This is a genomic window from Pseudomonas sp. PDM15 (assembly GCF_014851565.1).
Taxonomy (GTDB): domain Bacteria; phylum Pseudomonadota; class Gammaproteobacteria; order Pseudomonadales; family Pseudomonadaceae; genus Aquipseudomonas.
The window spans coordinates 112,465-168,173 of record NZ_JACVAA010000002.1 but is presented as its reverse complement, the minus strand read 5'-3'; the positions used below and the strand labels follow the sequence as shown (position 1 = coordinate 168,173).

General features: G+C 65.4%; 51 protein-coding genes, 5 tRNA genes and 2 pseudogenes (1 of these 58 running past the window's edge). 40 read left to right on the top strand and 18 right to left on the bottom strand.

What is annotated here, in order from left to right; all coding sequences use genetic code 11:
- Positions 1–8: 8 nt before the first annotated feature.
- From IB232_RS23885 to IB232_RS04815, 3 genes and pseudogenes are all read right to left on the bottom strand, one after another.
- Positions 9–722 carry a methyl-accepting chemotaxis protein gene (locus IB232_RS23885; protein ID WP_412547713.1) on the bottom strand — a complete coding sequence of 238 codons (714 nt, stop codon included), beginning with the start codon at positions 720–722 and terminating at the stop codon, positions 9–11.
- A gap of 144 nt (positions 723–866) precedes the next feature.
- Positions 867–1,616: pseudogene (locus IB232_RS23880) on the bottom strand (HAMP domain-containing protein); the annotation flags it as partial.
- Positions 1,617–1,677: 61 nt separating this feature from the next.
- Positions 1,678–2,721, bottom strand: a complete 1,044-nt coding sequence (locus tag IB232_RS04815) for a metal-dependent hydrolase (RefSeq protein WP_192397415.1) — start codon at positions 2,719–2,721, stop codon at positions 1,678–1,680.
- A gap of 138 nt (positions 2,722–2,859) precedes the next feature.
- On the opposite strand from IB232_RS04815, the gene edd reads away from it, so the two are divergent.
- The 4 genes from edd (at position 2,860) to IB232_RS04795 (ending at position 6,408) form a co-directional block, all read left to right on the top strand.
- The gene (gene edd / locus IB232_RS04810) at positions 2,860–4,683 is read left to right on the top strand and encodes a phosphogluconate dehydratase (RefSeq protein WP_192397414.1); all 1,824 of its coding nucleotides are present in this window, start codon (positions 2,860–2,862) and stop codon (positions 4,681–4,683) included.
- On the top strand, positions 4,680–5,393 hold the full coding sequence (gene pgl, locus IB232_RS04805; protein WP_192397413.1) for a 6-phosphogluconolactonase: 714 nt from the start codon (positions 4,680–4,682) through the stop codon (positions 5,391–5,393). The genes edd and pgl overlap by 4 nt, the downstream gene beginning before the upstream one ends.
- A 159-nt stretch (positions 5,394–5,552) precedes the next feature.
- Positions 5,553–5,975 (top strand): YciI family protein, encoded by a 423-nt coding sequence (locus IB232_RS04800; protein ID WP_192397412.1) that lies wholly within the window; start codon positions 5,553–5,555, stop codon positions 5,973–5,975.
- Between the two features lie 10 nt (positions 5,976–5,985).
- Positions 5,986–6,408 carry a VOC family protein gene (locus IB232_RS04795; RefSeq protein WP_192397411.1) on the top strand — a complete coding sequence of 141 codons (423 nt, stop codon included), beginning with the start codon at positions 5,986–5,988 and terminating at the stop codon, positions 6,406–6,408.
- 36 nt (positions 6,409–6,444) lie between these two features.
- Here the strand turns inward: IB232_RS04795 and IB232_RS04790 are convergent, their stop codons facing one another.
- Positions 6,445–7,449 carry a GlxA family transcriptional regulator gene (locus IB232_RS04790; RefSeq protein WP_192397410.1) on the bottom strand — a complete coding sequence of 335 codons (1,005 nt, stop codon included), beginning with the start codon at positions 7,447–7,449 and terminating at the stop codon, positions 6,445–6,447.
- On the opposite strand from IB232_RS04790, the pseudogene IB232_RS23875 reads away from it, so the two are divergent.
- The 4 genes and pseudogenes from IB232_RS23875 to IB232_RS04775 form a co-directional block, all read left to right on the top strand.
- A pseudogene (locus tag IB232_RS23875) lies at positions 7,349–7,636 on the top strand (thioesterase family protein); the annotation flags it as partial. The gene IB232_RS04790 and the pseudogene IB232_RS23875 overlap by 101 nt on opposite strands.
- The gene (locus IB232_RS04785) at positions 7,575–7,943 is read left to right on the top strand and encodes a thioesterase family protein (RefSeq protein WP_318652243.1); all 369 of its coding nucleotides are present in this window, start codon (positions 7,575–7,577) and stop codon (positions 7,941–7,943) included. The pseudogene IB232_RS23875 and the gene IB232_RS04785, both read left to right, overlap by 62 nt.
- 57 nt (positions 7,944–8,000) lie before the next feature.
- On the top strand, positions 8,001–8,414 hold the full coding sequence (gene arfB / locus IB232_RS04780) for an alternative ribosome rescue aminoacyl-tRNA hydrolase ArfB (RefSeq protein WP_192397408.1): 414 nt from the start codon (positions 8,001–8,003) through the stop codon (positions 8,412–8,414).
- A gap of 46 nt (positions 8,415–8,460) precedes the next feature.
- Entirely contained in the window at positions 8,461–9,435 is a 975-nt protein-coding gene (locus tag IB232_RS04775; RefSeq protein WP_192397407.1) for a diguanylate cyclase, read from the top strand.
- Between the two features lie 205 nt (positions 9,436–9,640).
- Here the strand turns inward: IB232_RS04775 and phnE are convergent, their stop codons facing one another.
- Genes phnE through IB232_RS04755 form a run of 4 tightly spaced genes read right to left on the bottom strand, consistent with a single transcriptional unit; the run spans position 9,641 to position 12,871 of the window.
- On the bottom strand, positions 9,641–10,408 hold the full coding sequence (gene phnE / locus IB232_RS04770) for a phosphonate ABC transporter, permease protein PhnE (protein WP_192397406.1): 768 nt from the start codon (positions 10,406–10,408) through the stop codon (positions 9,641–9,643).
- Positions 10,405–11,232, bottom strand: coding sequence for a PhnE/PtxC family ABC transporter permease (locus IB232_RS04765; RefSeq protein ID WP_192397405.1), 828 nt, complete (start codon positions 11,230–11,232; stop codon positions 10,405–10,407). The genes phnE and IB232_RS04765 overlap by 4 nt, the downstream gene beginning before the upstream one ends.
- The gene (locus IB232_RS04760) at positions 11,226–12,023 is read right to left on the bottom strand and encodes a phosphonate ABC transporter ATP-binding protein (protein WP_192397404.1); all 798 of its coding nucleotides are present in this window, start codon (positions 12,021–12,023) and stop codon (positions 11,226–11,228) included. The genes IB232_RS04765 and IB232_RS04760 overlap by 7 nt, the downstream gene beginning before the upstream one ends.
- Positions 12,020–12,871 (bottom strand): putative selenate ABC transporter substrate-binding protein, encoded by an 852-nt coding sequence (locus IB232_RS04755; protein ID WP_192397403.1) that lies wholly within the window; start codon positions 12,869–12,871, stop codon positions 12,020–12,022. The genes IB232_RS04760 and IB232_RS04755 overlap by 4 nt, the downstream gene beginning before the upstream one ends.
- A 255-nt stretch (positions 12,872–13,126) precedes the next feature.
- On the opposite strand from IB232_RS04755, the gene selD reads away from it, so the two are divergent.
- The 3 genes from selD to IB232_RS04740 are packed head-to-tail and all read left to right on the top strand — an operon-like array spanning position 13,127 to position 15,620.
- Positions 13,127–14,161, top strand: coding sequence for a selenide, water dikinase SelD (gene selD / locus IB232_RS04750; protein ID WP_192397402.1), 1,035 nt, complete (start codon positions 13,127–13,129; stop codon positions 14,159–14,161).
- On the top strand, positions 14,161–15,267 hold the full coding sequence (mnmH, locus tag IB232_RS04745) for a tRNA 2-selenouridine(34) synthase MnmH (RefSeq protein ID WP_192397401.1): 1,107 nt from the start codon (positions 14,161–14,163) through the stop codon (positions 15,265–15,267). Before selD ends, mnmH begins: the two co-directional genes overlap by 1 nt.
- Positions 15,264–15,620 (top strand): hypothetical protein, encoded by a 357-nt coding sequence (locus tag IB232_RS04740; protein ID WP_192397400.1) that lies wholly within the window; start codon positions 15,264–15,266, stop codon positions 15,618–15,620. Before mnmH ends, IB232_RS04740 begins: the two co-directional genes overlap by 4 nt.
- A 121-nt stretch (positions 15,621–15,741) precedes the next feature.
- On the opposite strand, the gene IB232_RS04735 is transcribed toward IB232_RS04740, so the two are convergent.
- The 3 genes from IB232_RS04735 to phhA form a co-directional block, all read right to left on the bottom strand.
- Positions 15,742–16,938, bottom strand: a complete 1,197-nt coding sequence (locus tag IB232_RS04735; RefSeq protein WP_192397399.1) for an amino acid aminotransferase — start codon at positions 16,936–16,938, stop codon at positions 15,742–15,744.
- Positions 16,935–17,288 (bottom strand): 4a-hydroxytetrahydrobiopterin dehydratase, encoded by a 354-nt coding sequence (locus IB232_RS04730; RefSeq protein ID WP_192397398.1) that lies wholly within the window; start codon positions 17,286–17,288, stop codon positions 16,935–16,937. Before IB232_RS04730 ends, IB232_RS04735 begins: the two co-directional genes overlap by 4 nt.
- 66 nt (positions 17,289–17,354) lie before the next feature.
- Entirely contained in the window at positions 17,355–18,140 is a 786-nt protein-coding gene (phhA, locus tag IB232_RS04725) for a phenylalanine 4-monooxygenase (protein WP_192397397.1), read from the bottom strand.
- A gap of 405 nt (positions 18,141–18,545) precedes the next feature.
- Between phhA and IB232_RS04720 the strand changes: the two genes are divergently transcribed.
- From IB232_RS04720 to IB232_RS04710, 3 genes are all read left to right on the top strand, one after another.
- Positions 18,546–22,235 (top strand): PAS domain-containing hybrid sensor histidine kinase/response regulator, encoded by a 3,690-nt coding sequence (locus IB232_RS04720; protein WP_192397396.1) that lies wholly within the window; start codon positions 18,546–18,548, stop codon positions 22,233–22,235.
- Between the two features lie 105 nt (positions 22,236–22,340).
- Positions 22,341–23,489, top strand: a complete 1,149-nt coding sequence (locus IB232_RS04715) for a two-component system response regulator (RefSeq protein WP_192397395.1) — start codon at positions 22,341–22,343, stop codon at positions 23,487–23,489.
- 28 nt (positions 23,490–23,517) lie between these two features.
- A complete protein-coding gene (locus IB232_RS04710) occupies positions 23,518–25,101 on the top strand; it encodes a response regulator (RefSeq protein WP_192397394.1) in 1,584 nt (527 codons plus the stop codon).
- A 3-nt stretch (positions 25,102–25,104) separates the two neighbouring features.
- Here IB232_RS04710 and IB232_RS04705 read toward each other — a convergent pair whose 3' ends face one another.
- Both IB232_RS04705 and IB232_RS04700 read right to left on the bottom strand, forming a co-directional pair.
- On the bottom strand, positions 25,105–25,614 hold the full coding sequence (locus IB232_RS04705; RefSeq protein WP_192397393.1) for a hypothetical protein: 510 nt from the start codon (positions 25,612–25,614) through the stop codon (positions 25,105–25,107).
- Positions 25,607–26,392, bottom strand: a complete 786-nt coding sequence (locus IB232_RS04700) for a winged helix-turn-helix domain-containing protein (protein ID WP_192397392.1) — start codon at positions 26,390–26,392, stop codon at positions 25,607–25,609. The genes IB232_RS04705 and IB232_RS04700 overlap by 8 nt, the downstream gene beginning before the upstream one ends.
- A 171-nt stretch (positions 26,393–26,563) precedes the next feature.
- Between IB232_RS04700 and IB232_RS04695 the strand changes: the two genes are divergently transcribed.
- The 23 genes from IB232_RS04695 (at position 26,564) to IB232_RS04585 (ending at position 51,119) form a co-directional block, all read left to right on the top strand.
- Positions 26,564–28,117, top strand: coding sequence for a sigma-54-dependent transcriptional regulator (locus IB232_RS04695; protein ID WP_192397391.1), 1,554 nt, complete (start codon positions 26,564–26,566; stop codon positions 28,115–28,117).
- A gap of 351 nt (positions 28,118–28,468) precedes the next feature.
- A complete protein-coding gene (gene acs, locus IB232_RS04690; protein WP_192397390.1) occupies positions 28,469–30,424 on the top strand; it encodes an acetate--CoA ligase in 1,956 nt (651 codons plus the stop codon).
- A gap of 495 nt (positions 30,425–30,919) precedes the next feature.
- Positions 30,920–31,696 carry an ABC transporter substrate-binding protein gene (locus IB232_RS04685; protein WP_192397389.1) on the top strand — a complete coding sequence of 259 codons (777 nt, stop codon included), beginning with the start codon at positions 30,920–30,922 and terminating at the stop codon, positions 31,694–31,696.
- A 129-nt stretch (positions 31,697–31,825) separates the two neighbouring features.
- Positions 31,826–32,515, top strand: coding sequence for an ABC transporter permease (locus IB232_RS04680; protein ID WP_192397388.1), 690 nt, complete (start codon positions 31,826–31,828; stop codon positions 32,513–32,515).
- A 10-nt stretch (positions 32,516–32,525) separates the two neighbouring features.
- A complete protein-coding gene (locus tag IB232_RS04675; RefSeq protein ID WP_137971737.1) occupies positions 32,526–33,224 on the top strand; it encodes an ABC transporter permease in 699 nt (232 codons plus the stop codon).
- 10 nt (positions 33,225–33,234) lie between these two features.
- The gene (locus tag IB232_RS04670) at positions 33,235–34,347 is read left to right on the top strand and encodes a succinylglutamate desuccinylase/aspartoacylase family protein (protein ID WP_192397387.1); all 1,113 of its coding nucleotides are present in this window, start codon (positions 33,235–33,237) and stop codon (positions 34,345–34,347) included.
- A gap of 19 nt (positions 34,348–34,366) precedes the next feature.
- Complete coding sequence (gene aotP, locus IB232_RS04665) at positions 34,367–35,131, top strand: arginine/ornithine transport ATP-binding protein AotP (protein WP_192397386.1); 765 nt, start codon at positions 34,367–34,369, stop codon at positions 35,129–35,131.
- Positions 35,132–35,147: 16 nt separating this feature from the next.
- Positions 35,148–36,134 (top strand): GlxA family transcriptional regulator, encoded by a 987-nt coding sequence (locus tag IB232_RS04660; RefSeq protein ID WP_192397385.1) that lies wholly within the window; start codon positions 35,148–35,150, stop codon positions 36,132–36,134.
- Positions 36,135–36,325: 191 nt separating this feature from the next.
- Complete coding sequence (locus IB232_RS04655; RefSeq protein ID WP_192397384.1) at positions 36,326–38,143, top strand: diguanylate cyclase; 1,818 nt, start codon at positions 36,326–36,328, stop codon at positions 38,141–38,143.
- A gap of 43 nt (positions 38,144–38,186) precedes the next feature.
- A complete protein-coding gene (locus IB232_RS04650; RefSeq protein ID WP_192397383.1) occupies positions 38,187–38,378 on the top strand; it encodes a hypothetical protein in 192 nt (63 codons plus the stop codon).
- 98 nt (positions 38,379–38,476) lie between these two features.
- Positions 38,477–39,697 carry an aspartate aminotransferase family protein gene (locus IB232_RS04645; RefSeq protein WP_192397382.1) on the top strand — a complete coding sequence of 407 codons (1,221 nt, stop codon included), beginning with the start codon at positions 38,477–38,479 and terminating at the stop codon, positions 39,695–39,697.
- Between the two features lie 169 nt (positions 39,698–39,866).
- Positions 39,867–40,883, top strand: coding sequence for an arginine/ornithine succinyltransferase subunit alpha (aruF, locus tag IB232_RS04640; RefSeq protein WP_192397381.1), 1,017 nt, complete (start codon positions 39,867–39,869; stop codon positions 40,881–40,883).
- Between the two features lie 113 nt (positions 40,884–40,996).
- Entirely contained in the window at positions 40,997–42,022 is a 1,026-nt protein-coding gene (gene astA, locus IB232_RS04635) for an arginine N-succinyltransferase (protein WP_192397380.1), read from the top strand.
- Positions 42,019–43,482: a succinylglutamate-semialdehyde dehydrogenase gene (astD, locus tag IB232_RS04630; protein WP_192397379.1), complete on the top strand. Its 1,464-nt coding sequence runs from the start codon at positions 42,019–42,021 to the stop codon at positions 43,480–43,482. The genes astA and astD overlap by 4 nt, the downstream gene beginning before the upstream one ends.
- On the top strand, positions 43,482–44,828 hold the full coding sequence (gene astB, locus IB232_RS04625; protein WP_192397378.1) for an N-succinylarginine dihydrolase: 1,347 nt from the start codon (positions 43,482–43,484) through the stop codon (positions 44,826–44,828). The genes astD and astB overlap by 1 nt, the downstream gene beginning before the upstream one ends.
- A gap of 11 nt (positions 44,829–44,839) precedes the next feature.
- The gene (locus IB232_RS04620) at positions 44,840–45,124 is read left to right on the top strand and encodes a topoisomerase II (RefSeq protein ID WP_192397377.1); all 285 of its coding nucleotides are present in this window, start codon (positions 44,840–44,842) and stop codon (positions 45,122–45,124) included.
- Between the two features lie 29 nt (positions 45,125–45,153).
- Positions 45,154–46,146 carry a succinylglutamate desuccinylase gene (gene astE / locus IB232_RS04615; protein ID WP_192397376.1) on the top strand — a complete coding sequence of 331 codons (993 nt, stop codon included), beginning with the start codon at positions 45,154–45,156 and terminating at the stop codon, positions 46,144–46,146.
- Between the two features lie 155 nt (positions 46,147–46,301).
- Positions 46,302–48,926: an alanine--tRNA ligase gene (alaS, locus tag IB232_RS04610; protein WP_192397375.1), complete on the top strand. Its 2,625-nt coding sequence runs from the start codon at positions 46,302–46,304 to the stop codon at positions 48,924–48,926.
- Between the two features lie 102 nt (positions 48,927–49,028).
- A complete protein-coding gene (locus IB232_RS04605; RefSeq protein WP_137971750.1) occupies positions 49,029–50,267 on the top strand; it encodes an aspartate kinase in 1,239 nt (412 codons plus the stop codon).
- Between the two features lie 183 nt (positions 50,268–50,450).
- Positions 50,451–50,636 carry a carbon storage regulator CsrA gene (gene csrA / locus IB232_RS04600; RefSeq protein WP_003244478.1) on the top strand — a complete coding sequence of 62 codons (186 nt, stop codon included), beginning with the start codon at positions 50,451–50,453 and terminating at the stop codon, positions 50,634–50,636.
- A 62-nt stretch (positions 50,637–50,698) separates the two neighbouring features.
- Positions 50,699–50,789: transfer RNA gene (locus IB232_RS04595), tRNA-Ser, on the top strand.
- A gap of 104 nt (positions 50,790–50,893) precedes the next feature.
- A tRNA-Arg gene (locus IB232_RS04590) sits at positions 50,894–50,970 on the top strand.
- 72 nt (positions 50,971–51,042) lie between these two features.
- Positions 51,043–51,119, top strand: a tRNA-Arg gene (locus tag IB232_RS04585).
- A 40-nt stretch (positions 51,120–51,159) separates the two neighbouring features.
- Here the strand turns inward: IB232_RS04585 and IB232_RS04580 are convergent.
- Positions 51,160–51,666 carry a hypothetical protein gene (locus IB232_RS04580; RefSeq protein ID WP_192397374.1) on the bottom strand — a complete coding sequence of 169 codons (507 nt, stop codon included), beginning with the start codon at positions 51,664–51,666 and terminating at the stop codon, positions 51,160–51,162.
- Between the two features lie 318 nt (positions 51,667–51,984).
- Here IB232_RS04580 and mgtE point away from each other — a divergent pair, with 318 nt between their 5' ends.
- Positions 51,985–53,427 (top strand): magnesium transporter, encoded by a 1,443-nt coding sequence (mgtE, locus tag IB232_RS04575; protein WP_192397373.1) that lies wholly within the window; start codon positions 51,985–51,987, stop codon positions 53,425–53,427.
- 61 nt (positions 53,428–53,488) lie between these two features.
- On the opposite strand, the gene IB232_RS04570 is transcribed toward mgtE, so the two are convergent.
- Positions 53,489–53,815, bottom strand: coding sequence for an Arc family DNA-binding protein (locus IB232_RS04570; protein ID WP_192397968.1), 327 nt, complete (start codon positions 53,813–53,815; stop codon positions 53,489–53,491).
- 441 nt (positions 53,816–54,256) lie between these two features.
- Between IB232_RS04570 and IB232_RS04565 the strand changes: the two genes are divergently transcribed.
- Positions 54,257–54,333, top strand: a tRNA-Arg gene (locus IB232_RS04565).
- A 112-nt stretch (positions 54,334–54,445) separates the two neighbouring features.
- Here IB232_RS04565 and IB232_RS04560 read toward each other — a convergent pair.
- The 3 genes from IB232_RS04560 to mobA all read right to left on the bottom strand — a co-directional run bounded on the left by IB232_RS04560 (position 54,446) and on the right by mobA (position 55,471).
- Positions 54,446–54,522 (bottom strand) — tRNA-Pro (locus IB232_RS04560).
- 92 nt (positions 54,523–54,614) lie between these two features.
- On the bottom strand, positions 54,615–54,833 hold the full coding sequence (locus tag IB232_RS04555) for a YgdI/YgdR family lipoprotein (protein WP_192397372.1): 219 nt from the start codon (positions 54,831–54,833) through the stop codon (positions 54,615–54,617).
- A 59-nt stretch (positions 54,834–54,892) separates the two neighbouring features.
- Positions 54,893–55,471, bottom strand: a complete 579-nt coding sequence (mobA, locus tag IB232_RS04550) for a molybdenum cofactor guanylyltransferase MobA (protein ID WP_192397371.1) — start codon at positions 55,469–55,471, stop codon at positions 54,893–54,895.
- 66 nt (positions 55,472–55,537) lie between these two features.
- On the opposite strand from mobA, the gene moaB reads away from it, so the two are divergent.
- Positions 55,538–55,709 carry the 5' portion of a molybdenum cofactor biosynthesis protein B gene (moaB, locus tag IB232_RS04545; protein ID WP_192397370.1) on the top strand. 368 nt of this gene lie beyond the right edge of the window, so 172 of the gene's 540 nt are visible here — the first part of the coding sequence; the start codon lies at positions 55,538–55,540; its stop codon lies beyond the right edge, outside the window.

Sequence of the window (55,709 nt, the reverse complement as noted above, 5' to 3'; positions counted from 1 at the left end):
CCCGCTGTTCAGGTCTGGAACTGCAGTACCGAGTTCTGCATGCTGCGCGCCACGCTGTCCAGGCGCTGGGCGGCGGCGGCCAGTTCGCCCACCGTCTGGCTGTTCTGCTGCGACATACGGGCGATCTGCTCGACGCGCTGGGCTACCTCGCTGGACGCCTTGCTCTGCTCGCCGATGGTGTGGGAGATCTCCTCGACCACCGAGGCCGCGCGCTGGGCGCCGCCGCGAATCTCGCTGATCGACTCGCCGGCCTGGCGCGCCAGGTTGACCCCGTCGTTCACCCGCGTCACCCCGGCCTGCATGCTGTTCACCGCCTGGGCCGTGCTGTTGCGGATGCGCTCGATCATGCCGGTGATCTCCTGGGTCGACTGCGCCGTGCGCGCGGCCAGGTTGCGCACCTCGTCGGCCACCACGGCGAAGCCGCGCCCGGCCTCGCCGGCCCGCGCCGCTTCGATGGCGGCGTTCAGCGCCAGGAGGTTGGTCTGTTCGGCAATGCTGTTGATCACCTGGATGATCGAGTGGATCTCCTCGGATGACTGGCCCAGGGCGGTGATGGTGTTGGACGACTCGTTGACCGCCTCGGAGATGCGGCTCATGCCGTCCACCACGCCGAGAATCACCTGGCCGCCGCTACTGGCCAACTGCTCGGACTGGGACGAGATGTCCTGGGCGTTGCGTGCGTGGTCAGCGATCTGCGCGATGTTCTGGATCATCTGCTCCATGGCCGCGGCCATGCTGGTGGCGTTTTCCGACTCCTCGCGCGAGCTGTGCACGATGCTCTGCGAGGCGCCGCTCAGGTGCTGCGCGGTGCTCTGCAGTTGCTCGCTCTCGCGGCGGATGGTCTCGATCATCTTCCGCAGGTAGTTCTGCATGTCGGCCAGGGACTGCTGCAGCTGGCCGGCCTCGTCGTCGCTCTCGATCTGGATGCTGCTGCGCAGATTGCCCTGGGCGATGGCGCGGGCCACGGCGATGGTCTTGCCCAGCGGGCGCAGCACGATCTTCATCAGATGACTGGTGAGCAGGCCGAGCAGCAGGCACACCAGCAGGATGCCGGCGATCAGCAGCCACGCCGCTGTTTCGGTGGCCGCGCTGCTATCGGTACGCACCTGGCTGGCGTGCTGCTCGATCAGCTCGCTGAGCGCCTCGTTCTTCTCCTCCAGTTCGCCAAAGCTCTGCTCGAAGGCCGGCATCTCGGCGCGCGCCGCCTGCGGGTCCTGCAGGGCCAGGCCGACAATGCGTTCGGCCTGGGCGATATAGGCATTGAGCGCCGGCTGCGACTGGCCGATGGCGTGGCGGATCTCCTCGCTCAGGGGCAGCTCGGCGTTGGCCGCCATGGTGCGCTGGAACCACTGGCTGTGTTCGCGCAGGTCGGCGCGTACCTGGTCGGCGGCGGCCGTGTCGCCGGGCGGGGCGTAGAAGGCGGCGAGCACGTCGGCGCGCAGGGCGTCGTGCATCATGTCGCCTTCCAGGTGGTTGCGCAGGGCGCTGACGCTCAGCTCGCTGCTGGCGATCACCTCGGCCAGGCGCATCTGCCCCCAGTAACCGACGCCGCCGAGCAGGGCGGCGGCGACCACGCTGATGGCGCCGCAGGCGATCATTTTCTGGCGGATGTTCATGCTGCTGTCTCCCACTGCCGGCTTTCCGTCAAGCCTAGTCCAGGGACAGCGGCCGACGTGCTCAGGGTTTTCCTTGCAGAGCGCTGGCCCAGCTCAGTAGTTCCACTGGCTCGGCCTGGTCCCAGATTCTGCGCCAGAGCACCAGCAGGCGCTCGGGCTCGCCACGGTTGAACGGCAGACGATCCACCACCGGCAGAGGTCGCCAGCGGCCGCCCCGGTGCTCGGCGAAGATGAAGCGGAACGGGTGGTAGCCGGTCATGCCCAGGCGCAGGTCGGTGACGATCAGCTCGTTGCCGATCCGGTCGTAGCGCAGCACGCCGTGGGTGAACCACTGCAGGCGCTGGTGCTGCGGCGAACTCTCCAGCAGCTCAGCCAGCTGCGCGCCGCGCGGGATGCGTTCGAGCCGGGGCGGGCGGTCGTCGAACCAGCTCACCAGCGCCTCGTGGTAGTCACTGCCGTCGACCACGGTGACCCGCCACAGCAGGCTGTTGAATGGCGTCGGCGTGCTGAACAGGGTGTCGGCCTGGATGCCGCGCTCGGCCAGTACGTCCTGCACCCGCTGCTCGGCCATCCACTTGCCGGCCAGGGTGCTGGCCAGATAAACGCTGGACAGGCCCAGGGCGGTGATTGCCAGCCACTGTGGCTTGTCACGCAGGCCACGCACCAGGCCGACGATCACCGCCACCAGCAGCGGCACGGTATACAGCGGATCGATGATGAACACCGAGGACCAGGCCACCGGCGGTGTCTGCAACGGCCAGAACAGCTGGGTGCCATAGCTGGTGAAGGCGTCCAGCAGCGGATGGGTGATCAGCGCCAGCCAGATGGCGAGGAACAGCCGGCGCGTCGAATAGGCCGGGTTGGGCCTGAGCCAGCGGGCGAGGGCGGTGAACAGCACGGCGAGGATGCTCAGCACCAGCAGCGAGTGGCTGAAACCGCGGTGGTAGGTCATGTCGGCCACGGCATCGCCGTAGTCGATGATCACGTCGAGGTCGGGCAGGGTGCCGAGCATGGCGCCGTAGAGCAGGGCGCGGCGGCCCTGCCAGCGGCCGAGCAAGGCACCCTGGATGCTGGCGCCGAGTACCGCCTGGGTGATCGAGTCCATGAGCCTTCTCGCAAGGAAAACCAGGCGGCTAACTTAGCGCCGGGCGCGGCGAGAGGCAGCCGGGAAATTCCGACGAAAGATTTCAACTGCAGGCGGGGTTACAGTGTCGGTATTGCAAAGCCCCCAGGAGTCCTGCCCATGCATCCGCGCGTCCTCGAAGTCACCGAGCGCCTGATCGAGCGCAGCCGCGCTACCCGCCGGCGCTACCTGGCGATGATCGCCGCGGCCGCCGACCAGGGCCCGCAGCGCGGCAAGCTGCAGTGCGCCAACTTTGCCCACGGCGTGGCCGGCTGCAGCGGCGCGGACAAGCAGACCCTGCGCCTGCCGGATGCGGCCAACGTGGCCATCGTCACCGCCTACAACGACATGCTCTCGGCGCATCAGCCCTATGAGGATTACCCTCAGCGGATCAAGGCGGCGCTGCACGAAGTCGGCTCGGTCGGCCAGGTGGCCGGAGGCGTGCCGGCCATGTGCGATGGCGTGACCCAGGGCGAGCCGGGCATGGAGATCGGCATCGCCAGCCGCGAGACCATCGCCATGTCCACCGCCGTGGCGCTGTCGCACAACATGTTCGATGCCGCCCTGTGCCTGGGCGTATGCGACAAGATCGTCCCCGGCCTGCTGATCGGCGCGCTGCGCTTCGGCCATCTGCCGACCATCTTCGTGCCGGCCGGGCCGATGCCCTCGGGCCTGTCCAACAAGGAGAAGGCCGAGGTGCGCGAGCGCTACGCCGAGGGCAAGGCGACCCGCGACGAGCTGCTCGCCTCGGAAATGGCCGCCTACCACAGTCCCGGCACCTGCACCTTCTACGGCACCGCCAACACCAACCAGATGCTGATGGAGATCATGGGCCTGCACCTGCCCGGCGCCTCCTTCGTCAACCCAAACACGCCGCTGCGCGATGCCCTGACCCGCGAGGCGGCGCAGCAGGTGGTGCGCCTGACCCGCCAGGGCGGGCAGTTCCTGCCGCTCGGCGAGATCATCGACGAGCGTGCGCTGATCAACTCGGTGGTGGCGCTGCACGCCACCGGCGGCTCGACCAACCACACCCTGCACCTGCCGGCCATCGCTCAGGCGGCCGGCATCCAGCTGACCTGGCAGGACATGGCCGAGCTGTCCGAGGTGGTGCCGACCCTGGCCCACGTTTATCCCAACGGCAAGGCCGACATCAATCACTTCCACGCCGCCGGCGGCACCGCCGTGCTGATCCGCGAGCTGCTCGACGCCGGCCTGCTGCACGAGGATGTCGCCACCGTGGCCGGTCGCGGTCTGCGGCGCTACACCCAGGAGCCGTTCCTCGACGGCGAGCGCCTGGTCTGGCGCGAAGGTGCCGCGGTCAGCCTGGACACCAGCATCCTCCGCCCGGTGGCGCAGCCGTTCTCCGCCGAGGGCGGCCTCAGTCTGCTGCAGGGCAACCTGGGGCGCGGGGTGATGAAACTCTCCGCAGTGGCGCCGGAACGCCATGTGATCGAGGCGCCGGCGCGGGTGTTCCATGACCAGCAGCAACTGGCCGACGCCTTCCAGGCCGGCCAGCTGGATTGCGACGTCGTCGCCGTGGTGCGCTTCCAGGGCCCGCGCTGCAACGGCATGCCCGAGCTGCACAAGCTCACGCCGTTCCTCGGCGTGCTGCAGGATCGCGGGTACAAGGTGGCGCTGGTCACCGACGGGCGCATGTCCGGCGCTTCCGGCAAGGTGCCGGCGGCCATCCATATCTGCCCCGAGGCCTTCGACGGTGGCCCGCTGGCCAAGGTGCGCGACGGCGACCGCATCCGCATCGACGGCCGCAGCGGCGAACTGCAGGTGCTGGTCGATGCAGCCGAATGGGAAGCCCGCGAGCTGGCCGCGCCGCCACCGGCGGAAATCGGCTGCGGCCGCGAGCTATTCGCCTTCATGCGCGCCGCCTTCAGCCCGGCGGAGCAGGGTGCCAGCGCCTTCACCGCCAGCCTGAGCGCCTTGCGATGAGCCTGGCCTCGCTGCGGATGCCGCTCGGCGTGCCGGGCTACCAGTACGAGACGCCGGCGCAGATGGCCGAGGCTCTGGCGCTACAGGTGGCCGAGGCGTTGCGTGGAGCGGTGAGTGAGCGGGGCCGGGCGCTGCTGGTGGTCTCCGGCGGGCGCAGCCCGGTGCCTTTCTTCGAATGCCTGGCGCGCCAGGAGCTGCCCTGGGGCAAGGTCCAGGTGAGCCTGGCCGACGAGCGCTGGGTGCCGCCTAGCCATGCCGACAGCAACGAGGCGCTGGTGCGGCGCCACCTGCTGCAGGGGCCAGCGTCCCAGGCGACCATGCTTGGCCTGTACCACCCGGCGGAGAATCTGGACGAGGCCGCGCGTCTGGCCGAGCAGTCCGTGGCCGGGCTGCCACCTATCGATGTGCTGGTGCTGGGCATGGGCGACGACGGCCACACGGCCTCGCTGTTTCCCGCCAGCGCCAATCTGCCTGCGGCGCTTGACCCGGCTTGCCCGCAACGGGTGCTGGCGATGCAGGCGCCGGGCGCGCCACACCAGCGCCTCAGCCTGACCCTGCCAGCGTTGACTGGCGCACATCTGCAGCTGTTGACCATCCAGGGATCGACCAAGCTGGCTACGCTTGAGCTCGCCCTGCAGCCTGGTTCGGCGGAGGCGCTGCCGATCCGGGCGCTACTGCGCCCGCCGCTGCAGGTGCACTGGAGTCCGTAGCCCGGATTACAGCCGAACTACCGGCCTCTGAAAAAATTTTCAGCGGGCTGTCGAATTGCCGAAATGCCGCTCGACTAGAGGACAGAACCCGCCGTGAGGGTTCGCGATCCAGCTAGGGGCGCCATGCCGGCGTTACCCACCAAGACGAGGAGAAGGACGATGCGTTTCATGGTGATAGTCAAGGCCACTGCCGATTCGGAAGCCGGTGTGATGCCCAGCGAGGAACTGCTGGCGGCCATGGGCAAGTACAACGAGGAACTGGTGGCGGCCGGCGTGATGAAGGCCGGCGAGGGCCTGCACCCGAGCAGCAAGGGCGCGCGCGTGCGCTTCTCGGGGGCCAACCGCAGTGTGATCGACGGTCCGTTCGCCGAGACCAAGGAGCTGATCGCCGGCTTCTGGCTGTGGGAGGTGGCTTCGCTGCATGAGTGCATCGAGTGGGTCAAGCGCTGCCCCAACCCGATGCCGGGCGACAGCGAGATCGAGATCCGCCAGATATTCTCGGCCGAGGACTTCGGCGAGGAATTCACCCCGGAGCTGCGCGAGCAGGAAGAACGCCTGCGCGCCCGGATGGCCGCCGAATAAGGAGATCCAGATGAACATTCACGCCTACCTGATTTTCGACGGCCAGTGCGCCGATGCCTTCCGCTTCTACGCCGAGGTACTGGGCGGCGAGCTGCTGATCATGCCCTTCGAGGGCAGCCCGGCCTGCGCCGATGTGGCCCCGGAACACCTGGGCCGCACCATGCACGCCAGCCTCAATCGCGACGGCCAGTTGCTGATGGGTTCGGACACCATGCCGGGCGACCCCTATGACGGCATCAAGGGCTGCCACATCTCGATCCAGGCCGACGACATGGCGCATGCCGAGCGCCTGTACCGCGAACTGTCGGCCCAGGGCTCGGTGCAGATGGAGCTGCAGAAGACCTTCTGGGCCGAGGGCTTCGCCATGCTCACCGACCGCTTCGGCGTGCCATGGATGATCAACTTCTCCGGTGATTGTCAGGTGCCGGCCTGAGGCGCCACGAGGGGCTGATCGACCTGGGCTGATGTATCAGGCGCTGCGCTGCATCTTGCGCCGGTAGTCCAGCGGGATCAGCCCGGTGTGGCGGCGGAACACCTGGCGGAAGAAGGCCGCGTCGCTGTAGCCGACGCGGTCGGCGATGCGCTCCACCGGCTCGCGGGAGCTGTGCAGCTCCTGCTTGGCCATCTCCACCCGTACCCGCTGCAAGTATTGCGGCGCGGTTTCCCCCACGGCCGCCTGGAAGCGCCGCTTGAACTGGCGCTCGCTCAAGTGGGCGAGCTCGGCCAGCTTGGCGTTGCCCAGGGCCTGGGCATAGTGCGCCTCGATATGTTCTTGCACCTTGCGGATCGCCGCGTCCTGATGCTGCTTGTGCAGGTCGAAGCGCTTGTATGGCAGCTGCGACGGGCGCTCGCCCTGCAGCACCAGGGCGCGGGCAGTCTGCTCGGCGCGTTCGAAGTCGCAGAAGTGCTCGATCAGGCGCAGGCACAGGTCCTGGTAGGCATGGAAACCGCCGGAACAGAACAGCCGCTCGCTGTGGGTCACAAGTAGCTCCGGTTGCAGCACCACCTGGGGGAAGCGGCGACGGAACAGCTCGACGAAGCCCCAGTGGGTGGTGGCCTCGCGGCCATCGAGCAGACCGGCTTCGGCCAGGGCGAAGGCGCCGGTACAGATGCTCGCCAGTACCGCGCCGCGCTGATACTGCTGGCGCAGAGCGGCGGACAGCGCACTGTTGTCGGCGGCTGAGGGCGCCACATGCGCGGCGGAGAGCAGCACCAGTTGCCAGTCGCCGTCGCTCAGCGCGCCTTCAACCGTAATCGGCGGGCCGTTGAGGCTGCGCACCGGCGCACCGTCCAGTGAGACCAGGTGTACCTCGAAGGTCGGCTCCGGGTTGCGCCGACACAGGGCGTTCCACAGCTGGCCGGCCTGGCTGAGGATGTCCAGCGGGCCGAACACGGTGCTGGCCAGGGTGTTGTCCAGGCACAGGATGGCGGTGCGTACCGCGGATGTCCCGTTTGCCCCGCTTGTATGTCCCATTTGTCCCTCACGCCTGCTTGCCGCTGCGCCTAGCATGATCTCATCAACCATGAGGAGCGCCGCGATGACTGCCTTCGATTTCCAGGTGACCTGGGCCGACCTGGACTCCAATGCCCACTTGAAGAATTCCCGCTACCTGGACTACGCCGCCCAGGCGCGCTTCCTGTTCCTGGCCGAGGCCGGCTTCACCCCCCAAGGCCTTCGCCGAGGCACGCATGGGCCCGGTGGTGTTCGAGGATCGCGTCGAGTATCGCAAGGAGCTGCGCCTGCTGCAGCACTTCAGCGTGGGCATGAAGGTCAGCGCGCTGACCGAGGACGGCGCCAAGTTCACCATGGTCAACGAGGTGCTCAATCCCAAGGGCGAGCTGTGCGCGCGGGTGGTCACCAGCGCCGCCTGGTTCAGCCTGGAAACGCGCAAGGTCACCGCGCCGCCGCCCGGGCTCAAGGCGGCTATGGAAGCCGCCGAGCGCACCGAGGATTTCCGCTGGCTGTAAGCATGCGCCGGGGCGCCGGGTTATCCTGAGCGCCCCTAAGCCGTTTTGGCCCCATCCATGCTGGTGATATCCAACAGCGTCCACTTGCCTGACGACGAAGTCGAGCTAACCGCCATCCGCGCCCAGGGTGCCGGCGGGCAGAACGTCAACAAGGTCTCCAGCGCCGTGCACCTGCGCTTCGATAGCCAGGCCTCGTCCCTGCCGCCGTTCTACAAGGAACGCCTGCTGGAGCTGCGCGACAGCCGCATCACCGAAGGCGGCGTGGTGATCATCAAGGCCCAGCAGTACCGCACCCAGGAACAGAACCGTGCCGACGCCCTGGAGCGCCTGGCCGAGCTGATCCGCAGTGCCGGCAAGACCGAGAAGGCGCGCCGCCCGACCAAGCCGACCCTGGGCTCGAAGAAGCGTCGCCTGGAAGGCAAGAGCAAGCGCGGGGCGATCAAGGCTGGCCGCGGCAAGGTGGACTACTGAGGCAAACCGGCATAGTTTCTGCGCTATTGCCCTCGGAAATGCCGCCATGCTCGATCCCATCCAGCCCCAGCCGGACGACCACGCCGTCTACAAGACCCTGCTCGAGTCGACCAAGGCCATCCCCTGGAAGATCGACTGGAAGAGCATGACCTTCGCCTACATCGGCCCGCAGATCGAGGCGCTGCTGGGTTGGACCCAGCAGAGCTGGATCAGCGCCAACGACTGGGCCGAGCGCATCCACGAGGAAGACCGCGAGCGGGTGGTCAACTTCTGCATCGCCCAGTCCCAGTGCGGGATAGATCACGAGGCCGACTACCGGGCGCTGACCAAGGACGGCGACTACGTGTGGATTCGCGATGTGGTGCATGTGATGCGTGACGCCAACGGCGAGACCGAGGCGCTGGTTGGCTTCATGTTCGACATCAGCGAGCGCAAGAAGACCGAGGAGCAGCTGCTGGCCCTGCAGAAGCAGCTGGAGGAGTACTCCTACAAGGATGGCCTGACCGGCATCAACAACCGGCGCATGTTCGACTCGATCCTCGACATCGAATGGGGCAACGCCCAGCGCACGCGCCGGCCTCTATCGCTGATCCTGCTGGATATCGACTTCTTCAAGCAGTTCAACGACCACTACGGGCATATCCGTGGCGACGACTGCCTCAAGCGCATCGGCCAGGCCCTGCAGGGCGCCGCGGCGCGGCCGCGCGACTGCGTGGCGCGCTTCGGCGGCGAGGAGTTCGTACTGGTGCTGCCGGAGACTGATGGCGAATCGGCGAAGAAGATCGCCGAGCGCTGCCGCAAGCTGGTCCGCAAGGAGCAGATCGCCCACGAGCAGTCCAACGTGGCGCAGCTGGTCACGGTCAGCCTGGGCGTCGGCACCATCATTCCCGAGCCCCACGACACGCCGCTGGCCTTTATCGAGGCGGTGGACCGTCTGCTTTACCAGGCCAAGCAGCAGGGCCGTGATCGCCTGCTGCACGGGCATTGTGGGAGTGGCGAGACGGGCGCCTGCCAGGCCTGAGACTCGGTTGCTTCCAGGCAGCGCTCTGCGTAGCCCGGATGCAATCCGGGAGGGCAGGCGGCTCTGCCCCGTATTACATCCGGACTACCGGCTAGCGAGCAGGCAGCTTGGTGCGGTGTGGGGTGGTCTCGGAGCGAAGCGACAGCCCACCAGCAGAGCTCACCAATAGCTCCACGCCCGTAAGCGCGCGCCGGATACGCTGGTGTTAAGCCCGCACCCAGCGCTGCCGCGTCCAGCCACTCAATGCATCCACCGCGAACACCAGCACCAGCATGGCCAGGATCACCGTGCTGGCCTGCGCCTCCTGGAACAGGCTGAGGCTGACGTAGAGCATCTGCCCCAGGCCGCCGGCGCCGACGAAGCCGAGCACGCTGGCCATGCGAATGTTGTTTTCCCAACGGTACAGTGTGTAGGCCAGCAGCTGCGGCCACAGGTTGGGCAGGGTGCCGTAGCAGAAGGCGGCGACTTGGCCGCCGCCCTGCAGGCGGATCGCCTCGGCCGGTGCCGTGGGCGTGTTCTCCAGCGCCTCGGCGAACAATCGGCCCAGCACGCCCGCCGTATGCAGGGCCAGGGCCAAAGTACCGGCGTTGGGGCCGAGGCCGGCGGCCAGCACCATCAGCGCCGCCCACACCAGTTCCGGAATCGCCCGCAGGCCGTTGAGCAGCAGGCGCACCAGGCCCTGGGCGACACCGCCGAAGCGGCCGGCCGCCGGCAACGCCAGAACCAGGCCGAGCAGGGCGGCGAGCAGCGTGCCGAGGGCCGACATGGCCAGGGTCTCCAGCGCGCCACGGCCAATGGCCAGCAGATGCCCGCCGCTAAGGTCCGGCTGCAGGAAGCGCGCGGCGTAATCGGCCATGTGCCGCAGGTTGTCCGTTTGCCCCAGTGCGGCAAGCTCCAGGCCCAGATAGGCGAAAGAGGCCGCGACAGCGGCGAGGATCGCCAACAGCAGGGCGAGGTTGACCAGCCGGTTCATGCCAGCCTCCCGCGCAGCACGCGGCTCAGCGCGTCGGCCAGCAGCACCAGCAGGAGGAAGGTCAGTAGCATGCTGGCCACCTCGCCGCCGGCGAACATGCGCAGCGACAGATCGATCTGCTGGCCCAGGCCGCCGGCGCCGACGAAGCCCATCACCACCGAGGCGCGGATCGCGCATTCCCAGCGGTACACGGTGTAGGAGGTCAGTTCGGCGGCGGCATTCGGCAGCAGGCCGTACACGAAGGCGGCGAACCGGCCGCTGCCGCCCTGCAGCAGGGCGTGCATCGGGCGCTGGTCGACCGACTCGAGGATTTCCGCGTAGACCTTACCGAGCATGCCGGCGTAGGTGATGGCGATGGCCAGCACCCCGGCGGTGGGGCCGAGGCCGACGGCGCGGACGAACAGCAGCGCCCAGACGATCTCCGGCACGCTGCGCAGGAAGATGAGCAGGCCGCGTACCGGCCAGCGCAGAGCCTGGCCCAGCGGACTCGGCCGCCCACCCCGCGAGGCCGCCGACAGCGACAGCGCGCGGCTGGCGGCCAGACCGGCGGGAATCGCCACCAGCAGCGCCAGGGCCATGCCAGCGGTGGCGATCGCCAGGGTCTGCAGGGTGGCGTCGAGCAGCAGCTGGAGGAAGTCCGGGGTGTGCACCGGCGGCCAGAAGGCGGCGACGAAGCGGCCCATCTCGCTCTGGCTGTCGGCCTGCAGCAGCACGCCCGGTTTGAGCTCGGCGAGCTGGATGCCCGGCCACAGTAATGCCACGGCCAGCACCGTCAGCAGCAGGCGGGGCAGGGCAGCGGGGTCGCGGCTGTCCGCACTCAGCATCGCGGAATCTGCAGGGTCAGGGCCACCGCCGGTGCCTGCGGCGAGACCAGTTGCTCGTTGGCGTAGAGAGCATCGAGCAGCTCCTGGGTGACTTCGCCTGCCGGGCGGTCGAAGGCGATGCGACCCTCGCGTACGCCGATGATGCGTGGGAAGTGCGCCAGCGCCAGGTCCACCGCGTGCAGGCTGGCGACCAGGGTCACGCCGCGCGCCTCGGCATGCCGGCACAGCACGCTGAGGGTGTGGTCGGCGAGCACCGGGTCCATGGCCGACACCGGCTCGTCGGCCAGCAGCAGCTCGGGGTCCTGGTACAGCGCGCGGGCGATGCCGACGCGCTGCAGCTGGCCGCCGGACAGCTGCTGGCACTGGGCGAACAGCTTGTCGGTCAGGTCCAGGCGGGCGAGGACGTCCCTGGCGCCAGGAATGTCGACCGGATGCAGCAGGTTGAGCAGGCTCCTGCCCAGGCCCCACTGGCCGAGCTTGCCGGCCAGCACGGCGGTGACCACCCGCTGCCGCGGTGGCAGCGGCGGCGCCTGGTGGATCAGGCCGATGCGTGCGCGCAGGCGTTGGCGGGCGCTGGCGGAGAGTTGCCAGGGATTGCTCCCCAGCACCTCCACGCTGCCGCCGCCGGGTTGCAGGGCGCTGGCCAGCAGGGTCAGCAGACTGGACTTGCCGGCGCCGGACGGGCCGATGATGGCGACTCGCTCGCCGGCCGCGATGGCCAGGTCCACGTCGCGCAGGGCGTGGACCCCATTGCCGTGCTGCAGGTCAGCGCCGGTGAGGCGCAGGCTCATTTCAGCAGATCGGCGGCGCGGGCGGCGTCCTCGATGCCCTTGTAGTTCTCCGGCTTGGTCTCGATGAAGCGGCTGGCGGCCTGCAGATCGAGGATCGCCTTGTGCTCCGGGTTGGCCGGGTCGAGGGCGAGGAAGGCCTGCTTGATCTTCTCGGCCAGGGCCGGGTCGAGGGTGCCACGTACGGTCCAGTTGTAGTCGTAGTAGGCCGGGGTGGTGGCGAAGACTTTCACCTTATTGGTGTCGACCTTGCCGGCGGCGACCAGCTTGTCCCACACGCTGGCGTTGAGCACGCCGCCGTCGACCTTGCCGGCCTGCACCCAGGCGGCGGTGGCGTCATGCGCGCCGGAGAAGCCGATGCGGCTGAAGTAGGTTTCCGGCTTGATGCCGTCTTTCAGCATGAAGTAGCGCGGCATCAGACTGCCGGAGGTGGAGGAGATGGAGCCGAAGGCGAAGGTCTTGCCCTTGAGGTCGGCCAGCGACTTCACGTCCGGGTTGGCGGTGATGAACTTGCTGGTGAACTGCGCATCCTGCTCGCGCTGCACCAGCGGGATGGCGTTGCCGGTCTTCAGGCGCACCTGGACGAAGGTGAAGCCGCCGAGCCAGGCCAGGTCCAGACGGTCGGTGGCCAGGGCCTCGACCACCGCCGGGTAGTCGGCGACCGGAACGAACTCGACCTTCATGCTCAATTGCTGCTCCAGGTACTCGCCCAGTGGCTTGAACTTGCGCAGCAGCTCGGTGGGGGCCTCGTCGGGGATGGCGCTGACCTTCAGCACGTCGGCGGCGTGACTCAGGGTGGCGGAAAGGGACAGGGCAAAGCCGGCGGCGAGCGCCAGAGTACGCTTGAGCATAAGGATTCTCCGGTTCAATAGCGGAAAAGGCTTGTTGGGACAGCTGCGCGACAGAATGGCTGCGTTGCGCGGTGCTCGCAATCTTCATGGGCTCGAGCCCACTCCGGTTGCTGCGCTCCTGGCGCCTTGCCCTTCAGCCGCTCGCAAGTCCCCCGAGGGTTCGTTGAAAGCTGCGCGATTATAGAGAGCGATTGGCGGCTGGTCAGCTTTGCTAGAATCCGCGGCCTGTTTTCCGATTTGCCGAGAGCGTTGTCGATGAGCGAGCCGATCCGTTTGACCCAGTACAGCCACGGTGCAGGCTGCGGCTGCAAGATATCCCCCAAGGTGCTGGAAGTGATCCTCGCCGGCAGTGGCGCGCAGAACCTCGATCCGAAACTCTGGGTCGGCAATGCTTCCAAGGACGATGCAGCGGTCTATGCGCTGGATGAGGAGCGCGGCGTGGTGTCTACCACCGACTTCTTCATGCCCATCGTCGATGATCCATTCGACTTCGGCCGCATCGCCGCGACCAACGCCATCAGCGACATCTACGCCATGGGCGGTGACCCGCTGATGGCCATCGCCATCCTCGGCTGGCCGGTGAACCTGCTACCGGCCGAAGTGGCCCGCGAAGTGATCTGCGGCGGTCGCGCCGTGTGCGACGCCGCCGGCATTCCGCTGGCCGGCGGCCACTCGATCGATGCGCCGGAGCCGATCTTCGGCCTGGCCGTGACCGGCGTGGTCGAGAAGAAGCATATGAAGCGCAACGACACCGCCAGCGCCGGCTGCCGGCTGTACCTGACCAAGCCGCTGGGCATCGGCATCCTCACCACCGCCGAGAAGAAGGCCAAGCTGCGCGAGCAGGACGTGGGCCTGGCGCGTGACTGGATGTGCACCCTGAACAAGCCTGGCAGCCGCTTCGGCAAGCTGGCCGGCGTGCGCGCCATGACCGACGTCACCGGCTTCGGCCTGCTCGGCCACCTGGTGGAGATGGCCGACGGCGCCAATCTCACAGCACAGTTGGACTACGCCGCCGTGCCGCGCCTGCCGGGCGTGGATTACTACCTGGCCGAGGGCTGCGTGCCTGGCGGCACCCTGCGCAACTTCGACAGCTACGGCGAGAAGATCGCGCCGATTTCCGAGGCGCAGCAGCACCTGCTGTGCGATCCGCAGACCAGTGGCGGCCTGCTGGTGGCCGTGGCGCCGGAGGGTGAGGCCGAGTTCCTCGCCGTGGCCGCCGAGCTGGGCCTGCAGCTGACGCCCATCGGCCAGCTGGTCGAGCGACAGCGTCACGCGGTAGAGGTGCTGTGATGCGCGACAACACCACCGACTACCGCCAACTGTTCCTCGACGACGTGCCGATGATGGATATGCGCGCCCCGGTGGAATACACCAAGGGCGCCTTCCCGCACACCGTCAGCCTGCCGTTGATGACCGATATCGAGCGGCAGAAGGTCGGCACCTGCTACAAGCAGCACGGCCAGCAGGCGGCCATCGAACTGGGCCACCAGTTGGTCTCGGGCAAGATCAAGGCCGAGCGGGTCGAGGCCTGGGCCGCGTTCGCCAAGGCCAACCCGAACGGCTACCTGTACTGCTTCCGCGGCGGCCTGCGCTCGCAGATCGTCCAGCAGTGGCTTGCGGAGGCCGGCGTCGAATACCCCCGGGTGATCGGTGGCTACAAGGCCATGCGTACCTTCCTGATCGAGACGCTGGACAGCGCCGTGGCCGAGTGCGACTTCGTCATCGTCGGCGGCATGACCGGTACCGGCAAGACCGAGGTGGTGGCCGCCCTGGACAACAGCATTGACCTGGAAGGCCACGCCAATCACCGCGGCTCCAGCTTCGGCAAGCGCGCTACCGGCCAGCCGTCGCAGATCGACTTCGAGAACCGGCTGGCCGTGGACCTGCTCAAGCGCCGCGCGCGCGGCCAGCAGCAATTCGTGCTGGAGGACGAGAGCCGCCTGATCGGCACCTGCTCGCTGCCGCTGTCCTTGCATCAGGGCATGCAGCACTACCCCATGGTTTGGCTGGAGGACAGCGTCGAGGGGCGTGTCGAGCGCATCCTCAAGGACTACGTGATCGGTCTCTCCGCCGAGTTCCTTGCCGTGCACGGCGAAGAGCAGGGTTTCGCCCTGTTCGCCGCGCGCATGCTGCAGAGCATGGACAATATCCAGAAGCGCCTGGGCGGCGAGCGCCATGCGCGGCTGCGCGACCTCCTGCAGCAGGCGCTGGACGAGCAGGCGCGCAACGGCGCGGTGGAGTTGCACCGCGGCTGGATCGAGGGCCTGCTGAACGAGTACTACGACCCAATGTACGTCTATCAGCGCGAGAGCAAGTCCGCGCGCATCGAATTCGCCGGCGAACAGTCGGCCGTACTGGACTATCTGCGCCAGCGCGCACAACGGAGCAAGACATGAAACTTAAAGACCATCCGGACGCCCTGGACTGCACCCTGTATCGCCCGGACGAGAACGATCCGGATGCCGAGGAACTGGAGCTGGGCGACGGCCATGTGCTGTTCGAGGGCGCCTTCGCGGCCCCGGCCGAGTGGGACGCCGCCGAGCGCGAGGACTATTTCGATGGCAGCGATCCGGCACTGTTCTTCACCGCGCAGATCGAGAGTCCGGCCAAGGCCGACAGCAACGACTGGTTCGTTGCCGAGCCCGGCGACTACGTGGCGGTCGTGCGCGGCATGAAGGTGGAGATGTATTACGTCTACGACCAGGCCGACCGCAGCTATGTGCTGATTCGCGACGACCAGCTGGACTGATCGCGATCGGCAAGAAAAACGCCGCCCTCGGGCGGCGTTTTCGTTCAGCTCATAGCCCGGATGCAATCCGGGGAAGCACGAGCCAAGCAACCCCGGATTGCATCCGGGCTAGGAAAGCGGCTTAGCCGCAGACTCGCGCGATGGCCTCTGCCAGGTAGTCCAGGCGCCGTTCGCTCATGCCCGCCACGTTGGCGCGGCCGCTGCTGACCAGGTACACGCTGAACTCCTGGCGCAGACGCTGCACCTGGGAGGCCGTAAGGCCGGTGTAGGAGAACATGCCGCGCTGCATGGCGATGTGGGCGAAGTGTTCGGCCAGGCCGTGCGGCGCCAGTGCGGTCACCAGACCGCTGCGCAGATTGGCGATGCGCAGGCGCATGGCTTCCACTTCCTCGGCCCACAGCCGGCGCAGCTCCTGATCGGCAAGGATGGTGGCGACCACCGCAGCACCATGGGCCGGTGGGGTGGACCACAGGTTGCGGGCGAGGAAGGCCAGCTGGCTGCGGATGTCGATCAGCTTCTCGACGTTGTCCGCGCGCACGATCAGCGCACCGGTACGCTCGCGATACAGGCCGAAGTTCTTCGAGCAGGAACTGGTGATCAGCAGTTCCGGCAGCTCGGCGGCGAACAGGCGCACGGCCCAGGCGTCCTGCTCCAGGCCGTCGCCGAAGCCTTGGTAGGCGAAGTCGATCAGCGGGAGCAGTTCGCGGGCCTTGACCACTTCCAGCACGCGTTTCCAGTCGCGCGGGCCGAGGTCGAAGCCGGTGGGGTTGTGGCAGCAGGCGTGCAGCAGCACCACATCGCCGGCCGGCACTCGTTGCAGGGCGTCGAGCATGGCTTCCACGTCCAGGCGATTGTCGGCGCCGACGTAGGGGTAATGCTCCACCCGCAGGCCGCAGGTGGCGAAGATGCTTTCGTGGATCGGCCAGGTCGGCGCGCTCAGCCAGACGCCACGGCCCGGCAGGTTGGCGGCGATGAAGTCGCCGGCCAGGCGCAGGGCACCGGTGCCGCCCGGAGTCTGGGTGGCGCCGGCCAGGCCAGCGCTCAGCAGTGCGTTGTCCGCGCCCAGCACCAGACGCAGCAGCTGCTCGCCGAAGGCCGCGTCGCCGTGGCCGCCGATGTAGCTCTTGGTCGGTTCGTGTTCCACCAGCTGCCGCTCGGCCAGCTTCACCGCGTAGGGGATCGGGGTGATGCCGAGGGCGTCCTTGTACACGCCCACGCCCAGGTCCAGCTTGGCCGGGTTGCTGTCGACGCGATAGGCGTCGAGCAGGCCGAGGATGGGATCGCCCGGTACCCGGTCGATGGCGGCGAAGTGGCTCACTTGCGGCCCTCGGCGCTGGCGGCCAACACGTCGGTGCGGGCGGCCATGATGAAGTCGTTGCGGTGCAGGCCTTTCATCTCGTGGCTCCACCAGGTGACGGTGACCTTGCCCCATTCGGTGAGCAGGGCCGGGTGATGGCCGACTTCCTCGGCGATGGCGCCCACCGCGTTGGTGAAGGCGAGGGCGTGGCGGAAGTTCTTGAACAGGTAGACGCGCTCCAGCTCCATGTGGCCGTCGCGGGTTTCGATGTTCCAGTCCGGGATCTCGCGGATCAGCGTGGCCAGCTCCTCGTCGGAGACGTGGGGCGCGTCGGCGCGGCAGGCTTCGCATTGGGCTTGGGCGAGGGACATTCTGGGCTCCTGGAGCAAAGGGTGTTTTAACGTAGAGGTTGCAAGCTTAGGACGGGTTCCGCCGGCTCACGCGGCCTTGGGCGGAAACTTCGGTGCGTGCAGGCCCAGCGCGGTGGCCCGTTGCACCATGCCCATGATGTCCTGATGGGCCAGCTCGAACAGGCTCTTGAGCTGGGGCAGGACGAAGTACAGCGGCTGCAGGATGTCGATGCGATAGGGCGTGCGCATCGCCTCCAGCGGGTCGAACATCTGGTGCTCGGGCTCGCCGGACAGGCTGTAGACCGTCTCCTTCGGCGAGGAGAGGATGCCGCCGCCGTAGATGCGCCGGCCCTGGGGCGTGTCGACCAGGCCGAACTCGATGGTCATCCAGTACAGCCGCGCCAGGTACACGCGCTGCTCCTTGCTGGCGGCCAGGCCGAGCTTGCCGTAGGTGTGGGTGAATTCGGCGAACCAGGGGTTGGTCAGTAGCGGGCAGTGGCCGAAGATCTCGTGGAAGATGTCCGGTTCCTGCAGGTAGTCCAGCTCTTCCGGGGTACGGATGAAGGTGGCCACCGGGAAGCGCTTGCTGGCGAGCAGCTCGAAGAAGGTCTGGAAGGGAATCAGCGCCGGCACCTGGGCCACGCTCCAGCCGGTGGTGGCGCCGAGCACCTTGTTGATCTCGCCGAGCTGAGGAATACGGTCATGCGGCAGGCCGAGCTGTTCGATGCCATCGAAGTACTCCTGGCAGGCGCGGCCCTCCAGCACCTTCATCTGCCGGGTGATCAGGGTGTTCCACACCTGATGCTCGGTGTCCGAATAGTGGATGAAGCCCTGTTCGTCCGGTTGCCGGGCCACGTACTGCGTGGTTTTCATCGCCTCGCCTCCTCATCTGCGGTGCATGCCGCGGAGTGTTGTTGTGTTGCCCTAGGAGTAACCCAGGGGCGCGGGCGGTTGTAGCGGCTGCGACGGGTGCGGGCAGTCATCCGAGTCGTCGACTCGTAAAAAAATGCTTACGGATGCGGCGAGACCAATGAGCGTGGTCGCTTTGTCATGAGTGTCTGTAGCGTTTTCTTGACATCTATCTGCGCTGGCGATGCGAAAGATCGGCGCTTACCAGAAAAATCTGCGATGCCCATGGCACGGGCCTCTCAGCACATTTCAGCGGCTCATTCAGGACTTTTCAGGGGATTTCAGAGCGCCCCCGCGGCGCCCGTGACTCAATCCTGGCAACGGGAGAGTCGGATTCGGCGCTCCGCTCCATCACCTGAGGAACGACCCATGAGCCTCGATCGACTCAGCAAATGGCTGGCGGCTGGCATGCTGGTTATTGGCAGCCTGAGTCTGGCCAGCGTCTGGCAGGCTGGCCAGCATTACCAGCAAAGCCTGTCCCTGACCCAGCAACGCTTCGAGATCACCATGCTGACCTCGCGGCTGTTCACTGGCAGTCGCCAGCTGAGCCAGTTCGCCCGTATGTACATGAACTCGGGAGACGAGGCCTATCTCGAGCATTATCGTCAGATCCGAGAAGCCAACGATTTCGGCAAGGCACTCGAGGAGTTGCGGACGAAGCAGCTTTTGCCTCTGGAGCTGCGCTTGCTGAGGCAAGCCGCTGAAATGAACGATTTTCAGGTATCCATCGAGCAGCGAGTCATCGCCCAAAGACAGCTTCCCGACAGCCGTCCGCGCCTGGAGCAGGAGGACTACGTTTACAGCGAGCAGGAACTTGCCTCGCTGCTGGAGGACTTCAGCGAGCGGGTCTATACGCGGAAAAACCTGCAAGTACTCGAGGCCAACGAGCGGGCCGTCAATAGTCAGGCCCTGGCGGCGGTGATGCTGGGCTGCGCGGTGATCTATGTGGCGTTGGTCGTCATGCTGTTTCTGCGTCGCCGCCTGCTTGTGCCTCTGCGCTTGCTCACCGAACAGACCCGCCGCCTGCAGGCCGGGGAAGACACCGGCCCGCTGGCATACTGCCGTTCGGGCGACGAGCTAGGTTCCCTGGCCGTCGCGCTGGACGCCTATCGACAGGTCAACCAGCAGATCCTGTCCCAGCAGTGGGCCAAGGATCGGCTGGGTGAACTGGCTCTCGAGCTGCAGTCCTGCTCGGATCGTGAGGCGTTCGTCGCCTGCCTCAGCGAACTGCTGCACCAGTGGCTGCCGGACGCCGACATCGATTTCCATGAGCAGGAGTTTGATGTACCGCACGTTGGCGGCGGCCGACATTTCCGCCTGCCGCTGCTGCTCGACGGTCAGCAGCAGGGCGTGATCGACATTCACCTGAATCAGCTGCCGGACGCTCGCCAGCTGGAGTTGCTGGATGCCATGCACGAGCCCATCTGCGCCTGGTGGGGCCTGCTGCTGCAGCGAGAGTACAAGCTGGAGCTGCTGCACCAGGCGTGCGAGCAGGCAAGCCAGCTGGAGTCCCAGCAGGGCGCCTTGGCGGCCACCGAGCGCTGGTTCCGCGGCATAGTCGAGGCGGCGCCGGACTGCATGCTGGTGTTCGACGAGCCGGGCCGGATAGTGCTGGCCAACCTGGAGAGCGAGCGCATTTTCGGCTATCCCCTAGGCGGCATGCTTGGAGTGCGCTTCCGCCAATTGCTACCGGACGGGTGGCGCGAGCCCTTCGTGGAACTGCTGCGCGCATTCCATGCTGCCCCCGATACTATCCATATGGGCGAGGGCGTGGCCCGACGCCGCGATGGCAGCGAATTCCCCGTGGAAGTACGTCTGTCGGCACTGCCGTCGCTGGGCGACGATAGCTTGTCGCTGTGCGTGGTGATCCGCGACCTCAGCCTGCGCAAACAGCATGAACGCGGGCTGCAACTGGCCCACGAGCAGCAGCGGGCGATTCTCATGGCCGCGCCCAATGGCATCGCCTTCATCAATGGCGAGGTCATCGTGCAGGCCAACTCAAGCCTGCACGAAGTGTTCGGCTACGCCGAGGGCGAGCTGCTGGGACAGTCGCCGATCATCTGGCTCGAAGCCAGCACGCTGCCGGACAGCGTTTCCGAGATCCGCCGTCTGCTGCATGAGGGTGAAACCTACCGCCGCGAGCTACACCTGCGACGCAAGGACGGCAGTCTGTTCTGGGGCGCGGTCAGCGCGCGGGCGGTGATACCGGGCGACCTTTCCCATGGCTCGATCTGGGTCGTTCAGGACGTCTCGCTGCAGCGTGCTGCGGTTAGGGACATGCGCGAGGCCCGCGAACTGGCCGAGCAGGCGGCCAAGGTCAAGGCCGAGTTCCTGGCCAACATGAGCCATGAGATCCGCACGCCGATGAACGCCATCATCGGCATGACCCACCTGGTCATGGCCACCGAGCTGGACGAGCGCCAGCGCGACTACTTGGACAAGGTGAAGAGCTCCAGCCGCCACTTGCTCGGGGTGCTCGACGATATCCTCGACTTCTCCAAGATCGAGGCCGGCAAGCTGCAGCTCGACACCCAGGACTTCAGCCTGCAGCGCCTGCTGCGCGAGACCACCGACCTGCTGCAGGAGCGCATCCACGGCAAGGGTCTGGCGTTGAGCGTGGAAGTGGCGGCGCAGGTGCCGGACCAGCTGCACGGCGACCCGCTGCGCCTGCGTCAGGTGCTGCTCAACTACCTGAGCAACGCGGTCAAGTTCACCGAGCGCGGTCATATCGGGGTTTCGGTGGCGCTGCGCGAAGCGCGTGGAGATGAGCTGTGCCTGGAGTTCGCCGTCAGCGACACCGGCATCGGCCTCAGCGAGCAGCAGTGCGCCAAGCTGTTCGCCAGCTTCCAGCAGGCGGATGCCTCGACCACCCGCCGATACGGCGGCACCGGCCTCGGCCTGGCCATCGCCAAGCAACTGGCGCTGCTGATGGGCGGCGACGTGGCCGTGCGTAGCGTGCTTGGCGAGGGAAGTACCTTCAGCTTTTCCGCGCGGATGCAGCTGGCCCATGCGCCGCTGCACGAGCAACCCAGTGCCGAAGTGGTCCTGGGCCGCAGCCAGGTGTTGGGCGGCCAGGTGCTGCTGGTAGAGGACAACGAGCTGAACCAGCAGGTGGCCGCGGAGCTGCTGCGTGCCATGGGTTGCCAGGTCGATATCGCCGGCAACGGTCGCGAGGCCCTGGATAAGCTCGAAGAGCGGCGCTATGACCTGGTGTTCATGGACATGCAGATGCCGGTGCTGGACGGCCTGGCCGCCACCCGCGAGCTACGTCTGCGCCCGCAACTGGCCGAGCTGCCGGTGGTGGCGATGACCGCAAATGCCATGCGCGAGGATCGTGAAGCCTGCCAGGCCTCCGGCATGAACGACTTCATCAGCAAGCCCTTCGAGCCGCAGACCCTGCACGGCGTACTGCAGCGCTGGCTCGGCGATGGCTTCCACCAACCGCAGGCCTCCGAGCCGCTGCAGACCCTGCAGTTGGACGGCGTGGACGTGGCCGCCGGCCTGCGCCGGGTGCTCGGTAACGAGGTGCTGTATCGGCAATTGCTCGAGCAGTTTCTGGTCAGCCAGGAGAGGCTGCTGGAGCGGCTGGACGAGGCCCTGGATGGCGGCGAGCTGGCCACCGCCGAGCGCCTGGCCCATGGCTGCAAGGGCGTCGCCGCCACTCTCGGCGCAAATGCTGTAGCACGTGCCGCGGCGGACTTGGAGCAACAGCTGCGCCAGGGTGGCGATGCTTCCGTCTGCACGTCGCTGATTCAGGCGCTGGCAGGCGAACTGCTGCCACTGCTGCACTGCCTGCGCCAGCTGCAGGAGCCCGTCGTCGAAGTCGCCGCCGAGGTCGACGAGACGCTGCTGCGACAAGTCTGCGAGCAGCTCCACGAGTTGCTGGCGGATTGCGACGCCGAGGCCCTGGGCTGTTTCGCCGAGCACGGCCCGCTGCTGCGTGCAGCCTTCCCGACACAGGCCCCACGCCTGTCGGCGGCGCTGCAGGCATTCGACTTCGACCTGGCGCAGGCCTGCCTGGATGAGGCCGTCGGCAGTCTGGCGGAGGCAGCTGCATGAGGGTTTCAGAGGATTTCAGCGCGATTCAGGGCAATTCAGAGCGGCACGGCAGGCAACGTGCCTCAATGGCGACATCCAACCTGTGCACCGATGTGAGGTGACGACATGAACAGCAACGAACGCAAGGCCACCCTGCTGGTGGTCGATGATGTCCCCGAGAACCTGCTGCTGATGAGCGAGCTGCTGCGCCCGCACTATCACCTGCGGGTGGCCTCGGGTGGCGAGAAGGCACTGCAGATTGCGCGACGCAGTCCGCCGGACCTGATACTGCTGGATGTGATGATGCCGGACATGGACGGCTATGAGGTGTGCCGCCGCCTGAAGGAGGATCCGCGCACCGTCGACACGCCGATCCTCTTCCTCACCGCCAAGGACCAGGCCGAGGACGAGAGCCACGGCCTGGAGCTGGGCGCCACTGATTATCTGGGCAAGCCCTTCGAGCCCACCGTGCTGCTGGCGCGGGTGCGCAGCCAGCTGCGTCTGAAGGCCGCTGCCGACCAGCTGCGTGCGCGCAACGCCGAGCTTGACCGGGAAGTGGAGCAGCGCACCCATGAACTGCAGGCGGTGCACGACGTCACCATTCTGGCCCTGGCCTCGCTGGCCGAGACTCGCGACAACGAGACCGGCAACCATCTACGCCGCACACAGAACTATGTCCGCACGCTGGCCCTGAAGCTGCGCGAGCAGCCGCGCTTCGCCGCCCAGCTGGACGACCAGGCCATCGAGCTGCTGTACAAGTCGGCGCCGTTGCACGACATCGGCAAGGTCGGCATCCCCGACCATATCCTGCTCAAGCCGGGGCGCTTCGAGCCCCACGAGTTCGAGGTGATGAAGCAGCACCCGCGTATGGGGCATCAGGCCCTGCTGAAGGCCGAGGAAATGCTCGGCGCGCCGGTGCCGTTCCTGCGCATCGCCAAGGAAATCGCCCTGTGCCACCACGAGAAATGGGATGGCAGCGGCTATCCCCAAGGCCTGCACGGCGAGGCGATCCCCCTCAGCGCCCGATTGATGGCCATCGCCGACGTGTACGACGCGGTGATCAGCCGTCGTGTGTACAAACCGGAGATGCCCCACGAGAAGGCCGTGGCGATCATTCGCGAGGGTTGCGGCAGTCACTTCGACCCGGCTGTGGTGGAGGCCTTCCTGAGCTTGGAGGAGGAGTTCCGGGACATTGCGCGGCGCTATGCCGATACCGACGAAAGCCTGCAGGCCAAGGTCCAGCAGATGAATGTGGAGCTGGCGAAGACGGCTTGAGCCCGGCCGCCATCGTGGGAGGCAATTGATGATTACCGAGCAAACCGTATTCCTTGTCGTCGATGACATGGACTCCATGCGCAGGATCAACAGCAACCAGCTGAGCTCGCTGGGCGCGCGCCAGATACTGCTGGCCAACAATGGTCTGGAGGCCTTGCGGATTCTGGAGTCACGTCGGGTGGACGTAATCCTCTGCGACTGGAATATGCCGGTGATGACGGGATTCGAGCTGCTACTCAAGGTGCGCGGTGACGAGCGTCTGGCACACCTGCCATTCATCATGATCACCGCCGATTGCGAGCGAGAGCAGGTCCGCCAGTTGATCGCCAACGGTGTCAGCAGCATCCTGGTCAAGCCTTACAACACGCAGCACCTGGCCCAGCATCTGGCGCGGGCCATGCGCCACAAACCGCGGATTCTGCCGCAGGCCCAGGCTGTGCTGGCGAGCAGGACCGAGGCGACCCCGGCGGCCAAGCAGAAGCACAAGCGCGCCACCCTGCTGGTGGTGGACGACATGCCGGACAATCTGCGGCTGGTCTCCGGCCTGTTCATGCGCGACTACCGGGTGCGCCTGGCCAACAGCGGCGAGGCAGCTCTGGCCATCTGTACCTCGGATGACCCGCCGGACCTGATCCTGCTCGACGTGATGATGCCGGACATGGACGGCTTCGAGCTGGCCGGGCGGCTGCGCAGCCACCCGCGGGCCAGCCATATCCCGCTGATCTTCATCACCGCCATGACCGAGCCGGAGGCCCGCGAGCGTGGCCTAGAGCTGGGCGCGGTGGACTTCGTGCACAAGCCGATCGAGCCGCAGCTGCTGCAGCGCCAGGTCGGCAACCTGCTCACCCATGTCGAGCGGCACCGGCGGACCCAGGCCGAATACGACGACCTGCTGGAGCTGGCGCGCCTGCGCGAGGAGATCGAGCAGATCGGCCGGCATGACCTGAAGGCGCCGGTCAGCGCCATGCTCGGCCTCGCCCGTGGCCTGCTCGACGGCGGCAACCTGCTGCCCGGGCAGCGGCGCATGGTCAATCTGCTGGAGGAGGGCGGCCAGCAGCTGCTCGACCTGGTCAACCTGTCAGCGCAGCTGTACCGCATCGAGACCGGCCGTTTCGTGCTGCAACCGGTGGAGGTGGAGCTGGCGACCATGCTCGGCCGGCTGGTGGAGGGCGCGCGCAGCACGTACCAGGCCAAGGAACTGGTGATCGAGCTGTGCCTGCCGGACAACGTGCAGGACACCCCGTTGCTGGCCTGGGGCGATGCCACGCTGTGCTATTCGCTGCTCGGTAACCTGCTGAAGAATGCCTGCGAGGCGGCGCCGGAGCGTACCCGCGTGCGCCTCCAGCTGGAGCTGGGCGAGCGCCTGAGCCTGCGCATGGAGAACCAGCCGGCGGTGCCGGAGGGCTTCCGTTCGGTGTTCTTCGACAAATACAGCAGCCACGGCAAGCAGGGTGGCACCGGCCTGGGGACTTATTCGGCGAAGACGCTGGCGCAGGCCCAGGGCGGCACCCTGGAACTGCAGGTGGACGACAGTCGCAACACCACCTGCCTGCTGCTGACATTGCCTTGCGCCACGCTGCTCGACGGCCAGGCTGCCGTGCGCAGCGCCTGAGGCTCAGCTGCGCGACGGGTGGCGTGTGCAGAACACCGCGCCGCCCTGGCCGGTATCGATCAGCAGGCTGTCCGGACCAATCCTGCGTAGCGGGTAGCTCAGGTGCAGTTGCTCGTTGAACAGGAACAGGCCCAGGCCGGCCAGCTTCTCCGGTGCCAGGTCGCCCGTCTGGCTGCTGCCGCTGTGCAGAACCTGCAGCAGCAGGCGCTGGTCCCGGCGCTGATGGCTGAAGCGGGTGGCGCGGTGCTGGTAGCCGCTATCCTGACCACTGGCCACGTCGAGCAGGCGCAAGCGGGCCTTGAAATCGCCCAGGCCCTCCGCCCGCAGGTCCAGGTCATAGCGCACCACCAGCCATTGCTGGCTCTCGTTGCCAGGCAGGAGCAGGGCCGAGCGGCCGCCGCATTCCAGGTCGAGCGGCGCCTGGGGCCGTCCCAGCAGCACCCCGGCGCCCAGGCTCAGCAGGCTGCCGGCCAGGAACAGCCAGAGCAGATGACGCCGCGCAAGGCTATTCATCGACCTGCAACCCCAGGCAGTGACTGTCGCCCGGCTGCAGCTCGCCGCTGCACAGCAGGTTCAGGCTGCGATCCTGGCCGGCGAAGCGGTAGACATGCAGATCGTCCAGCGCAAGGGCCTGGCCGAGCTGCCGGGCGCGGGCGGCGAGTTCTTCGTTATCCGGGCGCAGCGCCGCCGCCGGCATGTTCTCCAGATGCAGGGTGACGCCGTCCAGGCGCCGCATGTCGGCCTCCACGAATGGCCGTTCGGACAGGGGGATGGGATAGAGCAGCCCCGGCAGTTTGAACAACAGCACCCAGCAGGCCAGCACGACAGCGGCCAGGGTCAGGCGGCCCGGCCAGTCGCTGTGGCGCGGTGAGTGAGATGACTGTGCCGGGGCGGGCGCAGGCTGCACCGGCAAAGTGGGTGCGGGAATCGGTTCAGCCGGGGCCTCGGGCGGTGCGGCGTCGAGCAGCTGTACTCGCTCGTTGATGCGGTAGCCGATGCGCGGCACGGTGAGGATCAACTCCTGACCCGGCTGCAGCTTGTCCAACGCCACGCGCAACTGGCGCACCACCTGGGCCAGGCTGTTCTCCGTCACCTCCAGGCCGAACGCGCCCCAGGCTCCGGCCATCAGCTCGCGCTTGCCGACGATCTCTCCATTGGCCTGCAACAGCAGGCCCAGGCAGCGACTGGCGATGGCGCCGATGCGCAGCGGCTCGGCGGGCGCATCCGCGCGATAGAGAGTGAAAGCCTCGCTGTCGAAGTGGATCAGGTCGTTGATGACGTAGATGCTCATGCGTTCCTAGCCGGTGGCTCGACCCCTAGGAGGTTAGCCGGCGAATGCCGGGTGCGGTGTAATGGAAAGATTACGTTTTGCCGGGTTTCGTGCGGTCCTTCGCGAGACTATTCGTCTTATCGTCACGTATTCTTGACGCAAGAGGCCGATCACAAGAGCCGAGAACCCGCCATGCGTATCAAAGTCCATTGCCAGAACCGTGTCGGCATCCTGCGCGACATTCTCGAACTGCTGGTCGATTACGGCATCAACGTCGCCCGCGGCGAAGTCGGTGGCGAGCAGGGCAACGCCATCTACCTGCACTGCCCGAACCTGATCAACCTGCAGTTCCAGGCCCTGCGGCCCAAGCTGGAGGCCATCGCCGGCGTGTTCGGGGTCAAGCGCGTCGGCTTGATGCCCAGCGAGCGCCGCCATCTGGAGCTCAATGCGCTGCTCGGCGCGCTGGATTTCCCGGTGCTGTCCATCGACATGGGCGGCAGCATCGTCGCCGCCAATCGCAGCGCCGCCCAGTTGCTCGGCGTGCGCGTGGACGAGGTGCCGGGCATGGCGCTGTCGCGCTATATCGAGGACTTCGACCTGCCCGAGCTGGTGCGCGCCAACAAGTCGCGGGTCAACGGCCTGCGGGTGAAGGTGAAGGGCGACATCTTCCTCGCCGACATCGCCCCGCTGCAGTCCGAGCATGACGAGAGCGAGGCGCTGGCCGGCGCTGTGCTCACCCTGCACCGCGCCGACCGCGTCGGCGAGCGCATCTACCACGTGCGCAAACAGGAGCTGCGCGGCTTCGACTCGATCTTCCAGAGCTCGAAAGTGATGGCCGCCGTGGTGCGCGAGGCTCGGCGCATGGCGCCGCTGGACGCGCCACTGCTGATCGAGGGTGAGACCGGTACCGGCAAGGAGCTGCTGGCCCGCGCTTGCCACCTGGCCAGCCCGCGCGGGCAGTCGCCGTTCATGGCGCTCAACTGCGCCGGTCTGCCCGAGTCCATGGCCGAAACCGAGCTGTTCGGCTATGGCCCAGGCGCCTTCGAGGGTGCGCGGCCGGAAGGCAAGCTCGGCCTGCTGGAGCTGACCGCCGGCGGCACGCTGTTTCTCGACGGCGTCGGCGAGATGAGCCCGCGCCTGCAGGCCAAGCTGCTGCGCTTTCTGCAGGACGGCTGCTTCCGCCGCGTCGGCAGCGACGAGGAGGTGTACCTGGATGTGCGGGTGATCTGCGCTACTCAGGTCGACCTGTCCGAGCTGTGCGCCAAGGGTGAGTTCCGCCAGGACCTGTACCACCGCCTCAACGTGCTCAGCCTACATATTCCGCCGCTGCGCGAGTGTCTGGATGGCCTGGCGCCGCTGGTGGAGCACTTCCTCGACTCGGCCAGTCGGCAGATCGGCTGCCCGCTGCCCAAGCTGGCGGCACCGGCCTTCGAACGCATGGTCCACTACCACTGGCCCGGTAACGTGCGCCAGCTGGAGAACGTGCTGTTCCAGGCCGTGTCGTTGTGCGACGGCGGTACGGTCAAGGCCGAGCATATCCGCCTGCCGGACTATGGCGCGCCACAGCCGCTGGGCGAGTTCTCCGTCGAGGGCGATCTGGACACCATCCTCGGCCGCTTCGAGAAGGCGGTGCTGGAGCGCCTGTATGCCGAGCATCCGAGCAGCCGCCAACTGGGCAAGCGCCTCGGCGTGTCGCACACCACCATCGCCAACAAGCTGCGTCAGCATGGACTGGGCAAAGAGTAGGGGCGGGACAAGACGTAGCCCGGACTTCAGTCCGGGGCAGTTACCTGCGCCCCCGGACTGAAGTCCGGGCTACTTAGCGTCAAGGCGGGACTACGACCTTGGTGCAATGGCTGAAGAAGTGACAGGCAGGTAAAAAGTCACTCGTCCGACTCCTGCGAATCGGACTGCGTTTCTGACATTCCTCCCCGGAATGAATTGGCGGCGGCCCTGGTGGGTCGCCTTTTTTTTGTCCGCAAAAATCGTTCGAGACTATGGTCGTAGAGCGGTAAGACCATGGTCGAATGGCCCCACGAAAGGGCGGGGGATACAAAAGGCGGCATACAAAAACAACCGCGCCGCCGAGGTATCCACATGACTGCTGCTTCTCTCTATCCGGTCCGCCCCGAGGTGGCCGCCAACACGCTGACCGACGAAGCCACCTACAAGGCGATGTACCAGCAGTCGGTGATCAACCCGGACGGTTTCTGGCGCGAGCAGGCCAAGCGCATCGACTGGATCAAGCCCTTCACCAAGGTCAAGCAGACCTCGTTCGACGACCACCATGTCGACATCAAGTGGTTCGCCGACGGCACCCTCAACGTCTCGGCCAACTGCCTGGACCGGCACCTGGCCGAGCGCGGCGACCAGCTCGCGATCATCTGGGAAGGCGACAACCCGTCCGAGCACAAGGAAATCACCTACCGCGAGCTGCACGAGCAAGTCTGCAAGTTCGCCAACGCCCTGCGTGGCCAGGACGTGCACCGCGGCGACGTGGTGACCATCTACATGCCGATGATCCCCGAGGCGGTGGTCGCCATGCTGGCCTGCGCGCGCATCGGCGCCATCCACTCCGTGGTGTTCGGCGGCTTCTCGCCGGAGGCCCTGGCCGGTCGCATCATCGACTGCCAGTCGAAGGTGGTGATCACCGCCGACGAGGGCCTGCGCGGTGGCAAGAAGGTCCCGCTGAAGGCCAACGTCGACGACGCCCTGACCAACCCCGAGACCCGCAGCATCCAGAAGGTCATCGTGGTCAAGCGCACCGGTTCCGACATCAAGTGGAACCAGCACCGCGACATCTGGTTCGAGGACCTGATGAAAGTGGCCGGCAGCGTCTGCGCGCCGAAGGAAATGGGCGCCGAGGAGGCGCTGTTCATCCTCTATACGTCGGGTAGTACCGGCAAGCCCAAGGGTGTACTGCACACCACCGGCGGCTACCTGGTGTACGCCGCGCTGACCCACGAGCGCGTATTCGACTACAAGCCGGGCGAGGTCTACTGGTGCACCGCCGACGTGGGCTGGGTCACCGGCCACAGCTACATCGTCTACGGCCCGCTGGCCAACGGCGCCACCACGCTGCTGTTCGAGGGCGTGCCGAACTACCCGGACGTGACCCGCGTCGCCAAGATCATCGACAAGCACAAGGTCAACATTCTCTACACCGCGCCGACCGCCATTCGCGCCATGATGGCCGAGGGCAAGGCGGCCGTGGAGGGCGCCGATGGCTCCAGCCTGCGCCTGCTCGGCTCGGTGGGCGAGCCGATCAACCCGGAAGCCTGGCACTGGTACCACGAGAACGTCGGCCGCGAGCGCTGCCCGATCGTCGATACCTGGTGGCAGACCGAAACCGGTGGCGTGCTGATCAGCCCGCTGCCGGGCGCCACCGCGCTCAAGCCGGGTTCGGCGACCCGTCCGTTCTTCGGCGTGCAGCCGGCGCTGGTGGACAACCTGGGCAACCTGATCGAGGGCGCCGCCGAAGGCAACCTGGTGATCATCGACTCCTGGCCGGGCCAGGCGCGGACCCTGTACGGCGACCACGACCGTTTCGTCGACACTTACTTCAAGACCTTCAAGGGCATGTACTTCACCGGCGACGGCGCCCGTCGTGACGAAGACGGCTACTGGTGGATCACCGGTCGCGTCGACGATGTGCTCAACGTTTCCGGCCACCGCATGGGCACCGCCGAGATCGAGAGCGCCATGGTCGCTCACCCGAAAGTCGCCGAGGCCGCCGTGGTTGGCGTGCCGCACGACATCAAGGGGCAGGGCATCTACGTGTACGTGACCCTGAACGCAGGCGAGGAACCGTCCGAGCAGCTGCGTCAGGAACTGAAGAACTGGGTGCGCAAGGAGATCGGCCCGATCGCCTCGCCTGACGTCATCCAGTGGGCTCCGGGACTGCCGAAGACCCGCTCGGGCAAGATCATGCGCCGTATCCTGCGCAAGATCGCCACCGCCGAATACGATGCCCTCGGCGACATCTCCACGCTGGCCGACCCCGGCGTGGTGCAACACCTCATCGACACCCATCGCACCATGCAGGCCGCCTGATCGGGCGGTTGCGCTGACGTGCAGAACCCCGGCCACAAGCCGGGGTTTGTTTTTTGCGCCGTCGAATACCGATTTTTCCCGATTAAGGTGTAACGCCCGGTGTAACGCCGTGCGCCGATTCGGGGCGGCCGGGAACACCCGCGGCCCTCCGGTGGGCCAGGAAAACCGGGGGAGGGCATCGCACCCCTTGAATTCCGCGGGTTGGCCAGAGCTGGCGTGCTTATTGCCTGAATACCGGGTTGTATTTTTATGTCCTGCCGGTCACGTTTCGGTTGACCTGTCAATACGCGCCGCGCGCCCGTCCTGCCCTTCTGTAATTTGTTGTCGCTTTGAAGAAATATCGACCTATCCCCGGTCGATAGAATGCCGCCCACTTGGCCGAGCCTGTTGCCGCACATTCTGTGCCGGCAAACATGGCGACACTTTCTACAATTCACCAATGGCCATGGCGAACCTCATTCTGCCAAACGCTGTACCCATTCGAAGGAGCACAAGATGAAGAAGATCGTACTTCTCGGCGCACTGGCGCTGACCGCTTTCAGTGCGCTGGTCCAGGCAGAAGACAAACCGCTGCGCATTGGTATCGAGGCGGCCTACCCACCCTTCGCCTTCAAGCAGCCCGACGGCAGCATCACCGGCTTCGACTACGACATCGGCAACGCCCTGTGTGAAGAGATGAAGGTCAAGTGCCAGTGGATCGAGCAGGAGTTCGACGGCCTGATCCCGGCCCTCAAGGTGCGCAAGTTCGACGCCGTGCTGTCGTCCATGTCCATCACCGAAGAGCGCAAGAAGTCCGTGGACTTCACCGGCAAGTACTACCACACCCCCGCCAAGCTGGCGATGAAGGCCGGTACCGAGCTGAAAGACCCGCTGGTGGACCTGAAAGGCAAGAAGGTTGGCGTGCAGCGCGCTTCCATCTACGACCGCTACGCCACCGAAGTCTTCGCCCCGGCCGGCGTCGAAGTGGTGCGCTACAGCTCGCAGAACGAGATCTTCCTCGACCTGGCCTCGGGTCGTCTGGACGCCACCCTGGCCGACGTCGTCAACATCGATGACGGCTTCCTCAAGACCGACGCCGGCAAGGGCTTCGCCCTGGTAGGCCCGGACTACACCGAAGAGAAATACTTCGGCAACGGTGCCGGCATCGCCGTACGCAAGGGCGACAAGGCCCTGGCCGACAAGATCAGCGCCGCCATCCTGGCGATCCGCGCCAACGGCAAATACAAGGAAGTGCAGGACAAGTACTTCCAGTTCAACGTCTACGGCGAGTAACGCCGCAGCGCTCACCCTTCCCGTGCCGGGGAGGGTGGTGCGCGGGCCGGGTGAGCGCGCAGCTCTGCCGGACTCACCCAGCCCCGCCCTAGCAAGGGCCTCCTCCTGTGTATCCAGAGGATAGATTCCATGTTCAACGGCTACGGCTCGACCATTCTCGATGGCGCTTGGCTCACCGTGCAGCTGGCCGCGCTATCGATGGCGGTGGCCATCGTGCTCGGTCTGTTCGGTGCGGCCTGTCGCCTGTCGCCCATGAAGTGGCTGGCCCTGATGGGCGATGCCTACGCCACCGTGATTCGCGGCATTCCCGATCTGGTACTGATCCTGCTGATCTTCTATGGCGGCCAGGATCTGGTGAATCGTATCGCCCCGCTGGTGGGCTTCGATGATTACATCGACATCAATCCGTTCATTGCCGGTGTCGGTACCCTGGGCTTCATCTATGGCGCCTACCTGTCCGAGACCTTCCGTGGTGCCTTCATGGCTATCCCCAAGGGCCAGGGCGAGGCGGGCATGGCCTACGGCATGAGCCCGCTGCGAGTGTTCTTCCGCATCCTGGTGCCGCAGATGATCCGCCTGGCCATTCCCGGCGTGACCAACAGCTGGTTGGTGCTGGTCAAGGCCACCGCGCTGATTTCCCTGGTCGGCCTGCAGGACATGATGGCCCGCGCCAAGAGCGCCGGCGACGCGACCCGCGAGCCCTTTACCTACATCCTTCTGGCGGCAGCCATCTATCTGGCGCTGACCAGCGTGTCGCTGGTGGTGTTGCGCTACCTCGAACGCCGCTATTCGGTCGGCGTGAAGACGGCCGAAATCTGAGGGAGTTGTCATGCTTTTCGACTACAACGTGGTACTCGACAGCCTGCCGCTGTACTTCGGCGGCGTGCTGGTCACCCTCAAGCTGCTGGTGATTTCCCTGGCCGTTGGCCTGCTGGCAGCCGTGCCGCTGGCCATGATGCGCGTGTCCAAGCAGGCCGCGATCAACTTCCCGGCCTGGCTCTATACCTATGTGATCCGTGGCACCCCCATGCTGGTGCAGCTGTACCTGCTGTACTACGGCCTGGCCCAGTTCGAGGCGGTGCGTGAGAGCTTCATGTGGCCCTACCTGTCCAACGCCACCTTCTGCGCGTGCCTGGCATTCGCCATCAACACCAGCGCCTACAGCGCCGAGATCCTCGCTGGCAGCCTCAAAGCCACGCCTTATGGTGAGATCGAGGCGGCCAAGGCCATGGGCATGTCGCGTGGCAAGCTGTATCGCCGCATCCTCCTGCCGTCCGCCCTGCGCCGTGCACTGCCGCAGTACAGCAACGAGGTGATCATGATGCTGCACACCACCAGCCTGGCCTCGGTGGTGACCCTGATCGACATCACCGGTGCGGCCAAGACCGTCAACTCGCAGTACTACCTGCCGTTCGAGGCCTACATCACTGCCGGCGTGTTCTACCTGTGCCTGACCTTCATCCTGGTGCGCCTGTTCAAGCTGGCCGAGCGCCGCTGGCTGGCCTACCTGGCCCCGCGCAAGCACTGAGACCGACGCCATGCAACGCATCGACCACCGCCTGCCCTGGGGCTGCCCCGGCACCGAACGCACGCTGAGCGTGTTTCGTTTCGGCGCGGGTGAGCGCAAGGCCTATATCCAGGCCAGCCTGCACGCCGACGAGCTGCCGGGCATGCGCGTGGCGGTGGAGCTCAAGCGTCGCCTGGCCGAGCTGGAAGGGCAGGGTCGCCTGCAGGGCGTGGTCGAACTGGTGCCGGTGGCCAATCCCATCGGCCTCGGCCAGATGTTCCAGGCCACCAGCCAGGGGCGTTTCGAGCTGGGCAGCGGCAAGAACTTCAACCGTGACTTCACCGACCTGGCCGCGCTGGTGTCGCCGCAGCTGCAGGGCCGTCTGGGCGATGATGCCCAGGCCAATGTGCGGCTGATTCGCCAGTCCATGCTCGACGGCCTGGATGCGCTGCCGGGCGCCGGCTCCGAACTGCAGGGCCTGCAGCGCCTGCTGCTGCGCCACGCCTGCGATGCCGATCTGGTGCTCGACCTGCATTGCGACTTCGATGCGGTGGCGCACCTGTACATGATTCCGCAGCAGACCGAGGCCTTCGCCAGCCTGGCTGCACGCCTGCAGGCAGGTGCCGTGCTGGTGGCCGAGGACACCGGTGGCAGCTCTTTCGACGAGGCCTGCTCCATGGCCTGGCTGCGCCTTTCGCGCAGCTTCCCGCGGGCGGCTGTACCGCTGGCCTGCCAGGCGGCGACGGTGGAGCTGGGCGGCATGCTGGATACCGAACGCGAGCGCGCCGAGGCCAGTGCCGAGGCCATCCTCGCCTGCCTCGCCGAACACGGCCTGATCGACGGCGACTGGCCGGTGGCGCCCGCCCCGAGCTGCGTGGCTACGCCCTTTGCCGGCGCCGAGTACGCCTACGCGCCGCACGCCGGCGTGGTCAGCTTCCTGCAGCCGGTCGGCGCCTGGGTGGTGGCTGGCGATCCGCTGTTCGAAGTCATCGACCCGCTGGAGGATCGCCACAGCATCGTGCGCGCTTCCACCTCCGGCGTGCTCTACGTGCGCGAGCGCCTGCGCTTCGCCCAACCCGGACTCTGGCTGGCCAAGGTGGCCGGTCATCAACCCATTCGTCAGGGTCGCCTGCTGAGCGACTGAGCCATACGAGAGCCCAACCATGTACAAACTCGAAGTTCAGGATCTGCACAAACGCTACGGCGACCACGAAGTGCTGAAAGGCGTGTCCCTGGCGGCCAAGGCTGGCGACGTGATCAGCATCATCGGCTCCTCCGGCTCGGGCAAGAGCACCTTCCTGCGCTGTATCAACATGCTCGAGCAGCCCCGCGGCGGCAAGATCCTGCTCAACGGCGAAGAGCTCAAGCTGGTGGCCAACAAGGACGGCGCGCTCAAGGCCGCCGATGCCAAGCAGCTGCAGCGCATGCGCTCGCGCCTGTCCATGGTGTTCCAGCACTTCAACCTGTGGTCGCACATGAGCGCCCTGGAGAACGTCATCGAGGCGCCCGTGCACGTGCTCGGCGTGCCGAAGAAGGAAGCCATCGAGAAGGCCGAGCACTACCTGGCCAAGGTCGGCGTGGCGCACCGCAAGGACGCCTATCCGGCCCATATGTCCGGTGGTGAGCAGCAGCGCGTGGCCATCGCCCGTGCCCTGGCCATGGAGCCGGAGGTCATGCTGTTCGACGAGCCGACCTCGGCCCTCGACCCGGAGCTGGTGGGCGAAGTGCTCAAGGTGATGCAGGACCTGGCCCAGGAAGGCCGCACCATGGTGGTGGTGACCCACGAGATGGGCTTCGCCCGCGAGGTGTCCAACCAGCTGATCTTCCTGCACAAGGGGCTGGTGGAAGAAACCGGCTGCCCGAAAGAGGTGCTGGCCAATCCGCAATCCGAGCGCCTGAAGCAGTTCCTTTCCGGCAGCCTGAAGTAAGCACTAGACTGCCTCCATGACCTCGACTGCCCACTGCATTGCCTTCCTGATCTGGCCAGAAACCAGGCCCATGACCCTGGCCCTGGCCGAGGAGGCTGTGCGTGTGGCACAGCGCGTTCATCCGGAAGTGTCCTACGAACTGCGTTTCCTGCAGGCCGATACGCCCAGCGCGGGAGCCTGGCAGATGCCGGGCGAGCCCTGGGCCGGTCGCCTGGAGGGTTGCAGCAAGCTGTTCCTGCTGGCCGACGAGCCGCCCGCGCAAGTGGCGCCGGCGCTGTCCTCGGCGCTGAAGCAACTGGCGCGTGCCGGTATCGCCATCGGCGGCCTGTCCGCCGGGGTATACCCGCTGGCCCAGCTCGGCCTGCTCGACGGCTATCGCGCCGCCGTGCACTGGCGCTGGCAGGACGATTTCACCGAGCGCTTCCCCAAGGTCATCGCCACCAGCCATCTGTTCGACTGGGACCGTGACCGCCTCAGTGCCTGTGGTGGCCTGGCCGTGCTCGACCTGCTGCTGGCCGTGCTGGCTCGCGACCATGGCGCCGAGCTGGCCGGTGCGGTGAGCGAAGAGCTGGTGGTCGAGCGCATCCGCGAAGGCGGCGAGCGCCAGCGCATCCCGCTGCAGAACCGCATCGGCTCCAGCCACCCCAAGCTGACCCAGGCGGTGCTGCTGATGGAAGCCAACATCGAGGAGCCGCTGACCACCGACGAGATCGCTCAGCACGTGTGCGTGTCGCGTCGCCAGCTGGAGCGCATCTTCAAGCAGTACCTCAATCGTGTGCCCAGCCAGTACTATCTGGAGCTGCGCCTGAACAAGGCGCGTCAGCTGCTGATGCAGACCAGCAAATCGATCATCCAGATCGGCCTGTCCTGCGGCTTCTCCTCCGGCCCGCATTTCTCCAGCGCCTACCGCAACTTCTTCGGCGCCACGCCGCGGGAAGATCGCAACCAGCGCCGCAGCGCCAGCCCCTTCGAGATCGCGCCGGCTTCCGTCGAGCGCGGATAGCTCTGGTTCGCCGTTTATCGGTGCTATTGCGCCATTGCGATGAGACTCGGTAGCTGCAATGCCGCGCCTGGTGTTGCGCAATGACCTGGCGGGCATGAGCTGGCGTTCACGGCAGCACACGGCCCGCTCCGCTTTGTTGGCCCCCTAAACCGGCACTATGCTCAGTGCGGTGCGAGCCGAACAACGAGACGATGCGCCTACTAAGAATGCTGCTGTGCTGCTGGATGAGTTTCGGTGCGGTCACTGTTGCTGCGGCCGAGAGCGATCCGTTGCTGTTGCTGGATGAAAAGAATCCGCGCGTCGAGCTCGATAGCCATCTCGAATTTCTCGCCGATCCGAGCTTCGTCGCGGATGTCCATGCCATCAGTCGACTGCCCGACCAGCGCTTCTCCCGCCACTCCGGCGGAGCGCCGAACTTCGGTTTCACCGAGCAGCGCTACTGGTTCCGCACCCAGCTGCTGCAGGTGACCAGCGATGAAAACTGGTTCCTGGAGTTCGGCTATCCACCCCTGGACAACATCGACGTGTTCCTGCTCGACCAGCACGGCGAGATGCTGGTCGCCGAGCATGGCGGTGATCGGCGCCCGTTTGACCAGCGCATGATCAAGAGTCGGCACTTCACGGTGGAGTTGCCATTGCCGCTCGGTGAACCGGTCTGGCTGTATGTGGCGGTGCAGACCGAGGGATCGCTGCAGATGCCCGCGGTACTCTCGAGCGCCCACCACTATGTGTCCACCAGTCGTACCGAGTACTACCTGCTGGGGCTCTACTACGGAGCTTTGCTGTCGATGCTGCTGTACACCCTGCTGACCTATCTGTCGGTCAGGGACGCCAGCCATCTCTATTACATTGCCTACATCGCTGCCTACGCGTTGTTCCAGCTGACGCTCAATGGCCTGTCCTTTGAATATCTGTGGCCCCAGTATCCAGGCTGGAGCAACCGCATGCTGCCGCTGTCGATCACGGTGGCCACGCTCACCCTGATCTTGCTGACGCGCTCGTTCCTGCAGACCCGCACGCTGGCGCCGCGTATCGATCGCCTATTGTTGCTGGTGCAGCGCCTGTATGTCGCCCTGGCGCTGGCGTGCCTGTTCATGCCCTACGACTGGGCCATCCGCCTGAGCACCGCGTCGGTGGTGATTTCCCCGCTGGTGGTGTTTGCGGTGGCGGTGCGGATCTTCTGGGCCGGTTATCGCCAGTCGCGTTTCTTCCTGCTGGCATTCACCGTTCTGCTGCTGGGCATGGTGCTGTATGCGCTGAAGACCTTCCATGTGCTGCCGGGCACATATATCACCGAGTACGCCCTGCAGATCGGCTCTGCACTGCAGATGATCCTGCTGGTGGTGGCGCTGGCCGACCGCATGCGCCTGCTGAAGCAGGAAAACCTGCGTATCGAGCAGGAGGCCCGGGCGTTGCTCGAGCAGCGTGTGCTGGAGCGCACCGAAGAACTCAACAGTGCCTTGCTCGAACTCGGCGACAAGAACCGCCAGCTCAGCGAGCTGAGCACGATCGACGGATTGACCGGGGTGTACAACCGCGCCCATCAGGAAGAAGTGCTCGCGACAGAGTGGGCGCGGGCCTGCCGGCAGAAGGGCCCGCTGTCCGTGCTGATGGTCGATATCGACCATTTCAAGCGCATCAATGACAACCACGGGCACCAATCGGGTGATGCCGTGCTCAAGACGGTCGCGACGCTTATCAAGGGCTTTGCCAAGCGCAAGGCCGATGTGGTGTGCCGTTATGGCGGTGAAGAGTTCATGGTGATTCTGCCGGACACCACCTTGGAGGGTGCCCAACTGGTCGCAGAGAGCATTCGCCAGGCGCTGGCTGAACTCGATATCCCGCTGGTTGGCGAAGTGATCAAGGTCACCGCCAGCATCGGCCTGGCATCGGCGATTCCTGGTTCGCCTGCTCGCGATGAGCTGGTGGCGCTGGTTGGCGCGGCAGATGCGGCGCTCTATCGGGCCAAGCAGGAAGGACGCAATCGGGTTTGCCTGAGCAGCGCTTAGGCCTCGGTCGGAGCAATGCCAAGTCCGGCCTGTGCGGCTGGCAATGACCAAGATCCCCGCGCAGGCCGTCCGCGCGGATTGCGTGTTTACCGGCGCGCAGAGCGATGCCCATTGTGCCTCGCGCTTTTTTCCTCTCGGCACCGCCGATGCCGTCGCGCAGCGTTTAAACTGCGCAATTCCGGAGCTTTCTGTCGCATTGCCGAAAGCCCAGGAAAACCGCGGGTTGCCGCTGTAAGAAGTTGTCGCATGGCGGCAATGCGGGCCCGTGGGCAGTCCCTACAATCCTTTCATCACCTGCCATTTGTGCGGTGTTCCTTATTCAGGAGAGCCCCGATGTCCGTTCAGCACGATCCGGTGCAACGCGCCGATTTCGATCAGTATCTGGTCCCCAACTATGCCCCCGCTGCCTTCATTCCGGTGCGCGGCCAGGGCTCCCGAGTCTGGGATCAGAGCGGTCGCGAGCTGATCGATTTCGCCGGTGGCATCGCCGTCAACTCCCTGGGCCACTGCCATCCGGCGCTGGTCAAGGCGCTGACCGAGCAGGCCAATACCCTGTGGCACATCTCCAACGTGTTCACCAACGAGCCGACCCTGCGTCTGGCCCACAAGCTGGTCGACGCGACTTTCGCCGAGCGCGTGTTCTTCTGCAACTCCGGCGCCGAGGCCAACGAGGCTGCATTCAAGCTGGCCCGTCGCGTCGGCCATGACCGTTTCGGTCCGGAGAAGTGCGAGATCATCGCCGCACTCAACAGCTTTCACGGCCGCACCCTGTTCACCGTCAGCGTCGGTGGCCAGCCCAAGTATTCCGACGGCTTCGGTCCGAAGATCCAGGGCATCAGCCATATCCCGTACAACGACCTGGACGCGCTGAAAGCGGCCATCTCCGACAAGACCTGCGCCGTGGTGATCGAACCGATCCAGGGCGAGGGCGGCGTGCTGCCGGCCGACCAGGCATACCTGGAAGGCGCTCGCAAGCTGTGCGACGAGCACAACGCGCTGCTGATCTTCGACGAAGTGCAGAGCGGCATGGGCCGTACCGGCGAGCTGTTCGCCTACATGCACTACGGCGTGACCCCGGACATCCTCTCCAGCGCCAAGAGCCTGGGCGGCGGTTTCCCCATCGGCGCCATGCTGACCACCACCGACCTGGCCAAGCACCTGGCCGTCGGCACCCATGGCACCACCTACGGCGGCAACCCGCTGGCCTGCGCAGTGGGCGAGGCGGTGCTGGATATCGTCAACACCCCGGAAGTGCTGAATGGCGTCAAGGCCAAGCATGCCCAGTTCAAGCAGCGCCTGCAGGCGATCGGCGAGAAATACGGCATCTTCAGCGAGATCCGCGGCCTCGGCCTGCTGCTCGGCTGCGCCCTGACCGATGCCTGGAAGGGCAAGGCCAAGAGCGTGCTGGACGCGGCCACCGCCGAAGGCGTGATGGTGCTGCAGGCCGGTCCGGATACGGTGCGCTTTGCCCCTAGCCTGGTGGTGGAAGACGCTGACATCAACGAGGGCCTGGACCGCTTCGAGCGCGCCGTGGCCAAGCTGGTCCAGGGCTGATCCGCGATCAGTGGCGGCGGTGCAGGGTTGCGCCGCCGGTTTCTTCAGGACGAACCGCTCCATGTGTGATCGGAATCTCCGATCTTTCTCCAGTAGGCCCTGAGCCTTCTGGGGTTTTTATTCGAAAACCGTTCCGCCCAGGCGGAAGGCCGTTCAAAGGAGTAACGCCATGCTGGTGATGCGCCCCGCGCAGATGTCCGACCTTGCCGAGGTGCAGCGTCTGGCTGCGGACAGTCCGGTGGGTGTTACTTCGCTGCCGGACGACGCCGGTCGCCTGAGGGACAAGATCGCCGCGTCCGAGGCGTCCTTCGCCGCCGAAGTGATCTTCAACGGCGAGGAGAGCTATTTCTTCGTGCTCGAAGACAGCAGCAGCGGCAAGCTGCTCGGCTGCTCGGCCATCGTCGCTTCCGCCGGCTACTCGGAACCTTTCTACAGCTTCCGCAACGAGACCTTCGTGCACGCCTCGCGCGAGTTGAAGATCCACAACAAGATTCACGTCCTCTCGCTGTGCCACGACCTCACCGGCAACAGCCTGCTGACCAGCTTCTACGTGCAGCGCGACCTGGTCGACAGCCCGTTCGCCGAGCTCAACTCGCGCGGCCGCCTGCTGTTCATGGCCACCCATCCCGAGCGTTTCGCCGATGCGGTGGTGGTGGAAATCGTCGGCTACAGCGACGAGCAGGGCGACTCGCCGTTCTGGGACGCGGTCGGCCGCAACTTCTTCGACATGAGCTACACCGAGGCCGAGCGCCTGTGCGGCCTGAAGAGCCGCACCTTCCTCGCCGAGCTGATGCCGCACTACCCGATCTATGTGCCGCTGCTGCCGGACAGCGCCCAGGAAGCCATGGGCCAGGTCTACAGTCGCGCCCAGGTGACCTTCGACATCCTGATGCGCGAAGGCTTCGAGACCGACCACTACATCGATATCTTCGACGGCGGCCCGACCCTGCACGCGCGCACCTCGGGCATCCGCTCCATCGCCCAGAGCCGCATGGTGCCGGTCCGCGTCGGCGAGCCGAGCAAGGGCGGGCGCCAGTACCTGGTCAGCAACGGCCAGCTGCAGGATTTCCGCGCCATCGTCGCCGACCTCGACTGGGTGCCCGGCAAGCCGGTGACCCTGAGCGCCGAGGCGGCCGAGGCGCTGGGTGTGGGCGAGGGTGCCAGCGTTCGGCTGGTGGCGGTTTGATGCATTGACCCTTCTCCTTCAGGGAGAAGGTGGCCCTTAGGGCCGGATGAGGGAGCTTCCCTCAACCCCGGCCCCTCTCCCGGAAGGAGAGGGGAGAGAATTCTGGAGGCAATATGATCGTTCGTCCCGTCCGTAGCACCGACCTGTCGGCGCTGATCGACCTGGCCCGCAGCACCGGCACCGGCCTGACCACCTTGCCGGCCAACGAGGAACGCCTGGCGCACCGGGTCGGCTGGGCGGAGAAGGCCTTCCGTGGCGAGGCCGAGCGCGCCGACGCCGACTACCTGTTCGTGCTCGAGGACGACAACGGCCAAGTCGTTGGCATCTCCGCCGTCGCGGGTGCTGTAGGCTTGCGTGAGCCCTGGTACAACTACCGGGTCGGCCTCACTGTCAGCGCCTCCCAGGAATTGAAGATCCACCGCGAGATCCCCACCCTGTTCCTGGCCAACGACATGACCGGCAACTCCGAGCTGTGCTCGCTGTTCCTGCATGCCGGCTACCGTACCGGTCTCAATGGCCGCCTGCTGTCCAAGGCACGCTTCCTGTTCATGGCCGAGTTCCGCGAGCTGTTCGGCAACAAGGTGATCGCCGAGATGCGCGGCATGTCCGACGAGGCCGGCCGCTCGCCGTTCTGGGAGAGCCTGGGCCGGCATTTCTTCAAGATGGAGTTCAGCCAGGCCGACTACCTCACCGGTGTCGGCAACAAGGCCTTCATCGCCGAGCTGATGCCCAAGTTCCCGCTCTACACATGCTTCCTCTCCGAAGAGGCGCGCAGCGTCATCGGGCGCGTGCACCCGGACACCGAGCCGGCGCTGGCCATGCTCAAGGGCGAAGGCTTCAGCTATCAGGGCTTCGTCGACATCTTCGACGCCGGCCCGGCCATCGAGGTTGAGACCGACAAGATCCGCGCGGTGCGCGACAGCCAGAACCTGGTGCTGGCCGTGGGCACGCCGGGTGACGACGCCATTCCCTATCTGATCCACAACCGCAAGCGCGAAGACTGCCGTATCGCCGCCGCGCCGGCGCGTGCCGCCGCCGGCACCCTGGTGGTCGACCCGCTGACCGCCAAGCGCCTGCAGCTCAGTGCCGGCGCCAATGTGCGCGCCGTGCCGCTGTCGGCCAAGGAGAGCAAGCAATGACCACGCATTACATCGCCGGCAACTGGCAGGCCGGGCAGGGCGAGGCCTTCGATTCGCTCAATCCGGTAACCCAGGAGGCCGTGTGGAGCGGCCAGGGCGCCAGCGCCTCGCAGGTCGAGCAGGCCATTGCTGCCGCCCGCTCCGCTTTCCCGGCCTGGGCGCGCCGCCCGCTGGACGAGCGCATCGCTGTGCTGGAGCAGTTTGCCGCCACCCTCAAGGCGCATGCCGACGAGCTGGCCCGCGCCATCGGTGAGGAAACCGGCAAGCCGCTTTGGGAGTCCGCCACCGAAGTGACCAGCATGGTCAACAAGGTCGCCATCTCCATCCAGAGCTACCGCGAGCGTACTGGCGAGAAAAGCGGCCCGCTGGCCGATGCCACCGCCGTGCTGCGCCACAAGCCACATGGCGTGGTCGCCGTGTTCGGCCCGTACAACTTCCCCGGCCACCTGCCCAACGGCCACATCGTGCCGGCGCTGCTTGCCGGCAACGCGGTGGTGTTCAAGCCCAGCGAGCTGACCCCCAAGGTCGCCGAGCTGACCGTGAAGTGCTGGATCGAGGCCGGTCTGCCGGCTGGCGTGCTCAACCTGGTGCAGGGTGCCCGCGAGACTGGCGTGGCCCTGGCCGGCAACCCGGGCATCGACGGCCTGTTCTTCACTGGCTCCAGCCGCACCGGCAACCTGCTGCACAGCCAGTTCGCCGGTCGCCCGGACAAGATCCTGGCGCTGGAGATGGGCGGCAACAACCCGCTGGTGGTGGACCAGGTGCAGGACGTCGACGCCGCCGTCTACACCATCATCCAGTCCGCCTTCATCTCCGCCGGCCAGCGCTGCACCTGTGCGCGCCGCCTGCTGGTGCCGGCCGGCGCCTGGGGTGATGCCCTGCTGGCGCGCCTGGTGGCGGTGGCCTCGACCATCAAGGTCGGTGCCTTCGACGAACAGCCGGCACCGTTCATGGGCTCGGTGATCTCCCTGGCCGCTGCCGAGCATCTGCTCAAGGCCCAGCGCCATCTGCTCGACAACGGCGCCCAGGTGCTGCTGGAAATGATTCAGCCGGTACCCAACGCCGCGCTGCTGACCCCGGGCATTCTTGACGTGACCGGCGTTGCCGAGCGTATTGATGAGGAGTTCTTCGGCCCACTGCTGCAGGTGATCCGCTACGCCGATTTCGACGCCGCCATCGCCGAGGCCAACAACACCCAGTACGGCCTGGCCGCCGGCCTGCTGTCGGATAGCGCCGAGCGCTACCAGCAGTTCCTGATCGAGAGCCGCGCCGGCATCGTCAACTGGAACAAGCAGCTGACCGGCGCCGCCAGCAGCGCGCCGTTCGGCGGTGTAGGTGCCTCCGGCAACCATCGCGCCAGTGCCTACTACGCCGCCGACTACTGCGCGTACCCGGTCGCCTCGCTGGAGAGCGCCACCCTGAGCCTGCCCGCCACCCTGACCCCGGGAGTGAGTCTGTGATGTCCGCCTATGAAATGAACTTCGATGGCCTGGTCGGCCCGACCCACAACTACGGCGGCCTGTCGTACGGCAACGTGGCGTCGCAGAGCAACAGCCAGGCGACTTCCAATCCGAAGGAAGCGGCCAAGCAGGGCTTGGGCAAGATGAAGGCGCTGATGGACATGGGCTTCAAGCAGGGCGTGTTCGCCCCGCAGGAACGCCAGGACGTCGCCGCGCTGCGTGGCCTGGGGTTCAGCGGCACTGACGCCGAAGTGATCGCCAAGGTCGCCAAGCAGTCCATGCCGTTGCTGGCCGCCGTCAGCTCGGCGTCCAGCATGTGGACGGCCAACTCCTGCACCGTCAGCCCCAGTGCCGACACTGCGGACGGCCGCGTGCACTTCACCGCCGCCAACCTCAACTGCAAGTTCCACCGCAGCATCGAGCACCCGACCACCAGCCGCGTGCTGCGTGCGATGTTCGACAGCGAACAGCACTTCGCCCACCATGCCGCGCTGCCAGCCGTGGGCCAGTTCGGCGACGAGGGGGCGGCCAACCATACGCGCTTCTGCAAGAGCTATGGCGAGGCCGGCGTGGAGTTCTTCGTGTTCGGTCGCAGCGCCTTCGACGGTCGCTTCCCGGCGCCGCAGCGTTATCCGGCGCGGCAGACCCTGGAAGCCTGCCAGGCGGTCGCCCGTCTGCACGGCCTGGGCGACGAGGGTGTGGTCTACGCCCAGCAGAACCCGGCGGTGATCGATCAGGGTGTGTTCCACAACGACGTGATCTCGGTGGGCAACGGCGAGGTGCTGTTCTATCACCAGGACGCCTTCCTCGACACCGACAAGGTGCTGGCCGAGTTGAGCGACAAGCTCGGTCGCCGTGGCGGCGATTTCCAAGGCGTACTGGTGCCGCGTGATGCCGTGAGCGTCGACGATGCCGTGCGTTCTTACCTGTTCAACAGCCAGTTGCTGACCCGCGCCGACGGCAGCATGCTGCTGATCGTGCCGGAGGAATGCCGCAACAACGCCAACGTCTGGGCCTACCTGCAGCAACTGACCAGCGGTAGCGGCCCGATCCGCGAGGTCAAGGTGTTCGACCTCAAACAGAGCATGCAGAATGGTGGCGGCCCCGCCTGCCTGCGCCTGCGCGTGGCGCTCAAGGAGCACGAGCTGGCGGCGGTGAATCCGGGCGTGGTGATGACCCCCGCGCTGTTCGACACCCTCAACGCCTGGGTCGACAAGCACTATCGCGACCGCCTGGCGGAAAGCGACCTGGCTGACCCGCAATTGCTGATCGAATGCCGTGCGGCATTGGATGAACTGACGCAGATCCTTAAACTGGGCTCCGTCTATCCCTTCCAACTCGCCTGAGAGCACTGAACATGTCCGACGCCCTGCAACTTATCCTCGAAGATACCGACGGCACCCAGCTGGAGACGTCCTGCACCCGCTTCGCCGTGATCTGGCAGGGCAAGGAAGTGTGGATCCAGGCCGTTGGCGACCAGCTGCTGATCGGCGTGGACGTGGAGGAGGGCGACACCGAGTACGCCAACCTGCTGCTGCGCCCGCAGGCCACCAACCTGGTCGGCCTGCAGCTGGAAATGGAGCCGGCCGACCTGTCCGGTGACGACGAGGATCATGTACACGGTCCCGACTGCAAGCACTGAGCCGGACCGTAAAGACTGAGGTAATCCCCATGCTCGCCCTCGGCAAACTGCTTGAACTCACCCTGGCCGGCCGCGAGCCGACCGAGAAGATTCAGCTGACCCGCGAGGGCGCACGCCTGCACTGGCTGGGCGAGGGCGTGCTGGAAGTGACGCCGACCGCCCACGACGACAGCGGGCTTGACCTGCTGCTGTCGGCTGGCATCCACGGCAACGAAACGGCGCCGATCGAACTGCTCGACCGGCTGCTGCAGGCCATCGCCTCCGGCCAGTTGCTGCCCAAGGTGCGCATGTTGTTCCTCTACGGCAATCCCGAGGCCATGCGCCGCGGTGAGCGCTACATCGAGCAGGACATCAACCGCCTGTTCGACGGCCGTCATGCCCAAAGCAGTGGCTTCGAGGCGCTGCGCGCCAATGAGCTGGAGCGTCACGCCGCGGCCTTCTTCAGCAAGGAAGGCCGCGCGCGTCTGCACTACGACCTGCACACGGCGATCCGTGGCTCGAAGATCGAACAGTTCGCTCTCTATCCCTACGTCGAAGGTCGCGAGCACTCGCGCGCCGAGCTGGCCCGCCTGCGCGCCGCCGGCATCGATGCGGTGCTGCTGCAGCGCAAGACCGGCATTACCTTCAGCTCTTACACCTACGCACGCCTCGGCGCCGAGGCCTTCACCCTGGAGCTGGGCAAGGCACGGCCGTTCGGGCAGAACGAGCTGGTCAACCTCGACCTGCTGGAGAAGCGCCTGCGCGAGCTGGTGGAGAACTGCGAGCCGGAAAGCGAGTCGCTGGATGGCCTGCAGCTGTTCGCCGTGTCTCGTGAGGTGATCAAGCATAGCGACGCCTTCAAGCTGCACCTGCCGGCCGATATCGAGAACTTTACCGAGCTCGAGCCTGGTTTCCTGCTGGCCGAGGACATCGCCGGCACCCGTTGGCTGGTGGAAGAGCAGGGCGCCCGCATCATCTTCCCCAATCCCAAGGTCAAGAACGGCCTGCGCGCCGGCATCTTGATCGTTCCTACCGAGCTCTGATCCGGTTCTTTGCTCTCGATTCGGGTCACTCCGTGGCCCGATAGAGGCTTTCTATCCAAATTCCCCGCAAACGGGCTGTCCCTGCCGCGCGAGGCCGATATAATGCGGCCCTTTGCCGGCTTTTGCCGTGGCCGCCGTTTGCCTGGATGAAATAGATGAAAAGCGCAGAAATCCGTGAAGCCTTCCTCCGCTTCTTCGAAGAGAAGGGGCACACCCGCGTCGCTTCCAGTTCGCTGATCCCGGCGAACGATCCGACCCTGCTGTTCACCAACGCCGGCATGAACCAGTTCAAGGACTGCTTCCTCGGCCTGGAAAAGCGCGCCTACACCCGCGCCACCACCAGCCAGAAGTGCGTACGTGCCGGCGGCAAGCACAACGACCTGGAAAACGTCGGCTACACCGCACGCCACCACACCTTCTTCGAGATGTTGGGCAACTTCAGCTTCGGTGACTACTTCAAGCGCGACGCCATCGCCTACGCCTGGGAATTCCTGACCAGCGACAAGTGGCTGAATCTGCCTAAGGAGAAGCTCTGGGTCACTGTCTACGCCACCGACGACGAGGCCTACGACATCTGGCACAAGGAAGTCGGCATCCCGGCCGAGCGCATGATCCGCATCGGTGACAACAAGGGTGCGCCGTACGCTTCCGACAACTTCTGGGCCATGGGCGATACCGGCCCGTGCGGCCCGTGCACCGAGATCTTCTTCGACCACGGCGAGCACATCTGGGGCGGCCCGCCCGGCTCGCCGGAAGAGGACGGCGACCGCTACATCGAGATCTGGAACAACGTGTTCATGCAGTTCAACCGCACCGCGGACGGCGTGCTGCACCCGCTGCCGGCGCCGAGCGTGGACACCGGCATGGGCCTGGAGCGCATCAGTGCCGTGCTGCAGCACGTCAACTCGAACTACGAGATCGACCTGTTCCAGAGTCTGCTGAACGCCGCGGCCAAGGCCATCGGTTGCGCCAACGAGGGTCAGGCCTCGCTGAAAGTGGTGGCCGACCATATCCGTTCCTGCGGTTTCCTGATCGCCGACGGCGTCACTCCATCCAACGAAGGTCGCGGCTACGTGCTGCGCCGCATCGTGCGTCGCGCCTGCCGCCACGGCAATAAGCTGGGTGCCAAGGGCAGCTTCTTCTACCAGATCGTCGCCGCGCTGGTGGCCGAGATGGGCGAAGCCTTCCCCGAGCTGAAACAGCAGCAGGCGCACATCGAGCGCGTGCTGAAGACCGAAGAAGAACAGTTCGCCAAGACTCTGGAGCAGGGCCTGAAGATCCTTGAGCAGGACCTGGCCGAGTTGAAAGGCAGCGTTATCCCGGGGGACGTGGTGTTCAAGCTGTACGACACCTACGGTTTCCCGGTCGACCTGACCGGCGACATCGCCCGCGAGCGCGAGCTGACCCTCGACGAGGAAGGCTTCGAGCGCGAGATGGAAGCCCAACGCGTGCGCGCCCGCTCCGCCAGCTCGTTCGGTATGGACTACAACAGCCTGGTCAAGGTCGACAGCGACACCGTCTTCCTCGGCTACGCTGGCACCGCCGGTAGCGGCAATGTCGTTGCCCTGTTCAAGGACGGCGCTGCTGTCGACAGCCTGGGCGAAGGCGAGGAGGGCGTGATCGTCCTCGACCAGACCCCGTTCTATGCCGAATCCGGCGGCCAGGTCGGTGATAGCGGCTATCTCTCCGCTGCCGGTGCGCGCTTCGATGTGCGTGACACTACCAAGGTCGGCGGTGCTTTCCTTCACCACGGCATCGTCGCCCAGGGCGGCATCAAGGTTGGCGCCGAGCTGCAGGCCGAGGTCGACGCCTCGGTACGTCAGGCTACCGCGCTGAACCACTCCGCTACTCACCTGCTGCACGCCGCGCTGCGCCAGGTACTCGGTGAGCACGTGCAGCAGAAAGGCTCGCTGGTCGACAGCCAGCGCCTGCGTTTCGACTTCAGCCATTTCGAGGCGATCAAGCCCGAGCAGCTGAAACAGCTGGAAGAACTGGTCAACGCCGAGATCCGCAAGAACTCCGCGGTCGAGACTGAAGAAACAGACATCGAAACCGCCAAGGCCAAGGGCGCCATGGCGCTGTTCGGCGAGAAGTACGGCGATGACGTGCGCGTGCTGACCATGGGCGGCGGCTTCTCCGTCGAGCTGTGTGGCGGTACCCACGTGTCGCGCACCGGCGACATCGGTCTGTTCAAGATCACCAGCGAAGGCGGTGTGGCCGCCGGCGTGCGCCGCATCGAAGGCGTCACCGGCGCCGCGGCACTGGCCTGGCTGAATGGCGCGGAAGAGCAGCTGAAAGAAGCCGCCGCGCTGGTCAAGGGCAGTCGCGACAATGTGCTGGACAAGCTGTCCGGTCTGATCGAACGCAACCGTCAGCTGGAAAAAGAGCTGGAACAGCTCAAGGCCAAGGCCGCCAGCGCTGCCGGCAACGACCTGGCCGGTTCGGCTGTGGATGTCAAAGGCATCAAGGTGCTGGCTTCGCGACTCGACGGCCTGGACGGCAAGGCCCTGCTGGCGATGGTCGACCAGTTGAAGAACAAGTTGGGCAGCGCGGTGATCCTGCTCGGCGGCGTGCAGGACGACAAGGTCGTGCTGGTCGCCGGTGTGACCCAGGACCTGACCGCCAAGCTCAAGGCCGGTGACCTGATGCGTCAGGCTGCTGCTGCCGTGGGTGGCAAGGGCGGTGGTCGTCCGGACATGGCTCAGGGCGGCGGCGTGGATGCCGGCAAGCTGGACGAGGCGCTGGCTCTGGCGGCGACTTTCGTCGAACAAGGCGCCTAAATACGGCGAAACCGAGGCCTGCAGTGCGTCCGGCAGGCCTTGGCAGTGTGACCCGATGCGGGTTTAATGGGCGCCCTTCGAGGAATCAGGCGGCTTTTTGACATGGCGTTGATCGTACAGAAGTTTGGGGGCACCTCAGTCGGTACCGTGGAGCGTATCCAGCAGGTAGCCGACAAGGTGAAGAAATTCCGCGAAGGCGGCGACGATATCGTTGTCGTGGTTTCCGCCATGAGCGGCGAAACCAACCGCCTGATCGACCTGGCCAAGCAGGTCAGCGACGGCCAGCCGGTGCCGCGCGAACTGGACGTGATGGTCTCCACCGGCGAGCAGGTGACCATCGCCCTGCTGGCCATGGCCCTGATTCAGCGCGGCGTGCCGGCGGTGTCCTACACCGGTAACCAGGTGCGCATCCTCACCGACAACGCCCATACCAAGGCGCGCATTCTGCAGATCGACGACCAGAAGATCCGTGCCGACCTCAAGGCCGGTCGCGTGGTGGTGGTCGCCGGCTTCCAGGGCGTGGACGAGGAGGGCAACATCACTACCCTCGGTCGCGGTGGTTCCGACACCACCGGCGTGGCCCTGGCTGCGGCGCTGAAAGCTGACGAATGCCAGATCTACACCGACGTCGATGGCGTCTACACCACCGATCCGCGCGTGGTGGCCAAGGCCCAGCGTCTGGACAAGATCACCTTCGAAGAGATGCTGGAAATGGCCAGCCTCGGTTCCAAGGTGCTGCAGATCCGCTCGGTGGAATTCGCCGGCAAGTACAACGTCCCGCTGCGCGTGCTGCACAGCTTCCAGGAGGGTCCGGGCACCCTCATTACCCTTGACGAAGAGGAATCCATGGAACAGCCGATCATCTCCGGCATCGCCTTCAATCGCGACGAAGCCAAGCTGACCATCCGTGGCGTACCGGATATCCCCGGCGTGGCCTTCAAGATCCTCGGTCCGATCAGTGCCGCTAACATCGAAGTGGACATGATCGTGCAGAACGTGGCGCACGATAACACCACCGATTTCACCTTCACCGTGCACCGCAACGACTACCAGAGCGCCATGGGCGTGCTGGAAAACACCGCGCGTGAGTTGGGTGCCCGTGAAGTGATCGGCGACACCAACATCGCCAAGGTGTCCATCGTCGGAGTCGGCATGCGCTCCCACGCGGGCGTGGCCAGCCGCATGTTTGAGGCGCTGGCCAAGGAAACAATCAATATCCAGATGATCTCCACCTCGGAAATCAAAGTGTCCGTGGTCATTGAGGAGAAGTACCTGGAGTTGGCCGTGCGCGCCCTGCACACTGCCTTCGACTTGGATGCGCCGGCCCGACAGGCCGAGTGACGATCTACTGAAAGGCGCGGTTATCCGCGCCTTCGCTTTTTTGGTCGGTTTGGCAGGGGACTTTTCTTTTGTCGGGGCTGGTCAATACTTGGGTGAAGGCGTCGCACTTGATATAGGCGATGCTGCCACCATTTTATTTCTTGCAGACTGTTGTCCCGTAATTGAATCCGTAAGGAGAAAGGAATGCTGATTCTGACTCGCCGGGTCGGAGAGACCCTGATGGTGGGTGATGATGTCACCGTCACCGTGTTGGGCGTGAAAGGTAATCAGGTGCGCATTGGCGTCAATGCTCCCAAGGAAGTTGCCGTGCACCGCGAAGAGATTTACCAGCGCATCCAAAAAGAGAAAGGCGACGAACCAAGCCACTAATTTTTCTCGAAATTTTGGCTTTGCAAACGGGGAAAACATGGTTATCATGCGCCCCGTGTTGCGGAGAGGTGGCCGAGTGGCCGAAGGCGCTCCCCTGCTAAGGGAGTACACCTCAAAAGGGTGTCGGGGGTTCGAATCCCCCCTTCTCCGCCATATTCACAACCTCGGTTGTGTTTGTGCTAAGTCCGATAAGTTATTGAACTTATTCGGAAAAGTGCTTGACCTAATGGTTGAGATCACTAAAATGCGCAACCCACGCACTCATAGCTCAGCTGGATAGAGTACCCGGCTACGAACCGGGCGGTCGGAGGTTCGAATCCTCCTGAGTGCGCCATATTGAAATGGCTTGCAGCGATGCAAGCCATTTTGTTTCAGCCAGCGGTGATCTGGTCTAAAAGCGCCATACGCACTCATAGCTCAGCTGGATAGAGTACCCGGCTACGAACCGGGCGGTCGGAGGTTCGAATCCTCCTGAGTGCGCCATACAGCAAAAGGCTCGCAGCGATGCGGGCCTTTTGTCTTTTCAGCGTTTGCCTTTCTCCTTCACGCAGCCGTACTCGTCGAAGGTCACCTGGCGTTTGTTGCCCTTGTCGTCGGCGTAGTGATAGCGGGTCTGACCGTCGTTGCTGGTGACCTTGTCCGGCTCGCCCAGGCTGCTCTCTACATCGCGTTGGGTCATGCCGCCACGTATCTGCTGGCGGATGACGGCGCGCCGCCGTTCGCTGTTGGTGAGCTTGTTGCCGCAGCCATCTTGCTTGGTGCCGACCACCACGAGCTGCTCGTCAACCTTCTTCTTGCCTTTTGCTTTGGCTCGCGTCTTTTGACTCTTGGCAAGCGGCACGGCTTTGCCTTTGCCTGGCGTGGGGTTGTAAGCCTCCTGTAGATCCTGGCTGGCCTCTTCCGGGCAGCCGTGCAGGGTGTAGGTGATGTGGCCTTTGTCGTCTTCGCAGCGGAATACGGTGGAGGCTTGGGAGTGGGTGGTGGGGTAGAGCAGGGATGCGCAAATTCCTGCGCAGATCAGTCGCAGCATGACTCATCCTCCTTGACGGTTGCCTTCCCCAGCCTAGACCGTCCTCCTGGTCTCGCCAGCGTGCCTTGTGACGCAGCGCATGCGTCGAAGAAACAGGTTGTGCGAGCGTCTAGAAAAGCGCTGCAAGCGCTTGTTCTAGACCTGATTTTGTCGCGTCGAAACGGAGTGCAGTGCTATCATTGCAGGGTCAGCCCCGCCGGGGCTTGTGGAAAACCACCATGGACTTACCCAGTAGTTACTCAACTTATTTTTCGCCCAATCGCGTTTTGACTGATTGACCCCCGTGGCGCGCCCTGCTGCTGGGGTGGAGCGTGCCGTATGACTGAAGTAGAAGCCAAAAAGCCGCAAGAAAGCCTGCAGGACCGCCTCGCTCAGGTGGTCGAACTGCTGCACCGCCACAAGCTGGTCGAAAGCCTGACTCATCGTCAGGAGGGCCAGCACCAGGATCTGGTGGAAAACCTGGTCCATCGGCAGAACCTCGCCGAACTGCAGCGCAAGCTCGATGAGCTGCACTCCGCAGACGTTGCCCATATCCTCGAAGCCCTCCCGCTTGGCGATCGCCTGACAGTCTGGCAGCTGGTCAAGGCCGAGCGCGACGGCGATATCCTTCTCGAAGTCTCCGACGCGGTCCGCGAATCTCTGATCGCGGACATGGATGACCATGAAATTCTCGCCGCCGCCAAGGACATGGATGCGGATGAGCTCGCTGACCTAGCCCCCGAGTTGCCGCGCGATGTAGTGCTCGAGCTGATGGAGTCCCTGGACGCCCAGCAGCGTGAGCGTGTGCGTTCGGCGCTGTCCTACGAGGACGACCAGGTTGGTGCGCTGATGGACTTCGAAATGGTCACCATCCGCGAAGACGTCAGCCTGGAAGTGGTGTTGCGCTATTTGCGGCGACTGAAAGAGCTGCCGGGGCATACCGACAAGCTGTTCGTGGTCGATTACGACGGCGTGCTCAAGGGCGTGCTGCCGATCAAGCGTCTGCTGGTCAACGATCCGGACAAGCAGGTCGGCGAGGTCATGGCCAGCGATCCGGTAAGTTTCCAGCCGAACGAGGATGCGCATGACGCGGCGCAGGCGTTCGAGCGCTACGACCTGATTTCCGCCCCGGTAGTAGACAAGGAGGGCCGTCTCATCGGGCGTCTGACCATCGACGAGATGGTCGACCTGATCCGTGAGGAAAGCGAGAGCGAAGTGCTGAATATGGCTGGTTTGCGCGAGGAGGAAGATATCTTCGCCTCGGTGTGGAAGTCTCTCGGCAACCGCTGGGCCTGGCTGGCCATTAACCTGATTACCGCCTTCCTGGCGTCGCGTGTGATCGGCCTGTTCGAGGGCTCGATCGAGAAGCTGGTGGCTCTGGCGGCCCTGATGCCGATCGTGGCTGGCATCGGTGGCAATTCGGGCAACCAGACTATCACCATGATCGTGCGCGCCATGGCGCTGGATCAGGTTGGTACCGGCAATACCGCGCGCCTGGTGCGCAAGGAGTTGGGGGTGGCCCTGATCAATGGCGTGGTCTGGGGTGGAGTCATCGGTGTGGTCGCCTTCTGGCTCTACGACAGCTGGTCGTTGGGCCTAGTGATGACTGGTGCCATGACGCTTAACCTGTTGCTGGCTGCGTTGATGGGGGTTCTGATCCCCATGACACTGGTGCGCATGGGGCGTGATCCGGCCATGGGTGCCAGTGTGATGATCACCGCCATGACTGACAGTGGTGGATTCTTCATCTTCCTGGGACTGGCTACGCTGTTCCTGCTCTGATCGGCAGACACAAAAAAGCCGGCGTTAGCCGGCTTTTTTATTGGAGATGGTGCGGAGGAATTCAGGCCTCTTCGCTAGCCAGCTCTGCATCGTGAGCGATCAGTGCGACCAGAGCGTTCTGCTGGCGTCGCGACAGCTGACGGAAGCGTTGCAGCAGTTCGCGTTCGTGCAGGGATAGTTCCGGACTATCCATGTGCAGATTCAGCTCGTCGCCCAGAGAGCCTTCCTGGAACAGGCTCTGTTCCAGGCGCGCAATGATTTCCGAGTTCATGCTGCGGTGATGGTTACGCGCCACGTCGGCGATGCGCTCACGCATACCGTCGGGCAGGCGGACTACAAACTTGTCAGCCGTACGGCTGGAATAGATGGCCTGTTTCATAGGGCGTATACATTAAACCGGTTAGTTCAGGAAAGCGATGCTGGCAATCAGCTACACATTGTCGCTGCTTTGACCATGTTAGGCGCTAGCCGTTCAGCCGGTGACAGCATCGGTTCGGTTTTTGATCGGTCGACTATTTGACGCCAATTACGCGACGTAATTGTGGTCCGAATACAGGCGCATTGCCAGCACCAATTGTCCGAAATGCGTACAGCTAAGCAAAACTGGTGCACTGGTCAGTATATGAATAGCCTGTAATGCCCTAGATAGAGCGGCTTCCTGATTGCCGGTCATTCAGATGGCTCGGATCTCGACAGTATCTCCGGCCGTCGCTGGCGACTAGGGAACGTTGTGCGGTGATTGGTTTGTTTGGCTGGTCAGAAGAGGGCGAATGGCATGACAAACAGGCCTCTGCCCGTTAACATGCCGCCCCGTCGCAGAGCGATCGCTGTCCCAGTAGCTCAATTGGATAGAGCATCCCCCTCCTAAGGGGAAGGTTGGAGGTTCGACCCCTCTCTGGGACGCCATACATAGAAAAGCCCGCAAGCCAAAAGCATGCGGGCTTTTTCATGAGGCAGAAATAAAAAACCGGCCGCTAGGGCCGGTTCTTATAATCGACTTTGCTGTCGATTCGGGATTTGGTCGGAGCGACTGGATTCGAACCAGCGACCTTCTCGTCCCGAACGAGACGCGCTACCAAGCTGCGCTACGCTCCGAAGGATGGCGCGCATTTTACCGAAAAAGTTTTGCGGCACAAGGGGTTAGCTGGAAGATTTTTGCAGCCACGATTCCCTGTGGCGCGGTGCACTCAGAGCTCTTTGACGGTAATGACCTGGTCCTTGTTCACCCGTGTCGGTTTGCCATCGAGTTGTTCGAATTCGTAGAAGCCGGATTCCTCATCGAACTCGGGCACGTCCGTAGTCTGAATCTGGGTGCCGTCATTGAGGGTGATGACGCTGGGCGTCGAGCAGCCGGCCAGTGCCAGCAAGCCGGTGGCGAGCAGGGCGGTCAGGGTCCGTTGGGTCATGGGTACCTCCGGGAGTCATGGGGGTACGTAAGACGAGGATTTGCCGCTGCGGTTCCCGATCAGCCGCGCAGCAGTTCCGGCGTATTGAAATTGGCGAGGCGTGTGTCTCCCGGTTCGCAGAGGAGCTCCCTCGGATCGAGCTGCAGTATCGCGCGCAACGGGCTGCGCTCGCCGTTCTGCCAGATCTGCTGCAGCGGTTGCAGCAGGCGGCGTGGCACCAGGCAGAACAACGGTTGCCACTGTTCGCCCTGGCGCACCATCACCGGCTTGCCGGGGCACTCTCGAGCCCGACAGCGCAGCTCCGCCAGAAGGCTTTCATCCGCCAAAGGCGCATCACAAGGTAGTACCAGCAGCAGTTCGTGACGCGCGGCGGCAAGGCCGCTCAGCAGGCCGGCCAGGGGGCCGGGAAAGCCCGGTTCGGCGTCGCTCACCAGTTGGTCGGCGAAAGCCGCATAGCGCTCGGCGTTGCGGTTGCAGGAGATGATCAGGTCATCGGTCAGCGGCCGAACCCGCTCATGCAGGTGGGCGATCAGCGGTTGGCCGCGCCATTCCAGCAGTCCCTTGTCCTGGCCTCCCATGCGCTGCCCGCGGCCGCCGGCCAGTAGCAGGATGGAACAGGGGGGCAGGGCAGTAGTCATGGCGGCGCTCTGGGTCGGGGCCTGTGATATAACACCGGCCAGTTTTCGCCACAACCGGATCACGCCATGAGTCACAAGGCCGAGGCGGCTTTCGTGCCGCTGAACATCGCCGTTCTTACCGTCAGCGATACCCGCTCGCTGGAAACCGACACCTCTGGCCAGCTGTTCGTCGATCGCCTCACCGCTGCAGGCCATCACCTTGCTGCGCGGGTGCTGCTGAAGGACGATCTGTACCGCA

Bases quoted from the DNA above. Each gene is read 5' to 3' on its own strand.
- IB232_RS23885 (WP_412547713.1), bottom strand. From the start codon at position 722: ATGGAGCAGATGATCCAGAACATCGCGCAGATCGCTGACCACGCACGC.
- IB232_RS04815 (WP_192397415.1), bottom strand. From the start codon at position 2,721: ATGGACTCGATCACCCAGGCGGTACTCGGCGCCAGCATCCAGGGTGCC.
- edd (WP_192397414.1), top strand. From the start codon at position 2,860: ATGCATCCGCGCGTCCTCGAAGTCACCGAGCGCCTGATCGAGCGCAGC.
- pgl (WP_192397413.1), top strand. From the start codon at position 4,680: ATGAGCCTGGCCTCGCTGCGGATGCCGCTCGGCGTGCCGGGCTACCAG.
- IB232_RS04800 (WP_192397412.1), top strand. From the start codon at position 5,553: ATGCGTTTCATGGTGATAGTCAAGGCCACTGCCGATTCGGAAGCCGGT.
- IB232_RS04795 (WP_192397411.1), top strand. From the start codon at position 5,986: ATGAACATTCACGCCTACCTGATTTTCGACGGCCAGTGCGCCGATGCC.
- IB232_RS04790 (WP_192397410.1), bottom strand. From the start codon at position 7,449: ATGGGACATACAAGCGGGGCAAACGGGACATCCGCGGTACGCACCGCC.
- arfB (WP_192397408.1), top strand. From the start codon at position 8,001: ATGCTGGTGATATCCAACAGCGTCCACTTGCCTGACGACGAAGTCGAG.
- IB232_RS04775 (WP_192397407.1), top strand. From the start codon at position 8,461: ATGCTCGATCCCATCCAGCCCCAGCCGGACGACCACGCCGTCTACAAG.
- phnE (WP_192397406.1), bottom strand. From the start codon at position 10,408: ATGAACCGGCTGGTCAACCTCGCCCTGCTGTTGGCGATCCTCGCCGCT.
- IB232_RS04765 (WP_192397405.1), bottom strand. From the start codon at position 11,232: ATGCTGAGTGCGGACAGCCGCGACCCCGCTGCCCTGCCCCGCCTGCTG.
- IB232_RS04760 (WP_192397404.1), bottom strand. From the start codon at position 12,023: ATGAGCCTGCGCCTCACCGGCGCTGACCTGCAGCACGGCAATGGGGTC.
- IB232_RS04755 (WP_192397403.1), bottom strand. From the start codon at position 12,871: ATGCTCAAGCGTACTCTGGCGCTCGCCGCCGGCTTTGCCCTGTCCCTT.
- selD (WP_192397402.1), top strand. From the start codon at position 13,127: ATGAGCGAGCCGATCCGTTTGACCCAGTACAGCCACGGTGCAGGCTGC.
- mnmH (WP_192397401.1), top strand. From the start codon at position 14,161: ATGCGCGACAACACCACCGACTACCGCCAACTGTTCCTCGACGACGTG.
- IB232_RS04740 (WP_192397400.1), top strand. From the start codon at position 15,264: ATGAAACTTAAAGACCATCCGGACGCCCTGGACTGCACCCTGTATCGC.
- IB232_RS04730 (WP_192397398.1), bottom strand. From the start codon at position 17,288: ATGTCCCTCGCCCAAGCCCAATGCGAAGCCTGCCGCGCCGACGCGCCC.
- phhA (WP_192397397.1), bottom strand. From the start codon at position 18,140: ATGAAAACCACGCAGTACGTGGCCCGGCAACCGGACGAACAGGGCTTC.
- IB232_RS04720 (WP_192397396.1), top strand. From the start codon at position 18,546: ATGAGCCTCGATCGACTCAGCAAATGGCTGGCGGCTGGCATGCTGGTT.
- IB232_RS04715 (WP_192397395.1), top strand. From the start codon at position 22,341: ATGAACAGCAACGAACGCAAGGCCACCCTGCTGGTGGTCGATGATGTC.
- IB232_RS04710 (WP_192397394.1), top strand. From the start codon at position 23,518: ATGATTACCGAGCAAACCGTATTCCTTGTCGTCGATGACATGGACTCC.
- IB232_RS04705 (WP_192397393.1), bottom strand. From the start codon at position 25,614: ATGAATAGCCTTGCGCGGCGTCATCTGCTCTGGCTGTTCCTGGCCGGC.
- IB232_RS04700 (WP_192397392.1), bottom strand. From the start codon at position 26,392: ATGAGCATCTACGTCATCAACGACCTGATCCACTTCGACAGCGAGGCT.
- IB232_RS04695 (WP_192397391.1), top strand. From the start codon at position 26,564: ATGCGTATCAAAGTCCATTGCCAGAACCGTGTCGGCATCCTGCGCGAC.
- acs (WP_192397390.1), top strand. From the start codon at position 28,469: ATGACTGCTGCTTCTCTCTATCCGGTCCGCCCCGAGGTGGCCGCCAAC.
- IB232_RS04685 (WP_192397389.1), top strand. From the start codon at position 30,920: ATGAAGAAGATCGTACTTCTCGGCGCACTGGCGCTGACCGCTTTCAGT.
- IB232_RS04680 (WP_192397388.1), top strand. From the start codon at position 31,826: ATGTTCAACGGCTACGGCTCGACCATTCTCGATGGCGCTTGGCTCACC.
- IB232_RS04675 (WP_137971737.1), top strand. From the start codon at position 32,526: ATGCTTTTCGACTACAACGTGGTACTCGACAGCCTGCCGCTGTACTTC.
- IB232_RS04670 (WP_192397387.1), top strand. From the start codon at position 33,235: ATGCAACGCATCGACCACCGCCTGCCCTGGGGCTGCCCCGGCACCGAA.
- aotP (WP_192397386.1), top strand. From the start codon at position 34,367: ATGTACAAACTCGAAGTTCAGGATCTGCACAAACGCTACGGCGACCAC.
- IB232_RS04660 (WP_192397385.1), top strand. From the start codon at position 35,148: ATGACCTCGACTGCCCACTGCATTGCCTTCCTGATCTGGCCAGAAACC.
- IB232_RS04655 (WP_192397384.1), top strand. From the start codon at position 36,326: ATGCGCCTACTAAGAATGCTGCTGTGCTGCTGGATGAGTTTCGGTGCG.
- IB232_RS04650 (WP_192397383.1), top strand. From the start codon at position 38,187: ATGACCAAGATCCCCGCGCAGGCCGTCCGCGCGGATTGCGTGTTTACC.
- IB232_RS04645 (WP_192397382.1), top strand. From the start codon at position 38,477: ATGTCCGTTCAGCACGATCCGGTGCAACGCGCCGATTTCGATCAGTAT.
- aruF (WP_192397381.1), top strand. From the start codon at position 39,867: ATGCTGGTGATGCGCCCCGCGCAGATGTCCGACCTTGCCGAGGTGCAG.
- astA (WP_192397380.1), top strand. From the start codon at position 40,997: ATGATCGTTCGTCCCGTCCGTAGCACCGACCTGTCGGCGCTGATCGAC.
- astD (WP_192397379.1), top strand. From the start codon at position 42,019: ATGACCACGCATTACATCGCCGGCAACTGGCAGGCCGGGCAGGGCGAG.
- astB (WP_192397378.1), top strand. From the start codon at position 43,482: ATGTCCGCCTATGAAATGAACTTCGATGGCCTGGTCGGCCCGACCCAC.
- IB232_RS04620 (WP_192397377.1), top strand. From the start codon at position 44,840: ATGTCCGACGCCCTGCAACTTATCCTCGAAGATACCGACGGCACCCAG.
- astE (WP_192397376.1), top strand. From the start codon at position 45,154: ATGCTCGCCCTCGGCAAACTGCTTGAACTCACCCTGGCCGGCCGCGAG.
- alaS (WP_192397375.1), top strand. From the start codon at position 46,302: ATGAAAAGCGCAGAAATCCGTGAAGCCTTCCTCCGCTTCTTCGAAGAG.
- IB232_RS04605 (WP_137971750.1), top strand. From the start codon at position 49,029: ATGGCGTTGATCGTACAGAAGTTTGGGGGCACCTCAGTCGGTACCGTG.
- csrA (WP_003244478.1), top strand. From the start codon at position 50,451: ATGCTGATTCTGACTCGCCGGGTCGGAGAGACCCTGATGGTGGGTGAT.
- IB232_RS04580 (WP_192397374.1), bottom strand. From the start codon at position 51,666: ATGCTGCGACTGATCTGCGCAGGAATTTGCGCATCCCTGCTCTACCCC.
- mgtE (WP_192397373.1), top strand. From the start codon at position 51,985: ATGACTGAAGTAGAAGCCAAAAAGCCGCAAGAAAGCCTGCAGGACCGC.
- IB232_RS04555 (WP_192397372.1), bottom strand. From the start codon at position 54,833: ATGACCCAACGGACCCTGACCGCCCTGCTCGCCACCGGCTTGCTGGCA.
- mobA (WP_192397371.1), bottom strand. From the start codon at position 55,471: ATGACTACTGCCCTGCCCCCCTGTTCCATCCTGCTACTGGCCGGCGGC.